This is a genomic window from Pantoea sp. Z09 (assembly GCF_022394795.1).
In the GTDB taxonomy this organism is placed as follows: domain Bacteria; phylum Pseudomonadota; class Gammaproteobacteria; order Enterobacterales; family Enterobacteriaceae; genus Pantoea; species Pantoea latae.
In genome coordinates this window covers 3,290,578-3,345,821 of record NZ_CP092373.1, presented here as the reverse complement: position 1 = coordinate 3,345,821, position 55,244 = coordinate 3,290,578, and the positions used below count along the sequence as shown (strand labels likewise).

Genomic DNA, 55,244 nt, shown 5'->3' with positions numbered 1-55,244 from the left:
AACGATCCGCGCATTAAAGAGCTGGCGAAGGATCTCGCTTCGCCGCAGGTGGCGAAGTTTATCGAGCAGCAGTATCACGGCTCGGTGATCCCGGTAAATCAGTAACCAGCAGGAGTAAACGGGATGAGGCCGCATCCCGTTTATTGTTTTAACAAAGAACGATCCAACCCGCTCAGCCTGCGCTAACATCCAGAGAAAAATAATGCGTTGCTGCCAGACAAAATGTGTCTGCGTCATGCAGCGCGATAACCGGCTGAACCTATGCGATTACGGATGTTTCGAGGGCTGATGCTTTCTGCGATGGCGCTGCTGCTGGGCGGATGCGCGCGCTCAGATGCGCTATGGATGGTCACGCAGGATCTCTGCATGACCCACTACCACCTTCGGCGCGATCCAGCACCCTGCCAGCAAATCTATCAGCCGCAGCGCAAAGAGCAGGGCTTCAGCATCCTGCAGAATCCGCGCTATCCCTACCATTTTATTCTGGTGCCGAACCTGGCAATGTCCGGTATTGAGAGCATCGCGCTGTCGCGCGAAAGCCGCACCGACTATTTTGGCTATGCGTGGCTGATGCGCTATCGCCTGATGGCGGCGTATGGCGCTGACGTTCCCGACGACAAACTGGGTATGGCGATTAACTCCGCCTGGGGACGCAGCCAGAACCAGCTGCATATTCATCTCACCTGTCTGCGCGAAGATGTGCGCCGTCAGCTGCAGGCCGAGCGGCCTTACATTAGTGAGCAATGGCGGCCGTTGCCCGATCGCCTGCTGAACCATACCTACTATGCCCGCCGCGTGATGCAGCCAGCGGCGATGGGAATCTATCCCATCGCCTCGGTGGCGCGCCATTTTCACCTGTCGTCGCCGCAGCTGGCGGAGTATGGCGTGGCGCTAATACCCACCACCTTCTCAGGAGAGAAGGGGTTTATTCTGCTGACCACGCGACGCGGCTGGGATAAGGGCAATCGCGCCTCGGTGGAGTCTTTACTGGATAAACGCTGCGAGATACTTACGGCTCCGCCGGCTGTTTATGCAGCCGGCGGATAAGGTTAATGTAGCGCGTTCAATGCTGGCTATCGCCTAAAAATTAAAGGCAGATTGCGTTAGTAGGATCGTGAATACTGTCATAGGGATTTTGTATCTGGCAGCGATTAAAACTCTCGCTTCACCACCACGTATCCATTCCAGCGCACCGCGCAGTCGGTATCACTGACGAATGCCGAGATAATTAAAATGTTCTCTTTTCCCTGATAATTATAAAAATTATATTTCACTATTATATTTTTAGCGTTGTTCCACATAAATCCTTCAGCATATTGCTCTGCAGTAGTTTTGTCTTCGCTCTTTTCTCCACCACTAAGGATTCTCTCTTTTTTACCATAAATCAGGGCAAGCTCATGATTTACAGGCTCTGTATAGAGTATCTCTGCTTTGGTTTTGCTCCGGTCTACTTGAGATGATGGAAAGTCAAAATCCTCTGCCATGGTAAATAGTGTTGCTATGCCTACATCTTCTTCAACAGGAATGCACTCCTCTGGTTTAACAGCAGAGAAAGTAATAAAACTGATGGAAAGCAATGCCAGTAATATTATCTTTTTCATATGACAACAATCTCATGGTCGCCTGATTTAAAAAGTTTTCTACGATAGTCACGTGCTAAGATAATGCAGCCGTTTGAAGCGTTTCCGGGATCTTTTATACTGTCTCCATGGATAAGAAAACCTGCTCTACCACACATGTCATTCTCCCTGTAAGGTTTCAGTTTTAACGTGTAAGGCCCGGCAATAGAATGAGTAAAAGGGGTTCCAACAATCCTGTACTTACCTCTTGGCAGCGGACCTTTATTTATCAGACACTCATAATCAGGATTGTCTTTATAGCCCGGCGCGCCAGCATAGCGCGCACTAAACTGATACACACCGTTATGCGTAAATGTTTTTTTTCTGACGTCATAAACCCATGTCATCACTCTTCTCCTTGTGACAGATGGCGCAAACCTGCGCCATGCAAACTGAATCTTATGCTCGCTCTTTCCAGGAGTCAGAATGCTGGATATTACCGTCACAATATTTCCAGGTGATTCTTTCGTAGCGCAGCGTGACAGACTCAAGATGGTTCATGTTTTCGATGGTTTTAATATTATGCATCATAGGGTTAACAGAGACGACTTTTACGCCTTCAAGCAACATGTTGAAGTACTCTTCTTCCTGCCCCGCGTAATTGATGCGATACCATTTTATCTCCGCGCTTTTTAGCGTCTGGCCGGAGGATACAGCCTTATAAAGATAGGGGCTTGAAGAATCAAACTCCTTTTCAAACTCAAGCGGGCTGTGAATACGCGTGCCGGTCAGTTTCCCGGTATGGGGATCGGAGGGAATACCTAAGCCGTGTATAAAGCTAAGAACTTCAATACTGCCTTCCCGATCCTGTACATCGACCGAACCTTTGATATCTGCGCCGCCATCATCTTTCAGCCACAAATAAGCAGGGATAGCCATAATAAGAAACTCCTTTTCATCAAAAGAAATTTGACGCTACGCTATTGGGATAGGAGTGATTATTGATCGCTATCAAGATTATATGATTTGACAATCTTAAAGTTTCAAGGCTGCGGTTAAAGCCGCAAAAAAATTAGTTCGACAATTAACGCTTTTATGTAAGAAATAATAGCTAAGTTAAACATTAGCCAGTTAATAATTAAAATATCTAGCGTTAAACCGGCTGGCCAAATTCCGATCTCAATATCGATAATAGATAAATTTGCCAAAACGCCTGAGGTTGCATTGAGCGCTTCACTGATTCACAAAGCGTTTTAAGTAAGAAAGGATTTGCTCGCCGCAGGCGACAAAATGCATTAAGCAGTGGAATGGCGGCCCGATAACCCTTACCGAGCCGCGCTAAAGCGGGATGAGAGTATCATCCCAATGCTCTCTCACTCGCGCAGCTGCTGCGCAATCGCGCTATACATCAACGACGCCTCCAGCGGCTGGGCGCTAAACGACGGCTCCGCCTGCGGCCAGGTCGACCACTGCACAATCACCAGCTGCTCGGCGGGGTTCACCATAATCACCTGGCCATAGATCCCCAGCGCCCAGAGCGAGCCCTTCAGCGACGCTTCCGGCGCAGGCTCGACGTTCTGCGCATTGGCCGGCACCTCGTTGTTCCACCACTGGAAGCCGTAAAGGCCCTGCGGATGCGCCGCGGAAACCGAACCCTGCGCCTGCGTCCAGTTGGAAGCAAGCTTCAGCCAGCCGTCCGGCAGCGCTTTGTCGCCGTTCGGCAGGCGCCCCTCGTGCAGCACAAACTCGCCGAAGCGTCCCCAGTCTTCCAGCGTGGCGTTGAAGCCGTGCGCGCCGACGTCATGTTTGCCGGGCTGATAGGCGTGCCAGACGCCGTCACTCGCCATGCCATAGGGCTGCCAGATGCTCTGCTGCAGATAGGCGGCGAGGGACATGCCGGTGGCGCGCTCCAGCACGTCGCCCAGCAGCCAGGCGCCGCCCGAGGAGTAGGACCAGTGCTGGCCCGACGGGTGCGCTTTTTTCAGGCCGGTAACCAGATCACGCACACAGTCATAGGTGCCGGCGCGCGCCTCGCACTGGGTCAGCTGTGCGAAGTCGGAGTCGGGCTGGGTGTAATCCTCGTTCCACGCCACGCCGGAGGTGTGGGTCAGCAGCTGCCGCAGCGTCACGTCCTGCCACGCCGTGCCTTCCAGTTCAGGCTCGTAGCGGGTGACCTTGTCATCCAGCGAGTGGATTTTCCCCTGTTTCAGCGCCACGCCGACCAGGGTAGAAACCACTGATTTCCCCACCGAGCGCGAGGTCCAGAGCGTGCTGTCGCTGTTGCCGTGCGCCAGATATTTGTAGGCGATCTGGCCGTTTTTCAGCACCAGCATCCCCGCGACGTTCTGGCGCTGCAGGTAGTCCGCCAGGCTGTAGCGCTGGCCGTTAACCTGATAGCTCACCTCGCCGAGCTGACGCCTGGCCAGCAGCAGCGGACGCGCCGCGCCGTGAAGAAAAACATCGGCGGGGTAATTGCGGTAGTCGTTGCGAAAGCCCACTACGCGATCCTGTTGATCCCAGCTGAGCATGGTTTTCGGATCCGGCAGGGCGCGATCGAATGGCGTCGGGCAGACGCTCAGCGGCACGCCGCCGCAGGCGCTATGCTGAGCCGCGGCGACGCCCTGCGACAGCAGCGCCGTGGTCGCCAGCGACAGCGCCAGCAGCAGGTTTTTGTCAGGTTTCTTCATGCGGTTTTCCCTCTCAACAGGCCGTAAAACAAGTGGTCCGCAGTATAGGTTTCGGCCGTGCTGTGCAAAAATCAGCATATGTGGGGAAATCCCCCTTATAACCGCATCAGGGAGCAGTTATGGCCGGTCTCAGTTTTTCCTTTGCGCAGATAGAGGCGTTTTCTACCGTTGCCGCGCTTGGCACCGTCTCGCAGGCGGCGCGGCAGCTCGGCAAGGATCGCGCCACCCTCAGCGAGCTGATCGAGTTTCTGGAAGCGGCGCTGGGCTATAAGCTTTTTGCGCGCCAGGGGCGCATGCTCGTGCTGACGCCAGAGGGCCAGCGGCTGAAGCGCCAGGCAGCGCTGCTGATGCAGCAGGCGCAGGCGTTCGACGCGGCGGCGCGCCACGTGCGACAGGATATCTCCGCCGAAATCAGCCTGGTGTACGATCCCTTTGTGCCGCGTCCCTTTCTCTGCGGGCTGATCGCGGCACTGGCGGAGAGCAACATTCGCGTCAGCGCCTGGAGCGCGGCGCGCGAAGAGGCGGAAGCGGCGCTCGCCTCCGGTGCGGCGCAGCTGGCGCTCTGCCAGGCGCGCAACCGCAGCCTCGGCAGCGAGATGGCGTGGCGCTCGGTCGGGCTGATCGAACTGGATTTCTACGCCGCCGCCGCGCTGTTCCCGGATGAGCAGCCGGTGTCGCTGTTCGCCCTTGCGTCGCAGCCGCAGCTGGTGATGCATCCGGCGCCCGACGGCGTGGCGGCGAAACAGGGACGCATCGCCGATCGCGCCTTTTACACCAACGACCGCGCGCTGCTGCGTCATCTGCTGGAGAGCGGGCAGGGATGGGCGTTTTTGCCGAAACATTTTGCCGCGACGAGCTGGCACGGCGTCGAGGCGATCGATGTGGAGGTGGGCAATCTGGCGCTGAGCCAGATGCTGGTGATGCTGTGGAAGCCGGGCATGGCGGCTGATTTTGCCGTCAGCGAGGCGATGAAGCTGGTTCCTGAGGTCTGGGCCGAGCGTCAGGGGTGACGCGTTTCTTTACATTTACCTGCTGCGCGTGCGGAACTGACAGGCTGTACAGATTGTCTTTATCCTGGTCTACTGTTAACAAAATCAATCAACGTGGAAAACACTATGCGCAGGACTCAGAACGCACTCTTTTTAGCGGGTTTACTGTTTGGCTCGCTGAGCCTTGTTCCCGCTGCACAGGCTGAAGGCGACGACACCGATACCGTTCCGCCGCCGCCGCAGGTTCAGCAGCAGGCGCCCGCCGATGCGCAGCCGCAGCAGGGCGACACCACCGACAGCAGCGCGCAGCCGCCGCTGGGACCGAACGCAGAAGAGCCGGAAGCGGGCAGCACGCCAGCGCCGGACGCCAACGCCGGCAGCCCACAGGCGCAGTCGAACTACGATCTCAACCGCATTATCATCGACTACAAAGATTATAAAATTGGCGACAGCGTGCCGCAGCAGTATCTCGACAAATCCTACAATATTGTCGAGTGGCAAAAGCGTAACCTGCCTGCGCCAGAAACCGGCAGCCACTGGACCTATATCGGCGGCAACTACCTGCTGATCACCAACGACGTGGGTAAAATCCTGAAGGCGGAGTCAGGCGATATCTACTATCGCGGCTAAACGCAATCCGTGCCTACGCGGTGAGAAGGCTCCGGGCTTTTTCACCCGCTTACGGATAGTGTCAGATGGATAAAGCCGGTCACGCGACCGGCTTTTTTTATGCAAAACGTCCCGGCCGAAAGCTCGCCAGCATCGGCTGCTTCTCGCCCGTTACTATCTCCTCCGCCAGCAGCTCACCCACAATCAGCGCCAGCGTGGCGCCGGAGTGGGTAAAGGCGACAAAGCAGCCCGGCACGCTCTCCAGCTCGCCCAGCACCGGCTCGCCGTCGCCGGGGATCGGTTTTAGCCCCAGCTTCCAGCTGGCGGCGCGCAGCGGTTCGCCTTTGATCAGCCTGCTCGCTTCGGCGGCAAGCTGCGCCACTACGCCTTCGTCGATGCTGTAGCTGCCGTCGGCCTGCCGCTGAATATCCTCTTCATACCAGTCGTGATCGAGCGCAAAGGTGTTGCCCGGATTGGGACGCACCGCCGCGCGCGGCGTGTTCAGCACCGTTTTCAGCCCGTGCGCGCCCGGTTCGGTGATCACCAGCATCGACACGGGCGAGCCGTTGGGAATGGTAACGCCGAGCGGCGCGACTACGTCGGGCGTGGCCGGGCCGCAGGCGACCAGCACCGCGTCGGCGTGCAGGCTATCGCCGCTCGCCAGCCTGATGCCGCAGGCGCGTTCTCCGTCGCGCAGCACCGCGCATTTTCCGGCGTGCTCGACGATCTCGCCGCCCAGCGCGCGCAGCTGCTGCGCCAGATGCGCCACCAGGTGCGGCAAACTGACCCAGCCCTCGCCGGGGTTGAAGATCGCCTCCTGCGCCAGCGCCGCATCTTCAACCTGCGCGTCGGCCTGCGCCAGGCTGCTGCGCGTCACCAGCTGCGAGTCGTAGCCGTGCGCCTTCTCATAGGCATGGCGCGCGCGCGTGCCGCTCAGGTCATCCGCTGCCCAGAACAGGCCGCCGTCGAAGCGCAGCCAGTCGCGCGTCGGATCGGCGGCGAACAGCGTGCGGTAGCGATCGATGCCCGCCATGCGCAGCGCGTGATAGGGCAGCGCGCGCTCGCCCGCCGAGTTAAGCCAGGAGAGCGAGCGGCCGGAGGCGCCGGAGCAAAGTTCCGCCTCGGTCACCAGCGTCACCGCCGCGCCGCGTTTTGCCAGCTGTAGCGCGCTGGAGACGCCGAGCGCGCCGCCGCCGAGCACCACAACGCGACGGATAGGTTCAAATGCCATGATTCAATTCCTTGTTCAGTTCTTAAAAGAGAAGGGCTTACAGCACTTCCGACAGAAAACGTTGCAGGCGCGGCGACTGCGGCGCGTCGAACAACTGGGCGGGCGGGCCCGCTTCGACAATCTCGCCTTCGTCCATAAACACCACCTGATCGGCGACCTTGCGCGCGAAGCCCATCTCATGGGTCACCACCACCATGGTCATGCCGCGCCGACAGAGATCGGCCATCAGCGTCAGCACCCCTTTCACCAGCTCGGGATCGAGCGCCGAGGTCGCCTCGTCAAACAGCATCACCTCGGGATCCATCGCCAGCGCGCGGGCAATCGCCACGCGCTGCTGCTGGCCGCCGGAGAGATCGCGCGGGCGGTGATCGGCGCGCTGGCCAAGCCCCACCTCGTCGAGCCGCTGGCGGGCAATCGCCATCGCCTGCGCCTTTGGCAGTCCTTTCACCTTCCAGGGCGCCAGCGCCACGTTCTCCAGCGCGCTGTGGTCGGGAAACAGGTTGAAGTGCTGAAACACCATGCCGATGCGCAGCCGCAGGGCGTCGGGTTTGTCTTTCAGCACCGAGCGTCCCGCCAGCAGCACGTCGCCCGATTTCGGCTCATGCAGGCGGTTGATGCCGCGCAGCAGCGTCGACTTGCCGGAGCCGGACGGCCCGATAATGCAGGTGGTGGTGCCGGGCGCAATACGCAGTGACACGCCGCGCAGCACGTCAATCGGCCCATAGGCCAGCGACAGATCGCGCAGCTCCAGGCTCGACCCTTTCCAGCTCGCCGCAGCGGGCGGCTCGCTCAGTTTCATTGCAACGCTCATGATTGCTCCCGATTGCCGGTTAAGGGTTGTGCGGCCAGCGCGCCGTCGGGGCGCTTTAGCACTTCTTCGACCTCTTTCAGGCCGCTCTGCGGTGCGGTAAGCCGCCGACGACCGGTGCGATAGCGCACGTCGATAACGTTTACCGCGTGGGTCAGCGGCACGGTGATGATCAGGTAGAACAGCCCGGCCAGCATCAGCGGCGACAGGTTGCCGGTGAGCACCGCCGCGTCCTGACCGACGCGAAACAGCTCGCGCTGGCCGGTCATCAGGCCGAGCAGATAGACCAGTGAGGAGTCTTTGATGATGGCGATAAACTGGTTAACGATAGCGGGCAGCACGCGGCGGATGCCCTGCGGGATCACCACCTGGCGCATGGCGCGGCCGTAGCTCATGCCCAGCGCGCGGCATGCCTCCATTTGCCCGCGCTCTACGCTCTGAATGCCGGCGCGAAAAATCTCGCCCATATAGGCGCTGGCGATCAGGCTAAGGGCGAAGATGCCGAGCGGATAGGGCGTCGGGCCGAACAGCTGGTAGCTAAAGCGCGCCAGCCCCTGGCCAATCAGCAGAATGGTCAGAATCGACGGCAGGCCGCGAAACAGGTCGGTATAGAGCCGCGCGGGCAGCCGCAGCCAGCGCGACGGGGAGATGCCCATCAGCGCCAGCAGCAGGCCCAGCAGCGTGCCGAGCAGCGTGGCGGCGAGCGAGATGATCAGGGTATTAACCAGACCGGTCGCCAGCAGCTGCGGCAGGACTTCCTTCATTGAGGCGAAGTCAAAGAAGGTGCGGGAAAGCATTGTCAGAAGATCCATCGCCGTACTCCACAGGTACGCGTGACGGGCGCGCCGTCACCGGTAGAAAGCCAAACGCTCAGCGCTCACGCATTATTTGCCGCCAGGCAGATACTGCTCTGGCATCGGCGAGCCGGGAAACCACTTCTGATAGAGCTGCTTCCAGGTGCCGTCCTGCATGGCGGCCTTGATGGCGCTGTCGAGCGCGGCCTTGAATGCCGGCTTATTTTTGGCGATGGCGACGCCCGCCGGAGCATCGAACGACGGAATATCGGCGGCGGAGATCAGCTTGAAGCGCGCGGCGTAGCTTTTGGCGGCCTCGTAGTCGAGAAACACCGCGTCCAGCGTGCCGTTGTTCAGCGCCGAGACGGCGGCGTTATTATCGGGAAAGCGCACCACGTCGGTCTGGGTAAAGTGCTGCACCGCATAGCTCTCCTGCAGCGTGCCCTGAATCACTCCGAGGCGATGCTTCGCCAGCGTCTCGACGTTCTTCACGCCGCTGTCGCTGCGCGTCAGTACGGTCAGGTAGCCCGCCAGATAGCCGGTGGAGAAATCCACGGTCTTCTCGCGCGCCGGGGTAATGCCGATGGCGGCGACGGCGGCGTCAAACTGGCCGTTGGCGACGGCGGGCAGGATGGCGGAGAAATCCTGTCCGACGAAATCCACCTGATCGATGCCCATGCGGTGCGCCACGTTTTTAAAGAACTCCACGTCAAAGCCGGTGAACTGGCCGCTGGCGTCGGTGAAGGTATAGGGTTTGGAGTCGCCCACGCTGGCGATGCGCAGATGGCCCGGCTCCAGCAGGCCGTAGGGATTGTCGCTGCTGGCCGCCAGCGTGCTGAACGACAGTGAACAGAGTGCGATTGCGGCGCCGCACAGGGCGCTCAGGTGAATTGGCGATTTCATAGCTCATCCGTTTTTGCAGGTTAAACATCAGAGACGGTTGAGCCGGTAATAATAGTGTTTTGAGACCGGTCTCAACGCAGAGGACGACAAGAGAACAGTTGTTGTGAGACCGGTCTCAAGGCGATACAATGAGTTTAAGCACAGCCTTTTTTCGACGTCAATCTCTCCTTCATCAACCTGTGATTCGAATTAATTATGACCAACCAGAAAGCACGCATTAAAGCGCCTACCGTCGCCGACGTCGCCCGGGCGGCCAGCGTATCGAAAGCGCAGGCGGCGAGGGCGCTCGGTGGCTACGGCGCCGTCAGTGAAGAGGTCCAGACGCGAGTCAACCAGGCGGCGGCGGCGCTCGGCTACCGGCCCAACGAGGTGGCGCGTACCATGAACACCGGCCGCTCCAACACCATCGGCGTGATCGTCGGCGATATCGAGAACCCGCACTTCGGGCTGGCGCTGCGCGGCATGGCCGACGTGGCGCGCCAGGCGGGCTTTCATCTGCTGCTGGGCAACAGCGACGAGAAGTTGCAGGCTGAACAGGATGCGGTGCGCGTGATGCTGGAGAAGCGAGTCGACGGCATTATCGTCGCGCCCAGCCACTCGGCGCGCGAAAAAAATGGTCATCTGCTGCAGGTGCTGGAAGAGGGACGTGCGCTCAGGCTGTTCGATCGCGCGGTTATCGGCCTCGATGTCGAGGCGATCTGCTGCGATTTCACCGCCGTGGCGCGCGAGGCGACGCAGCAACTGCTGGCGGCCGGGCACGAGCGCATCGCCTATATCACCAGCATGGAGCTGGCGGGCGCCTACCGCGACGCAGCGGACTTTGGCCTGACGCCGGTGGCGCAGCGCGTCGGCGGCATGATGGACGCGTTTGCGGCGGCCGGGCAGGCGTACGACACCTCGCTGATCCAGGCCAACGCTGGCGACGACGCGCAGATTGCGCGCATCGTCGAGGCGCTGTGGCAGCGCGCCGCGCCGCCCACCGCGCTGATCGCCTCCGACAGCCTGGTCGCCATGTCGCTGCTGCGCGCCGTGGCGCAGCGCGGGTTGCGCATCCCGCAGGATCTCTCCTTCATCATGTACGACAACTTTCCCTGGAGCGAAATCGTCGCGCCGCCGCTGACGGTAGTGGCGCAGCCGGTTTATGAGATGGGCCGCGAGGCGGCGCGCCGCCTTATTGCCGATATTCGCGGCGAACGCACCGGACCGCTGCCCCGCTTTAGCGCTGAACTGGTGATGCGGCGCTCTGTCGCCGCACCGGCTCAGTAGCTGGCCGGCCGCGCGTCCGTCGCCTGCTGGCGGAACTGCGCCAGCCGCCGATCCAGCGCGTCGGTATAGAGCATGGTATCGACGCCGACCGCGACGAAGTTTGCGCCCCAGCTGATGGCCCGCTGCGCCATAGCAATATCCACCGCCAGGAAACCGGCGGCTTTGCCCGCCTTGCGAATGCGGCGGATACTCTGCTCGATGATCTGCTGCACCTCTGGATGCGCGGCGTTGTCGGGATAGCCCAGCGAGGCGGAGAGATCGGCCGGGCCGATAAAGATGCCGTCGACCCCCTCAACCTCCAGCAGTGCGTCGAGATTATCAATGGCGGTTTTGCTCTCCGCCTGAATCAGCAAACAGAGTTCCTCATTGGCGCGCGCCATATAGTTTTCAACCCGGCCCCAGCGCGCCGCCCGCGCCACGCCTGCGCCGACGCCGCGTGTGCCGGTCGGCGGATAGCGCGTCGCCGCCACCAGCGCGCGCGCCTGCTCGGCGGTGTCGATCATCGGCACCAGCAGCGTACGCGCGCCGATATCCAGCACCTGTTTAATCAACGCCTGCTGAAATTCCACCGGCCGGATCACCGGCTGGCTGCGATAGGGCGCGATGGCCTGCAGCTGGTGGTAGAGATCCTGCACCGTATTCGGCGCGTGCTCGCCGTCAATCAGCAGCCAGTCGTAGCCGCTGGTGGCAGCGATCTCCGCCAGATAGGAGGAGGTGCTGCTCAGCCACAGGCCGAGCTGAGTTTCGCCGCGCGCCAGGCCAGCCTTGAACGGATTGTGTAATGGATCCTGCATAGAACCTCCAGAGTTAATGCTTAGCTTGCGACGCCAGCGCGACGCGCGAGTCGGAATTCAGGCCGAAGATCATCAGTGCGCCTGTGGCGGCGATAGCGGCGAGCGTCAGCAGCCCGGCGCTGCCGCTGTTAAACAGCGATTCGGCGTTGACGCGGATCAGCGGCGCGAGAAAACCGCCCACCGCGCCGAACAGGTTGACGAAGCCGATGCCCGCCGCCAGCGCGCTGCCGGACAGCAGCTGCGTCGGCATGGTCCAGAACACCGGCTGCACGGCGATAAAACCGATTGCCGCCACGCTCAGCGCCACGATAGCCAGCATCGGCGAGACCAGCCCGGAGACGCCGATGCCCGCGGCGGCGGCCAGCAGCGTTACCGCCGCAATGCGGCGGCGTTCACCGCTGCGATCGGCGTAGCGTGGGATCAGCCAGGTGCCGAACAGCGCCGCCACCCAGGGAATGGCCGTCACCACAGAAGCGGAGAAGCCCACCTTCGTACCCAGCAGCGCGGCGACCTGCGAGGGTAGAAAGAAGATCAGGCCGTAGACAGCGATCTGGATGGTCATGTAGATCAGCGCCAGATGCCAGACGCGCCGGTGGCGCAGGGCGTCGCGCAGGCGTACCGTCGGTTTCTGCCGCTCTTCGCTGTCGAGCTGCTGCCGCAGCGCCGCTTTCTCCTCCTCGCTGAGAAAGCGCGCCTGCGCCGGGCTGTTATCAAGCCAGGCGAAGGTGAACAGCCCGGCGGCGACCGCGATCAGCCCTTCGATCATAAACATCCAGAACCAGCCGGGATGGCCGAGAAAACCGTGCATCTCCAGCAGCGCGCCGGAGAGCGGCGAGCCAAAGGTCAGCGCCAGCGGCGCGCCCATATAGAACAGCCCCATCACGCTGGCGCGCTGCTGCTGCGGAAACCACTGCGACGTCAGATAGATCATGCCGGGGAAAAAGCCCGCTTCCGCCGCGCCCAGCAGCGTGCGCACCAGCAGGAATTTAGCTTCGCTGTCGGCGAAGGCCATCGCGGCGGAGAGCAGGCCCCACAGCAGCGTGGTGCCGCCAATCCAGCTGCGCGCGCCGAAGCGGCGCATCAGCAGGTTGGCAGGCACGCCGAACAGCGCATAGACCACAAAGAAAATGCCCGCGCCCAGCGCGTACGCCTCGTTGCTCAGGCCGGTATCAAGCTGGTACGCCTCTTTGGCGAAGCCGATATTGGCGCGATCGAGAAACGCCAGTACGTAGAGCATCAGCATAAAAGGGATCAGGCGGGCGCGGTTTTTGCGCACCGCCTGTTGCACAAGGCTGTTCATCACATCGATCCTCGCAGCAGAATTACGCGTCAGGCTGCCGCGCAGCCTGCGCACTTAGTGGGTATAGGGACGTTTCAGGCCGTCGCGGTTCAGCTCCACGCCGAAGCCAGGCTTGTCGAGCGCCGACTTAGGCAGACGGCCACGCGTCGGCACCGGCTCGTCGATCAGCAGCGGATCGAACTGCGGACGCAGCGTGCTGCAGTCCGGGCTGGTCATCAGGAATTCGCTGAACGGGCTGTTGGTGAAGGTGATCACCGCATGATGCGAATAGACCGACGAGCCGTGCGGCACCACCAGCTGGCCGCGCGATTTCGCCAGCGCCGCCACTTCCACCAGCGTGGTCAGGCCGCCGCACCAGCCGACGTCCGGCTGCAGGATGTCGATGCCGGTATCGGCCAGGGTGCGAAACGAACTCAGCGTGCCGTGATGCTCGCCGCTGGTGATCAGCATGCCCGGCGGCGCCTGACGTTTCAGCTGCGCATAGCCTTCATACTGCTGCGGCGGCAGACACTCCTCCAGCCACTTGAGGTTGTAGGGCGCGCAGGCGTGCGCCAGTTTGGTGGCGAAGTTCACGTCCTGACTCATCCAGCAGTCGAGCATTAGCCAAAAGTCGGGGCCGCAGGCTTCGCGGTAGTGGGCAATGCGCGCCGCCTCTTTGCGAATGCCGTCGTCGCCGTCGTGCGGCCCCACTGCACCGCCATTTTGCCGCCGATAAAGCCCATCTCCTGCGCCAGATCGGGACGCGCGCCGGTGGCGTAGAACTGCAGCTCCTCGCGCACCGCGCCGCCCAGCAGCTGATAGACCGGCAGCTGCGTCACTTTGCCGAACAGGTCCCACAGCGCCAGATCGACGCAGGAAACCGTATTCATCACCACGCCGCCGGAGCCGGAGTAGAACATCGTCGCGTTCATCATCTGATCGTGGATCAGTTTGATATCGCTGACGCAGCGCCCCTCGATAAAGCGGTTCAGATGTTTTTCCACGATAAAGCAGCCCATCTCGCCGCCGGTGGAGATCGCGAAGCCGGTCTGGCCGTTATCCGCTTCCACTTCCACCACCAGCGTGCCAAGCACGTTGATGCCAAACGACTGACGCGACTGTTCATAGGCTTTGTATTTGCTCATCGGCGTGGCGATATGATCGTCGATCCAGTGGCCGCCAGCCTGGTCATGATAGTCGGCGCCGGCAGCGGCTTTCTCTGCGGTGGCGCCGCCGGTAAACCAGGCGCGGACGGTTTTGATTTTTGGCAAAGTCATAGCGTTCTCCAGATTAAGAAGCGAAAGATTCCATCGGGCTGCGCCAGCCCAGGGCGTATGAAATGTCGCGTGCGCAGGCCAGCGCTCGGCCCGCCAGGTAGTCGCGGTTGTCGTCGTCGATTTGCAGCCGCGTGCCGACCAGCGAGATCGCGGCGAACAGCTGACGGCGGGCATCAAAAATCGGCGCGGCGACGCAGCGCACGTCGGGATAGTCTTCCCCGTTGTCGAAACTCCAGCCCTGACGCCGGATGTGCGCCAGCTCAGCGGCCAGCGCCTCGGCGCTGCAGATCGAGGTCGGCGTCGCGGCGAAAAAGCGCAGCTGGCTGATAATGCGCGCCTGCTCGTCGGTGGGCTGCCAGGCGAGCAGACATTTGCCGATGCCGGAGCGGTGCAGCGACAGGCTTTTGCCTTCGTGGGAGCGCACGCTAATGGTGGCAGGCGACTCCAGCTTGAGGATGTAGCAGGCGTGGCCGCCGTCGAGGATGCCGAGATGACACAGCAGGTTGCTCTCCTGCATCAGGCGCGTCAGGCGCGGACGGGCGATCTCGCGGATATCCATCTTCTCCAGCGCATACCCGGCGAACTCCACCAGCCGCGTCCACAGGCAGTAGCGATCGTTGCGATCCAGGGTGATAAGACGCTGCTTTTTCAGCTCGGCCAGCAGCAGATAGGCGCTGCTCTTAGGCAGGCTCAGGGCGTCGATGATCTCGGCCGCGCTGCACGGACCCTGCTGCGCGATAAAGCTGAGGATGGCGATGCCGCGCGTCAGCGCAGGCACAGGCGATATTTCCAGCATGCTGGACTCCAGTCTGGTTGTCTGGAGGCAGTGTTGGTAAATCAGCGCCGGGGAAATGTGAGCGGCTTCAAAGAAGCCGGGTCAGGCCGACGTGGTTGCGCGCGCGACGCGCAGAGTGTGAGATACGCCGCGCTGGCGGTACAGCAGGCTGGACTCAGCGCGCCATCTCCGTCAGCAGCCGACCAATCTGTCGCGCGCCCGCCTGCAGCTGCGCGCTGCTGGTGTTGCCGTAGCCCAGCACCAGCCCGCGCAGCGGGGCGTCGCCCGCGCAGTAGCCAGAGAGCGCGGCGGGCGCGTAGCCCGCCTGCCACAGGCGTGCCGCCAGCACCGCGTCATCGATCTCGTCTGCCAGCCGCAGCACCAGATGCATGCCGCATTCGCCGCCCAGCAGTGCAACCCGCGCGCCCAGCGTTTCCTGCAGCGCCTGGCGCAGCGTCTGCTGCCGCTGGCGGTAGAGCCGACGCATCTTGCTGAGATGGCGCGTAAAGTCGCCGCTGGCGATAAAGGCGGCCAGCGCCTGCTGCTCCAGCCGGTTGCCGCCGCGCAGTAGCTCGTGCAGCGCCGGGCGCAGAGAGGCCGCCAGCGTCGCGGGCAGCACCATAAAGCCGAGCCGCAGCGCCGGAAACAGCGTTTTGCTGAAGGAGCCGATATAGATCACCGGCGCGCCGGGCGTCATGCCCTGCATCGCGCCGATCGGCTCGCCGACGTAGCGGAAGTCGCCGTCGTAGTCATCCTCGATGATCCACGCCTGATGCGCCTGCGCCTGGGCGAGCAGCGCCAGACGGCGCGCCGCGCTCATCACCGCGCCGGTCGGGTACTGATGGGTCGGCGAGCAGTAGATCAGTCGCGGCGCGGCGTGCTGCCACAGCCGGGCGTCGGGCGCTAACCCCTGCGCATCCACCGCCACCGGCTGCACGCGCAGATTACCGGCCAGCATGGCGGCCTTCGCGCCGCGATAGCCGGGATCCTCTACCCAGCCGACGTCGCCGGGGTTGCTCAGCAGGGTGACGCAGAGCGACAGCGCCTGCTGCGCGCCCTCGGTGATAACAATCTGCTGCGGCTGGCAGCGCACGCCGCGCGTCAGGCTGAGATGCTGCGCCAGCGCCGCGCGCAGCGCCATCTCGCCCAGCGGATCGCCATAGCCCAGCAGGCGCTGCGGCGTGTCGTTCAGCACCCGGTTAAAGGCGCGTCGCCAGGCGGCGAAGGGAAAGTGCGCTAGCGCCGGCACGCCCGTGCGCAGCGGCATCTCTTCACGGCTGTAGCGATGGCTGGAATAGAGCAGCGCCACGCGGTCCGCCACCGGCGCTTCGCTGCTGACGTCAGCGGCGGCCGACGCGGGCAGCGCAATCGGGCTGACGCGGCTGCCCTGACGATCGCTGATCAGATAGCCTTCCGCCTGCAGCTGCGTCCAGGCGTTGATCACCGTGTTGCGCGACACCTGCAGATCCTGCGCCAGCTGGCGCGTCGCGGGCAGGCGCGTGCCCGCCGGCAGCTGACCCGCCAGAATGGCGCGCTTGATGCGCTGGCAGAGCTGCTGCTGCAGGGTGTCGCCGCCGTTCAGGACGAGTGGCGCGGCAAGCAGCGTAGAGGGCGAGGTCGAACCCTTGTCAGGCATAGGTGGATCCATCATTTTCACGGGCTGTGGAGCTTTTTAGCCTACCAGAAAAGCGGCACGCTTGGGCTGACCACCACAAGGAGAGAGAGTATGTCGCACACCACCAATGAATTTGGCCAGCCGGTCGGCCAGCCGTTAACCGACTGGCAGCCGCGTCCGCTGCCGCAGCGCGAAACCCTGGCGGGCCGCTACTGTCGGCTGGAGCCGCTGAGCGTGGCGCAGCACGGCGATGACCTGCGCGCCGCCTATGCGCTGGCGCCGGATGGCCGCGACTGGACCTATCTGTTCGCCGGTCCCTTTGCCGATGAAGCGGAGTGGCTCAGCTATGCGCAGAAAATGGAAAGCAGCCAGGATCCGCTGCACTTCGCGGTAATCGATGTTGAGAGTGGACGCGCCGCAGGCACGCTGGCGCTGATGCGCATCGCGCCCGAGCACGGCGTGATAGAAGTGGGGCACGTCGCCTTTTCGCCGCTGCTGAAGCGCACGCGGCAGGCGACCGAGGCGCATTTTCTGCTGATGCGCTACGCCTTTGAACAGCTTGGCTATCGCCGCTACGAGTGGAAGTGCGACAGCCTGAACGCGCCCTCGCGCCGCGCCGCCGCCCGGCTCGGCTTTCAGTATGAGGGCGAATTCCGGCAGGCGATCGTCTACCGCGGCCGCACGCGCGATACGCACTGGTTCTCGATCATCGACAGCGAGTGGCCGCAGGTGAAGCAGAGCTTCACGCGCTGGCTGGCGGCGGAAAACTTCACCGCCGACGGCCAGCAGCGGCAGACGCTGGAGGCGCTGCGGCAGGGCTAGCTCTGCGGCACGATTTTGATATCCACCATGCCGATGCCGAGCCGACGCGGATCCTGGCCGGTAATATTGCCCAGATTGCTTTGCTGCGGCTCCGGCGGCGCGATGGTCAGGGTATGCTCGCCCGTGGTGTTGGTGAAGTGCAGGGTGGTGGTAGAGAGTTCCTCGCCCAGCGTCAGCGCCTGCTGCTGATCGCCGACGCGCACCGGAATCGGGCGGTGCGCGTTAGGCCCAAAGGCGCGCGCGGTGATCACCACGTCAAAGCGCGCCGGCAGCGGATCGGTATACTCAATGCTGACTTCTGGCGCCAGGTTGGCGTTGGACCAGCGGCCCCAGTTCTCCCAGCGCGAGATGCCGCTGAAGCGCTTCACGCTGCTCGGCGCGCCCGGCACCGCGAAGAGAAAGCGGTCGGCGTCGTAGCGGATGTCGTTATCCTCGACGCGCAGCAGCGTCTCATTGCGCTGGTAGGCCGCCGCGCTCTGCGCTGCCTGCGGGAAGCGCGCCTGGCCTTTCCACTGCGCCTTATCGACGCGCGTCACGCTCGGCTGGCCGCCCAGCTGCCCCATCGCCACGCAGAAGTCGGTAGAGAGCGCTAGCTCAGGCTGCCACAGCCGCGCCATACGGAAGCAGCGATCGACCCAGACGAACTTTTCGCTGGCGGTGAAGTCCGCCAGCTGGTAGCGCAGCGGCGCGGCGTATTCCCCTTCCGGCAGCGGCTCGACATGGCTGTCGGCGACGCGGAACAGGATCGGCAGCCGGAAGGTGGCGCCCGAGAAGCTAAAGCTGTTTTTCGCCGTATCGATCACGAAATCGTCGAGCTTTTTCGGGAAGTTCCACAGCTGAATGATATCCGCCTTCCAGCGGCTGATATGGCTCTGAAAATCGCTAAACTGCCCCGCCAGCGTCGGGCCGGCCAGGCTGCTGCGCCCGAGGCCGATCGCTTTATCGCCGCCGAGAATATCGAGCACCGTCGCGCCGTTATCCAGCGTGCTGCGCGGCTGGTCGATCACCTCCGCCTGCGGCCGATCGCCGCGGATCACCATAAAAAGATCGCGACGCGGCTGCTTGATCAAATAGGGATGAGCGGTGTTGTTCATCGCCAGATGATCCGAGGTCACCACAATCACGGTGTTTTTAAACCAGGGCGAGGCTTTAATGCGGGCGATCAGCCGCGCCACATGCTCCTGCGAACAGGTGACCGCGCTGAACGACTGGTTGGGTTTGCCGTCGTAGCTGTAGCTTTTGCGCTGGCAGCTGCGCGAGATAAAGCCGTCGGGATGGTGCGTGTCCACCGTCAGGGTAAACAGCGCGAAGCGCTTCTGCTGGCGCGACAGCGCCTCATACTGCTCAAACACCGCGTCCATCACCGTGTCATCGTAGTAGCCCCAGTTGTTGCGGTAGGCGGGATCGGCGACGCGATCTTTTAGCTCCTGCGATCCCACCATATTGGCAGAGGCGAAGCCGTGCGATTTGAGGAAAACGTCTTTGCCAGCGAAGCGCAGATCCGCGCCCTGAATAAACCAGTTCTCATAGCCGGAATTTTTCAGAATATCGCCGAGGCAGACGTTCTGCGGATAGAAGCTGGAGAGCGAGGCGGAGGCGTTGCCGTCGAAAGGGGCGAACAGCGGAATGCCGCACTGCGACGCCACCATGCCCGCGATGGTGTAGTCGGTGCCGGGCAGCTGCAGGGTGTCACTGAAATCCAGGCTCTGCGCCTTTTCCCGGCCCAGCTCCGGCGTCAGGCTGGGGAAAACCTGGTCGTCAAAATAGGTGCGCTCAAGGCTTTCGCCATAGATATAGACCAGGTTGAGATGAGGATTGTTAATGACCTTTTGCGGCACTCTGTAGTAGTTGTCGAAGTCGGAATCGGCCAGCCGGGTATGCGACGCCACCAGGCTGGCAACCTGACGAAACGCCGGCGTGGTCTGCACCGATCCGGCGGCACAGGCCACCGCCAGCAGGCTCCAGCCGAGATGGTGCGGCCGATCGTGGCGGCGCAGCAGCCAGCTGAGCAGGCAGATCAGCAAAAAGAGCAGCAGCAGCAGCCCGAGGCCGGGCACCACATATTTACTGACGCCCGCGCCGGTCAGGCTGTTGGTCAGGGTGTAGAGCACCGCGTCGTTGATGCCGTCGCCGGTGAAGTAGTTGCTGGCGTAGAGCGTGGCGTTAAGCAGCACAAACAGCACCAGCAGCAGCAGCACGAAAGCGAACCAGAGCTTATTGCGTCCGGCTTTCCACGAGTAAACGGCAATGGCGGCCAGAAACAGCGCCACCGAGACAAATTCGGACAACGTCAAATCCTCTCTTGAAGTGAGTGAGCGCATCCTGCGCAGCCCGCATGGAGTAAGGGTGATTGGCGTCAATCTATAATGGCTGTCATAGCGCTGCAACATATGCAGCCCGAATTGTGCAGTGGGTAATCTTTCAGGAAAAAAAGAGGCACGACAGCCGGCTGGCTGTCGTGGTAAGGCGGGAAAAAGCGCGCGAAATCAAAGCCGGCCGGTAAGGTATTGCGCTTCGCCGTCGGCAAAGCTCCAGTCCCCTTTGTCGTTGGTGATAAAGCTGATCATCAGATCCTGGCCCTGCACGCCGCTGCTTTCGCGCAGTTCGCGCGCCAGCTCCGCCATAAAGCGCTGCTTCTGCTCGGCGCTGCGCGGGCTGGTGTAGACGCGCACCATCACCAGGTTGTCGCTGCGGGTGAAGCCGAGGCCAGTGTCCTGAAACACCATTTGATACGCCTTGTTTTCGTGAACAATCTGATAGCGGTCACGTGGCGGCACCTGAAAGGCGGTAAGCACCGCACGGTGCGCGGCATCCAGCAGCGTGCGCAGTTCAGACTCAGAACGGCCCTGAATAACATCAAATTGCAGTAGCGGCATGATTCTTTCTCCTCTGGACGGGGTAATTTACGTATGCTGATGCCTCTATCCTGGCGCGTAGGCAGAGAAAGAAAAAGCGCGCCTGCTGAAATGATTATTCACTATAGCGAACAATAAACCATGAAAGCAGTGAAAACGGATGCGCTCTGGAACCATCTGCACTGGCTGCTGGTGCTGGCGGAGCAGGGCAGTTTTACCCGCGCGGCAGAGCGGCTTGAGGTCAGCAAGGCGGCGATGAGCCAGAAGATCAAAGAGCTGGAGAGCGCGGCGGGCGTGGCGCTGGTGCAGCGCACCACGCGCAGCGTGCGGCTGACGTCGGCGGGCGAGAAGCTGGTGGAGGAGTTGCGCGACCCCTTTGCGCGCATCGAGCAGAGCTTTTTCGGCGTGCGCGACACCGCCGGGCCAGTGCGCGGCCTGGTCAGGGTGACCGCGCCGGTGGCGTTCGCGCGCCAGCAGCTGGTGCCCATCGTCGGGGATTTTCTGCGCGCCTGGCCGCAGATTCGGCTGCAGCTCGAGGTGACGGATCGCATCGTCTCGCTCGGCAGCGAAGGGTTTGACCTGGCGATCCGCCACAGCAGCGCGCTGCCGGAGACCCACGTCGCGCTGCCGCTGTGCGACACGCGCACGCTGCTGGTCGCCTCGCCGGAGTATCTTGCGAGGCACGGCGCGCCGCAGTCGCCCGCCGATCTGGCGCAGCACAACTGCCTTTACTATCCGCGCGGCGTGGAAACTCCACGCTGGCGCTTCGCCGAGGCGGCGCAGGGCGAGCGGGTAGAGGTGCGGATTCAGGGCAGCTTCGCCACCAACAACAGCGAATCGATACGCGACGCGGCGCTACAGGGACTGGGCATCGCCATGCTGCCGGACTTCAGCGCGCGCGACGCGCTCGCCTGCGGCGCGCTGCGTCAGGTGCTGCCGGAGTGGCGCGCCGTTGACGCCTTCGCGGAGAGGCTGTGGATCGTCCGGCCCTACGCGGCGCAGGTGCCGCGCGCGGTGACGACCCTGACACACTGGCTACGCGCGCGCTTTGTCGGCGCCTGAGGGCAGCGCCAGCGCCGGACGCGACGGTGCCAGCATCATTTCGCCCAGCAGGCTGGCGCGGTTATAGAGGCCGATGCGCAGGTTAAAGTCGAGGTGCAGCCGTTCGTCGCCGCCGAGCCGGATCACCGGCGGCGGGGTTTGCGGCCGCTGATGAAACAGCACCGAGCGGGCGAACGCGTCGCTGTTGCCCGCGTGCAGCTGCTGATAAAACCAGGCGTTGGCTTCCGCCTTGCGCAAATGGAGATTGACGCGGCGATACTCTTTGACCGCCACCTGCTGCGCCAGCGACAGCAGCGCCTGCGCCGGGTGATGAATTTTCTGCACGATAAGCGGATAGTCGTCGCGCTTCTTTAGCTCGTGAATATAGTTCTGCGCGCCGAGATTTTTAATTGGCGCCAGCTGTTTTAGCCACTCGCGAATAAAGGCGTTGCCCGGCGCGGCGGCGATAAACCAGCTTTCGATCACCGGCGAGAGGAAATTAAGCGTGCTGCTCTCGCGGTAGTAGCCAATAACGTCCATCGGCTTATCCTGCTGAACCTGATGCACCCAGTCGAGCTTCTCGAATAACAGCGTGCCGCAGTCGATACCGATGCCGCCGAAGCGGTGCAGCAGCTCCAGCCGAATAATGTCGCTTTTCTGCGCCGAGGTCAGGTCGGCAGAAATAAACTGCAGCTCCGGCAGCCACTGCGCCAGCGTGCTCGGCGTCACCAGATGCAGCGAATGATCGGGGTTGTCCTGGCGCAGCTGGTTGATATTGAGGCGCAGAGAGGGCGGCAGCGGGTCGTCGAGCCAGACCATCCAGATGGTTTTCGGGATCGCCGCAGGCGCCTTCTCGGTGGACAGGATCACCAGGTTCTCCTCCTGGCTGGCGTCATATTCCGGCGCGGTCAGCGCGCTGTGCTTTTTCTTCTGCCACAGCATTTGGCTGCTGAAGGAGACGCGTTTCCAGTTGCGCCAGAGGGTATGGGCAGGGTGTTGACGGTGTTGATTCATGATGCACCTGTTATTGTGATTATTGCCGCGGAGTGTGTCCCTGGTGAGGCGCAGCGCAGAAAGCGCGATGGTTTCCTCACGACTCTGTATAAATTCTCTTCACCGATTTAATAAAGCATTATTTATAGGCGCGCTACGACTTTTGCTGAATTTCAGATGATCCGGAAAGCGGCAGGCCGCTTTGTCAGTTATCGCGCTGCCGCTCGCCTTATATTTACCGCGCGTTGATAAGGGTGGAAATAAATAAAGCCGCTAAGGAAAGTCCGAACTCTTTTATATTCGCCTCCGCTGCGGCGCCGGCTGGCAAATTATCTCTGCGCGCATTGCCTTTATTTGCGCTGTTTAGCCGCGCTGATGTGTTGCGGCGGCGTGGTGGCCTGACAGCGGTTGTCTACGCTTAAGGGAGGCTTACTGAGAAAAGGAGGCGCCATGTCACAACCAACCCACGGGCTGCTGGCGGTCGATAAGCAGGGCAACCGCGTGCTGTTTCTCAATCCCGAGACTTTCGCCGTCGAACGCGAGCTTAACGCGCTGCCGCCGCGCCCGCACGAGCTGCTGATGCTGCCGGCCTGGGGCAAGGCCTATGTGCCCATCTACGGCGACGGCATTCACGGCGACAATCCCCATCCCGGCCATAAAATAGCGATTATCGATCTGGTGAAGCGCGAAATTAGCGGCTTTATCGATCTCTCGCCGCTGCGCGCGCCGCACAGCGGTCAGCTGGGGCGCGACGGCAAGGTCTATCTCTGCTGCGAAAACAGCGCGGCGGTGGCGGTGATCGATCCGGCGAGCGATCGCGTGGAGAAAACCATTCCCATTCCGTCCCATAATGCGCACCGCCTGACGCTGTCGCCCAGCGGACGCAAGCTGTTTACCGACAATGAAGAGGACGCCAGCATTACCGTGGTGGATCTGTGCGAGGCGGAAGGGCGCGTGATCGACACTATTCTGCTGCCTGGCCCGATCGCCGGCATTGCGGCGTCGCCGAAGCATCCCTATCTGGTGGCCAGCGCGGCGGATGCGCCGCACCTCTATGTGATTGACCGTCAGAGCCATCGCGTGCGCCAGCGGCTGGCGCTGCCGGGCCATAAAGCGTCGTGTCAGGTGGTGCGCTTTAGCGCGGACGGCGAGCGGCTGGTGGCGATAGGCGACGGCGAGCCGGTGATCACCCTGTTCGACGATCTGCTTAATCCGCTGGGGGATATTGCGGTGGGCAATCAGCCGATGGACGGCTGCTTCAGCCCCGATAACCGGCAGCTGCTGATCGCCAACGAGGGCGACGGCACGCTGAGCGTGATCGATCTGGCGCAGGGCAAAGCGATCGCCACGCCGCGCGTCGGCACCGGCTGCGAGGTGCTGAGCTATTTCGCGCTCGCTAGATAAAAGGGCGGTGATAGATTGCTGAACTCCAGTGGCGGCTGCTGGCATGTTTTTCCGCCTGCCAGCCGCGCTTGCGCAGTTCGCGCGCGATCATTTTATTCATCAGGCCGTGGCCGAGCAGCAGCACGGTGCCGCGCTCCGACAGCGCGATCAGCCGGTCGGCGGCGCGCGCAGCGCGCTGACGCGCCCGCACCAGCGACTCGCTTTCGCCGGCATAACCGCACAGCCACATCAGGCGCAGCAGCATCAGCCAGAGCAGCGGCGGCAGCGCGAGGCGTTCCGAGGCGATAAGCGGCACCGACACTTCGCTAAACAGCGCGTCGACCTCAGTGGGCTGCAGTCCGAGGCGCGTCAGCGAGGAGTGCGCGCGCGGCAGCGGGCTGCAGACAATCACCGACGCCTGCTGGGCGATAGCGCGGCTGCGGTCGGGCGGCATATCGCACACCAGCGCCATATCGTACGCCTCGCACCATTCCGCCAGTCCCTGGGCGCTGAGTCGGCCGCGCGCGTGATGGTCGGGCTTGCCGTGTCGCATCAAGATAATCGTCATTCGCTCTCCTGTTTCGCTCTCTGCTGAGCTTAACGCAAAGCGGCGCCTGGATAAAATTCGCCGTTATCTGCTGTTAAAAGCATCGTTGTCATCTGCTGGTCATGATTTCAGGCGATAACACTGGGCGCAGGCCGCAGAGCGGTTGCTGAAGGGTATTATTAAGGGAAAGTGTTAGGTGTCAAATGACACTGATTACCTTATGCGCGCCTGTTTGTGGTTAAGTGTATGTATTTAAATAATTATTTTTTAAATCATTTTCTGGTGCTGTCGGGTTTGCGATCGATAAGGCTAAATTTACTTGATTTATCTACGCGCGTAGATAAACTGGCGCCTAGTGATTACTCGCGGTGGATGATGCGAGAACGGCCCAGAAGGTTTAGTCCTTCGCCTGCTTGACGCGACCGGTGATCAACACCGGCAGAGAGCGGCGAAGATAGAGATCCTGACACCAGGGAATCCTTTACTGACCGCAGCATGGGTTAGCCAACCGGTACCTCGCCACCCGGGGAGTTCTGATGACTATCAGGGAATCGTCCCACGGAAGGGCGTTTACGATCGCTAAAACAGGGAAATAGTATGACGGCACACCACTCCGTTAAGGGCGCTTCTACGCGCCTGCACTCCGCCGCCGATGAGCGGCTGGCCACCTCTTCCGGGCGCAAAGATTTCTGGCGCGCCACCTTATCCTGCTGGCTGGGCACGGCAATGGAGTACGCGGACTTCGCGCTCTACGGCCTGGCCGCTGGCATCATCTTCGGCGACGTTTTCTTTCCGCAGGCCACGCCCGCGATGGCGCTGCTCTCCAGCTTCGCTACCTGGTCGGTCGGCTTTATCGCCCGTCCCATCGGCGCGGTGCTGTTCGGCTGGATCGGCGACCGCAAAGGCCGAAAGGTGGTGATGGTGATCACCATTATTCTGATGGGCGCCTCGACCACCCTTATCGGCTTTATCCCCAGCTACGCCACTATCGGCGTCTGGGCACCCGCCTGTCTGGTGCTGCTGCGCTTTACCCAGGGGCTGGGCGCGGGCGCGGAACTCTCTGGCGGCACGGTGATGCTCGGCGAGTATGCGCCGGTCGAACGGCGCGGGCTGGTCTCCTCGGTAATCGCCTTAGGCTCCAACAGCGGCACGCTGCTCGCCGCGCTGGTCTGGCTGGCGGTGGTGCAGATGGATCAGCAGAGCCTGCTCGCCTGGGGCTGGCGTATTCCCTTTCTCAGCAGCGTGCTGATTGCGCTGGCGGCGCTGTGGATCCGTCGCCACCTGCGCGAAACCCCGGTGTTCGAACGCAGAAAGCAGGAGCTGGAGGCGGAGCGCGCCGCTGCGCGCCACGCGCCGGCCGTGACCGACACGCGCGGATTCTGGAGGCGCACCCGCGCCTTCTGGACGCTGGTGGGGCAGCGCATCGGCGAAAACGGCCCCTCCTATCTGGCGCAGGGTTTTATGGTCGGCTACGTGGCGAAGGTGCTGATGGTGGATAAATCGGTGCCGACCACGGCGGTGTTTATCGCCTCGGTGCTCGGCTTTGCGGTGATCCCGCTGGCGGGCTGGCTGTCGGACCGCTTTGGTCGCCGCATCACCTATCGTGGATTTTGCCTGCTGCTGATGTTCTACGCCTGGCCCGCCTTTTCACTGCTCGACAGCCGCGAGCCGATGATTGTGATCCCGGTGATTGTGGTCGGCATGGCGCTGGCCTCGCTCGGCATCTACGGCGTGCAGGCCGCCTGGGGCGTCGAGATGTTCGGCGTCAGGCATCGTTATACCAAGATGGCAGTGGCGAAAGAGCTGGGTTCGATTCTGTCGGGCGGTACCGCGCCGCTGCTGGCGGCGGCGATGCTCTCCTGGAGCGGACACTGGTGGCCGATTGCGGTCTACTTCTCCGCCATGGCGGCCATCGGCTTTCTCACCACCTTTGTCGCGCCCGAAACGCGAGGGCGCGACCTAAACCTGCCGGAAGACGCCATCTAGTGCGGCGTCGCTTATCAGGCACTTATGAGCAGGCCGTGATGATTCACGGCCTGCTCTGTTTACATCGGGAGCGAACAGCTTGAAACAGCCGTCAGGCAAAGTGACGCGTAGCGACGTGGCGAAAATGGCCGGCACCTCGGTTGCCGTGGTGAGCTACGTTATCAACAACGGTCCGCGCCCGGTCGCCGAGGCGACGCGGCAGCGCGTGCTGGACGCCATCCGGCTGAGCGGCTATCGCCCCAACGGCGTGGCGCGCGCGCTGGCCATGGGCAGCACCAAAACCTATGGCCTGATCGTCCCCAATATCGGCAATCCCTTTGTCGCCTCGATGGCGCACGTCCTGCTGCAGGAGTCGCTTAATCACGGTCACGTGATGCTGCTCGGCGACGCGGGCGACGACAGACGGCGCGAGCTGGAGCTGATCCACGGGCTGCTTAATCGTCAGGTCGACGGCCTGTTTTACAACAGCGTCGATCGCCATCCCTATATCGACGTGATTCAGGCCAGCAACACCCCGTTTGTGATGCTGGACCGCGTCGAGCCGCAGCCCGGCGTCAGCATGCTGCGCGTCGACGAGCGCCAGGCGGCGTTTCAGGTGACGGCGCATCTGCTCGAGCACGGCTATCGGCAGGTCGGCATCATCAGCGGCCCGCTGGAGATGCTCAACGCGCAGGATCGTATTCAGGGCTGGCGCGACGCCCTGACGGCGCACAAGGTACCGGTCGATGAGGCGCTGATCTTCCCGGCCAGCTATTCGCGGCAGGGTGGTTACGAGGCGGCGCAGCGGATGCTGGCCGGCGCGGGCGCGCCGCGCGCGCTGTTTGCCAGCAACGAAGGGCAGGCGCTCGGCGCCATCCGCGCCTTCGCCGAGCAGGGTATCCGCGTGCCGCAGGATGTGGCGCTGGTCTGCTTCAACGGCACCGATCAGTCCGCCTTTCACGTGCCGACCTTAACCACCGTGCGCCAGCCGCTGCAGGATATGGCGCGCTGCGCCATCGCCATGCTGCAAAACTGGGACGGCGAGGCGAAGCTGCATGAATTTCCCCACTACCTTGAAATTGGCGAATCCTGCGGCTGCCTGCCGCAGGCCAAACAGAACGCGACGACGATATGAAAAGAGTGATTATTGACTGCGATCCGGGCAACGGTATCGCCGGGGCCAACACCGACGACGGGCTGGCGATTGCGCTGGCGCTCGCCTCGCCGGCGCTGTCGGTGGAGCTGATCACCACGGTAGCGGGCAACACGCCGAGCGACGTCGGCGCACAGGTGGCGAAAGATCTGCTGGTGCGCCTTGGCTCGGCGATCCCGGTGGTGCAGGGCGCGACCCAGGCGCTGAAAGAAGATCACGCGCCCTGGCGCGCGGCGCTCGATCGGCGCGTGCAGCAGCTCGATATGCTCGACCTCTGGCAGGGCGTGCGCGCGCCTGCGCCGATAGCGGTGGATGGCGATGATGCGGCTGACGCCATCGGTCGGCTGGTGTGCGACCATCCCGGCGAAATCACGCTGGTGGCTATCGGCCCGCTGACCAATGTGGCGCTCGCGCTGCAGCGCTATCCGGCGATGGCGGAAGCGGTGGCAGAGATTGTGATTATGGGCGGGGTGTTCGCGCTCGACGACTATATCAAAGACACCAATTTTGGCCTCGATCCCGAGGCGGCGCATCAGGTGCTGCACAGCGGCGCGGCGATAACGCTGGTGCCGATGGACGTCACCACCCAGACGCTGCTCACCCATCAGGATCTGTCGCGCCTGACCGCTCGCGATCATCCGCTCTGCCATTTTGTGCGCGACACGCTGCGCCCGTGGATCGACTACTCTATCCGCACGCGCCACCTGTCGGGCAGCTGGATCCATGACGTGCTGGTGGTCGCCTGGCTGCTCAATCAGCGCGTGGCGAGCGGCACCGACTACCGGGTGGATATCGAACTGCGTCCCGGCCCGACGCGCGGCAAGAGCTGGCGCTATCGCACCCCGCTGCGCGTCGACGTCGGCATCCCCGCCGACTGCGGTGCGCTGGTGCACGTGCTGCACCACGTCGACAACGGCCTGCTGCTGGAGATCATCGAACAGGCGCTGACGTCGCTCAGGCGTTGATAAGCCCGCGACACGCGCCGATACCCTTAGTTACATCCTGACGTCAGGGATGCCAGCATTTGAACGCGTCTGCCTTCAGCAAGATGCTATAAACAAAACGTTAACAATCTTGTAACCGTTTCGGCGGTTACGCCCTTTTTTTTCGGACCTTTATCCGAATGGCACAGACAGGATACGTTTATGTTTAACTGGACCCCGACCCAGCGGAATGTGGCGTTTGCCAGCTTCGCCAGCTGGGCGCTGGACGCGTTCGACTTTTTTATACTGGTGTTTGTTCTCAGCGATCTCGCGCGCTACTTTCATACCTCCGTGACCGATGTGTCGGTCGCCATTATGCTGACGCTGGCGGTGCGCCCGATTGGCGCGCTGCTGTTTGGCCGCCTGGCGGAAAAGTATGGCCGTCGGCCGATACTGATGCTCAATATCGTGCTGTTCTCGCTGTTCGAACTGCTCTCCGCCTGGTCACCGACCTTCGGCGCGTTTCTCGCCTTTCGCGTTATCTACGGCGTGGCGATGGGCGGCATCTGGGGCGTCGCCTCGTCGCTGGCGATGGAGACCATTCCCGATCGCTCGCGCGGCCTGATGTCCGGCATCTTTCAGGCGGGCTATCCCTGCGGCTACCTGCTGGCGTCGGTGGTGTTTGGGCTGTTTTTCGACGCGGTGGGCTGGCGCGGCATGTTCCTGATTGGCGCGTTGCCAATCCTGCTGCTGCCGTTTATCTACTTTAAGGTGCCGGAGTCGCCGGTGTGGCTGGCGGCGCGCGAGCGTCAGGAGAGCAGCGCGCTGCTGCCGACGATTCGCCAGCACTGGAAGCTCTGCCTCTATCTGGTGCTGCTGATGGCCTGCTTTAACTTCTTCAGCCACGGCACCCAGGATCTCTATCCCACCTTCCTGAAGGTGCAGCACCAGTTCGATGCGCACACCGTCAGTTTGATCGCCATCAGCTACAACATTGCGGCGATGCTGGGCGGCGTCTTCTTTGGCGCGCTGTCGGAGCGGATCGGGCGTAAAAAGGCGATTATCCTCGCGTCGCTGCTGGCGCTGCCGGTGCTGCCGCTCTGGGCCTTCTCCAGCGGCTCCTGGGCGATTGGGCTGGGCGCGTTCTTGATGCAGTTCATGGTGCAGGGCGCATGGGGCGTGGTGCCGACCTGGCTCACCGAGCTGGTGCCCGCCAACGCGCGCGCGGTGCTGCCCGGCTTCGTCTATCAGCTGGGCAACCTGATCGCCTCGGTGAACGCCACGCTGCAGTCGCGCATCGCCGAGGCGCATGGCGGCAACTATGGGCTGGGGATGGCCATCGTCGCCGGCACAGTGGCGCTGCTGATTTCGCTGTTCGTCGCCTTTGGCCGCGAAACGCGCGGCATTGAGATTTCAGGCGCGGTGTCGAAGCCGACGCGTTAAACCGCCTCGCACACGTCTACCCACTGCGCCTGCGTCAGTTCGGCCATGCGCTGCGGGGAGATACGCACGGCGCTATGGATGGCGCCGGCTGCGGGCAGCACCTCGTCGAAGTGGCGCAGCGATTCGTCGCAGTAGATCCTGAGCGGATTCTCCAGCCCGAACGGGCAGACGCCGCCGACCGGATGCCCGGTCCAGTTCACCACCTCGTCCACGCTCAGCATGCGCGCCTTCGCGCCCAGCGCCGCTTTTAGCTTGCGGTTGTCGAGCCGCGCATCGCCGCGCGTCACGATCAGCACCACTTCGTCTTTCACTTTCAGCGACAGGGTTTTGGCGATCTGTCCCGGCGCGACGCCGTGAACGCGCGCCGCCAGCTCAACGGTGGCGGTGCTTTGCGACATCTCGATAATCTCGATATCAGGTGCGTGTTCGGCGAAAAACTGCCGTACCGACTCCAGGCTCATCTCTTTCTCCATGCAGGTCGAAGGCGTAAAAACTGCCACAAGGCGGAAAAAGTGTAAACGAGAGAAAGGCGGGAATCGCGTCGGGCGGCGCTTTTATACGCTGAGGGTGCAGTTGCCGCAGCGTTCCACGTCGGGAATGCGGTAGCGCTGGCAGCAGCTGCGCCGCACCATCTCGCCGTCGCGCGGCAGCATGGTGCGATAGAGTGGGTTATCGCTGCCGTCCAGCAGGCGGCTGGTGAAAAACAGCGCCTGCTCCAGCTGCAACAGGGTGTCGTCGTCCAGCAGGGTTTTCAGCTCGCCGAGGAACCAGTGAAAAGAGAAGCCCATATTATTCCAGATCAGCCTGGCGTTGATGCCGCCATGCTGCGCGATGGCGTTGACCACTGGGATCAGATGCTGCTGGATCAGGCGGTCGATACGCTGCGGCGCGTTGAGATAGCGCGCCTCTTCATCTTCGTGCGCATCGATCCAGAAGGCGCAGGGGTAGCCCTTCTCATGAAACTGCACGCGAATATGCTGCGGCGAGCAGTCGAGCGGGCGCGATTCCGCCAGCAGCGCCAGCATCAGCGGCGGCAGCAGCAGGCCAAAATACCACTGCGCCCAGAGCGACTGCACCGGCTTTGCTTCCTGCACCGCGTCGGGATGCTGACGATAGAGGTAGTCGCTGTAGCGCTGCGCCAGCGCGGGGAACTGTTCCGGGCGCGACCAGTCGGCCAGCGTCAGGGCGTCGGCGGGGGCGGTTTCATCAAGGTGGATGGTTTCCAGCATATAGCTGCGCTGCTCGCGCATCAGGTCGCGCAGCGCGCAGGCCAGCGTGCGATCGCGCTGCATAAAGATCGGCTGAGACTGCTGAAAGCGTTGCGGGTGCTGCCTGATGGTCGACATGCTGGTTCACGCGCCCTGGAAAAGGAGAAGAAAGAATGATAATCGTTCTTAGTTCTATTCACAAGTCGGCTGTTTTTAGCGCAGCGGGGTGTGGGGTTCAGCTGCTGGCCGCGCTCAGCGAAAGGGCGTGGCGCCGCCTTCGCTGAGCCAGAATTTAGTGCGCTTCGCTTTCCACTGGCAGGGTTTTCGGCAGATCCTCCCAGGCGAGAATGGTGTTGCGGCCCTGGTTTTTCGCCACGTACAGCGCGCGATCGGCGTTGGCGACCGCCTGATCGAATTCATCGTCGAAAATCGGCGCGATGCCGGCGCTGACGGTGACGTGGGTAGAGACCTTTTCGCTGAAGCGATGGGGGATCTCCAGATCGAGCACGTACTGGCGGATGCGCTCCGCCAGCTTCATGGCGATAGAGGCGTTGACGTTGGTCATCAGCACCAGAAACTCCTCGCCGCCGTAGCGCACCACCACATCGCGCGAGCGCACCGCGTCGCGGATCGCCACTGAGACGCGCGCCAGCGCCTGGTCGCCCATGGCGTGGCCGTAGTTGTCGTTGTAGGCCTTAAAGTGGTCGATATCCAGTAGCAGTACAAAGTGGCTGCCGGCGTGATTTTCCAGAATATTGTCCAGCCGGTTTTTCAGGCCGCGGCGGTTATAGAGGCCGGTCAGCGGGTCGAGCATGCTGAGATCGCTGAAGGTCTCTTTCTCTTCATAGAGCTGGCGCATCAGTCGGCGGGTAAAGTGGTCGACGCGGCGGCGCATCAGGTGCTGCAGGGAAAAGCCGATCAGCGGCAGAGAGATGGTCAGCAGCAGCATCGCCAGATGCTCGCCGCGATCCAGCAGCAGCACCGTCACCACCGGCGGCGTGATGTGCAGACAAAACGCCGTCAGATAATCACTCAGGGCGATAGCGCTGATAAAAAAGACGCTCAGCAGGCTAATAATCAAAAAGCTGCCGTCGAAATAGAAAACCTGATGGTAGCGATGGTCAATATGCCAGGCCCACAGTGCGCCGAGCAGCAGGGCCACAGGATTTAATAAAGGCAATTTCCGTTTGGGCCTGATTAAACTCGCAATTAAGGTGGTGCTGCTAAACAAGGCGATAATAATAACCGGCAACGACATTTCCGCTCCTGGGCTGCCGGTAAAAGGGATCAGGCAAAAAAACGATACGGCGACATTTAAAAACAGGAATAGCATCAGCGATAGCTGATATTTGCTGTGTTTCAATTCATCGTAAGATTGTAATTTCATTATTAATACTCGAAACGGCCCTGAAATATCAAAGCGCATTCCGGCGGAGTTAAATTATTCTGCCGGACAATGAGCAAATTTGCTGTGTTATAAAAGGTGTTATCGGCCGCAATCTAGCATTTTCCAACTGGTCTGTCATCTTCCGACCGGGAAGCGTAAAAAACTGGCTGCAGGATGAGATTTATTATCATATGATAATGGTAATGCTTATCATTTGAGGTCGACGCAATGTTAATGGCTATGTTCGCCGCCTGCGGCTTGTGGGGGTTCAGCTGGATGATGGGGAAAAAACTGGATAGCGCATGGGGCGTGCTGCTGCCCTGCGCGGCGCTGCCGTGCTTTGCCCTGTGGGAGCCGAGCTTTAGCCAGTGGCGTATCGTGATGATCGTGGCGCTGCTGCTGACGGTGGTGATGCTGTTTCATCGCCGGATGCGACACTATCTGCTGCTGCCGTCGTGCCTCGCATTAGCGGGCGGCTTAGCGGCCATCGCAGTGAATTTTCATGCAGCGTAACAAGGGAAGTAAAACAAGGGAGAGAAAGCAGGGAGGGACAACTCTGGTGCGAAGAGAGGGACTTGAACCCTCACGTCCGTTAAGACACTAACACCTGAAGCTAGCGCGTCTACCAATTCCGCCACCTTCGCATTTGAGTCATCTTGTTTTCATATCGCCGCATTGGTGCGAAGAGAGGGACTTGAACCCTCACGTCCGTAAGAACACTAACACCTGAAGCTAGCGCGTCTACCAATTCCGCCACCTTCGCGCAGTGCGATGCGAGATGAAAATCGTGGTTGTTGGTGCGAAGAGAGGGACTTGAACCCTCACGTCCGTAAGAACACTAACACCTGAAGCTAGCGCGTCTACCAATTCCGCCACCTTCGCGTCCAGCAATACATGACAGTATTGCAACCACGGAGGCGCATTCTAGAGATTTTACACCGGGCGTCAACAGATATTTCGCGACGGCGAATCGACTGCTGCAAAAAGCAACGTTTTCGCCGTCGCGGAGGCTTAGCGCGCGCGGGCGCCGCGGCCGTAAACCGCGCGATAGACCTTGAAGCGGCCGTTTTGCGCCAGCACGTCGTGGCTGCCGAAGGTCTCGTCCAGCACCTGCGGATAGGGCAGGAAGGCGTTGGCGACAATGCGCAGTTCACCGCCGGTGTTGAGGTGCTTCACCGCGCCGCGGATCAGGGTCTGCGCCGCGTCCAGGCTGGTTTCGCGCCCTTCGTGGAACGGCGGGTTAGAGAGAATAAGATCGAAACGGCCGGTCACGTCGGAGAAGACGTTGCTGGGGAAAACCTCGCCTTCAAAGCCGTTGATCGCCAGCGTCGCCTTGCTCGCCTCAATTGCCGCGGCGTGCACGTCGCACAGCGTCAGGCGCACCTTCGGCGAGTGGTTGGCCAGCACCGCCGACAGCACGCCCGCGCCGCAGCCGATATCCAGCACCTTGCCTTTGGTGTGCGGCGCCAGCGTCGTCAGCAGCAGCGCGCTGCCGATGTCGAGATCGTCGCGGCTGAAGACGCCCGGCAGGGTGCAGATGGTCAGCGGGTCGAGATCGTAGCTGTCGCGGAAGCTTTCAGCGTCGAAGGTCGGCTGGCTGTCGAGGCGGCCGTGATAGAAGCCGCAGCGGCGCGCGCTGTCGATTTTATCCAGCGTCGCCCACTCTTCGATCATGCCTTCGGCGCTGCGCACGCCGCTGCGGTTTTCGCCCACGACGAAAATATCGCAGCCCAGCGGCAGCAGCGACAGCAGGTTCATCAGCTGGAACAGCGCTTCCGGCTTGTTTTTCGGCCAGTAGTAGACCAGCGTGTCGCAGCCTTCAACGTCTTCCGGCGTTGCCACCAGACCGTAACGCGCCCGTTCGCCCAGGCGGCGACTCAGGTTTTGCCAGTGATGATACTGCTGGGTATGCGCACGCGACGACGCGGTCTCCAGCTGAGCGGGCAGGTCATCCTGCATATCGCCAGCGAACAAGACGTGGCGGGCGGTAAATTCATCACTGTGGCGCAGTATGACTTCGCTGGCCGGGGTAAAAGCAGACATGAAAGGCTCCTGTAAGATCAGAGCGGCGATTATAGTGGTTTGTTGGCGCATGTTCGATGGGTTTGCTAGCATAGCGACGCATTCCGGCAGCACATCAAGGGTAAAACATGACCTCCAGGCGCGACTGGCTGTTACAGCAAATGGGAATAACGCAGTATCAACTGCGTCGCCCGCGCGCGCTTCAGGGCGAAATCGCGGTGCGGCTGACGCCCGGCACAAAGCTGATTATCGTCGCTGACATCGCGCCCGGCCTGCATGAGCCGCTGGTGCGCGACGTGCTGCATGCGCTCGGCCTGCAGCCCGCTCAGGTGATGGCGTTGACCCCCGATCAGCTGCAGATGCTGCCCGAATCGCTCGACTGCGCGGGCTGGCTGATCGGCATCGACGGGCCGCATCCCTTTAGCGCCGTCGCGCTGCACTCCGCCTCTTTAAATGAACTCTCCAGCAGCGGCGCGGCGAAACGCGCGCTCTGGCAACAGATGTGTAACCATGACAGCGATCTCTTTCCTCACCCCTGAGGACACCGCCCAGGCCTTCGCCATTGAGTGCCGCAGCCACGCCTTTCCGTGGCGCGAACAGACCTTCGCCAGCAATCAGGGCGAACGTTTTCTTAACTATCGCCTCGACGTCGACGGCGCGATGGCCGCCTTCGCCATCACGCAGGTGGTGCTGGATGAGGCGTCGCTGTTCAATATCGCCGTCGATCCCGCTTTTCAGCGGCGCGGCTACGGGCGTCAGCTGCTGCAGCATCTTATCGCCGAGCTGGAGAAGCGCGACGTCATGACGCTGTGGCTGGAGGTGCGCGCCTCTAACCATCCCGCTATCGCCCTCTACGAGCAGCTCGACTTTCACCAGGTCAGCCGCCGTCCCAACTACTATCCCACCGCCAGCGGACGTGAAGACGCCATCATCATGGCGCTGACGCTGTAGGCTTTTAAGGAGCTGTAATGTTAAAAGACTGGGATTGCATCCTGTTCGATGCCGACGACACCCTGTTTCATTTTGACGCCTTCGCCGGCCTGCAGCGTCTCTTCGCTGGCTACGACGTCCAGTTTACCGACCAGGATTACGCCGACTATCAGGCGATCAACAAGCCGCTGTGGGTCGATTACCAGAACGGCGCCATCTCCGCGCTGCAGCTGCAGACGCGCCGTTTTACCGGCTGGGCGGAGAAGCTGAGCGTGGCGCCCGACGTGCTGAACAGCGGCTTTCTCTCCGCAATGTCGGAGATATGCATGCCGCTGGAGGGCGCGGTCAGTTTGATGCATGCGCTGCATGAGAAGGTGCCGATGGGCATTATCACTAACGGCTTTACCGCGCTGCAGCAGTCGCGTCTCGAACGCACCGGCTTCCGTGACTACTTCTCGGCGCTGGTGATCTCGGAGCAGGTGGGCGTGCCTAAGCCGGACCCGGCGATTTTCGACTATGCGCTAGAGAAGATGGGCAATCCCGATCGCAGCCGCGTGCTGATGGTGGGGGATACGCCCGAGTCCGATATTCTCGGCGGCATCAACGCCGGCGTGAAAACCTGCTGGCTCGATCACGGCACGCGTCCGCTGCCGGAGGCGATTCGTCCCACCTGGACGGTGAAGACGCTGGGCGAGCTAAAGGCGCTGCTGCTCGCCTGAGTATCTATTCACGCCAACGCTAATTTTTTGCTGCCAGGGCCCATTTAATGGGCCTTTTTTCATGTAGTATCTATTCACGAATCTATTCATCAATCTATTCACGAGCGCGCTATGTCTGAGCTGAGTTCGCTGCTGCTGGAGGGACCGCTCTCGGCGGTAGAACTGATGGCCCGGCTTAACGTCAGCCAGGCGACGCTGTCGCGGCTGGTGGCCCGGCAAAAAGAGATCATAAAAGTTGGTCGCGCACGCGCGACGCGCTATGCGCTGCTGCGTCCAGTCCGTCACATTGACGAGTGGCCGCTGTGGCGCATTGACGAAACGGGGCGCGCCCATGCGGCGGGAACGCTGCGGCCGGTGTGGCCGCAGGGAAGCTACGTGGTGCAGGACGCAGCGGGCCAGTGGCAGTTTTACGCCGGGCTACCCTGGTTTCTCAACGATATGCGCCCGCAGGGTTTCTTAGGCCGCGCATGGGGCCAGGAAAGCGCCACGGCGCTCGGCCTGCCGCCCGATATCCGCCTGTGGAGCGACGATCACAGCCTGCTGGCGCTGGGAGAAACCGGCATCGATATGCCCGGCGACTGGCTCATCGGCCAGGCGGCTTATCAGCGCTGGCTTACCGCCCGCGAGCCGCACGTCATCGCCCAGCATGAGAAAGCGCAGCGATATCCGCAGCTGGCGGAGCGGGCGCTGGGCGGCGAGGAGCCTGGCTCCTCCGCAGGCGGCGAACAGCCGAAATTTCTCTGTTACAGCGAAGAGGCTGGTCACTGTCTGGTGAAATTTAGCGGTCAGCGCGACAACGACAACAGCCAGCGCTGGCGCGATCTGCTGCGCGCCGAACATGTTGCGCTGACCCTGCTGGCGCAACATAACCTGCCGGCCGCGCGCAGTGAGCTGATTGAGGTAAATTCGCAGCTGTTCCTTGAAGTCGCACGCTTTGACCGCATTAAGCAACGAGGGCGACGCGGCATGGCTTCGCTGGAGGCGGTCGGCGCCGAGTTTCTCGGTAGCCTGGCGAACTGGCCTGTTGCGCTGCGCCAGCTGGCGCAGGCGAAAAAGATCAGCGCGCAGGATGCCAGTCGCGGCGCGCTACAGTGGGCTTTTGGTCGCCTGATCGCCAACAGCGACATGCATGCGGGAAATCTCTCTTTCTTTGTGGAAGGCGACAGGCTGACGCTGACGCCCGCCTACGATATGTTGCCGATGGCGCTGGCGCCTGACCGTCTGGGGCAGATGCGTAGCAGCGTGACGCTGCAGGTGGATGCGGCGCTGCCGCGCGCCGTCTGGCAGCCCGCCAGCGCGATGGCGAAGGCCTACTGGCAACAGCTTATGGATGACGCGAGCGTCAGCGAGGGGTTTCGCGTCATTGCGCAGCGGGCGTTGCAGCAGCTGCAGGCGCTCGACGCGACTATCGCGCAGATGGCTTAAGGCGCTGGATCCTGCTTTTCGCCGTCGTCGTCGCGATCCTCTTTAACCGGCGTGCTGGCGGTCAGCAGAAACGGCGACTGCTGCCAGCGGGTGCGGCGATCGCGCAGCAGGGTGCGCGACAGGATAATGCCGATGGCCAGCGCCAGCAGCATCATCAGGCGCAGAATATTGGTGGTGTTGTCCACCTGGCGCGACTCGGTCACCAGCACGTGGGTATCCAGCGTCACGCGCAAAAAGCCGAGCGGGCCGTCGCTGTTGCCGAGCGGCTCCACCAGCTGATGGTTGAAGTAGCTGCCGGCGCGCTTGCCGTCGAGTGCCAGGCGATCGCGCACGTTGATATTTTCGCCGCTGTGCGCCACCAGGCTGCCGTCATCGGCGTAGACCGAGGCGTCGAGAATGCGGCTGTTGGTGGTCATCTGATTGAGGATCGCTTCGATCTGGCTGCGGTTGTCGTCGCTGTTGTCCATCAGCGGCGACAGGCTGAAGGCGACCTGCTTCGTCAGGGTCTGCGCCAGCTCCTCCACCTGCTCGGAACGCGCCATCTGATGGCCGAGACTGAACCAGGAGGCGCCCTGCATCAGCACGACCAGCAGCGCCAGCGAGATCAGCACGATCACCGTGCGATGTAAGCGAAATTTCAGTGCGCTTTTAGCCATCAATAACCCGTGTCACGTCACAACAGAAACCAGGAGATTATGTTGCCAGAAGCGGCGCAGACAAGGTAGCCTCTTGCGTGGTTTTGTTGTCCCCCTACAGGAGCTCTGATGCCGAACCGTCTTACCTGGTGCGATTTGCCCGCCGAACTCTCCGAATGGCCGGGTTTACCTCTTTCCCTCAGCGGCGACGAAGTGATGCCGCTGGATTACCGTGCCGGTCGGACCGGCTGGCTGCTCTATGGTCGCACGCTGGATAAACAGCAGCTGACCGATTATCAGCATCAGCTTGGCGCGGCAATGGTCATCGTCAGCGCGTGGCGCATCGATGAGTATCAGGTGGTGCGGCTGGCTGGCTCACTGACGCCGCGCGCCACAAAGCTGGCGCACGACAACGGCCTCGACGTGGCGCCGCTTGGCAAGATCCCGCACCTGAAAACGCCGGGCCTGCTGGTGATGGACATGGACTCCACGGCGATCGAGATCGAGTGCATCGACGAGATCGCTAAACTGGCGGGCAGCGGCGAGCTGGTGGCGGAAGTGACCGAACGCGCGATGCGCGGTGAACTCGACTTCGCCGCCAGTCTGCGCCAGCGCGTGGCGACCCTGAAAGGCGCCGACGCCAACATTTTGAAGCAGGTGCGCGATGAACTGCCGCTGATGCCGGGCCTGACCGAGCTGGTGCAGAAGCTGCAGGCGCTGGGCTGGCAGGTGGCGATCGCCTCCGGCGGCTTTACCTATTTCGCCGAATACCTGCGCGACAGGCTGCATCTGGCGCACGTCGCCGCCAACGAACTGGAGATGCGCGACGGCAAACTGACCGGCGAAGTGCTGGGACAGATTGTCGACGCCCAATACAAAGCGGATACCCTGAAGAAGCTGGCGCAGCGTTTCGACATCGCGCCGGATCAAACCGTCGCCATCGGCGACGGCGCCAACGACCTGCCGATGATTAAGGCCGCGGCGTTGGGTATCGCTTATCATGCTAAACCGAAAGTGAATGAGCAGACGCAGGTGACTATCCGTCATGCCGATCTGATGGGCGTATTTTGCATCCTCAGCGGCAGCTTGATTCACGAAGAGCGTTAGAGGTACTGATTTGGCCAAAGCGGCAAAACGCGCCTTCGTTTGTAACGAATGCGGCGCAGATTATCCGCGCTGGCAGGGGCAATGCAGCGCCTGCCACGCCTGGAACACCATCACCGAAGTGCGGATTGCGGCGTCGCCGGCGGCGGCGCGCAATGAGCGCCTGAGCGGCTACGCCGGCAGCGCGGGCGTCAGCCGGGTGCAGAAGCTGTCGGAAATCAGCCTGGAGGCGCTGCCGCGCTTCTCCACCGGCTTTAAAGAGTTCGACCGCGTGCTGGGTGGCGGCGTGGTGCCGGGCAGCGCCATCCTGATCGGCGGTAACCCCGGCGCGGGTAAATCGACGCTGCTGCTGCAGGTGATGTGTCGTCTGGCGCAGGAGATGAAAACCCTCTACGTCACCGGCGAAGAGTCGCTGCAGCAGGTGGCGATGCGCGCCCACCGCCTCGGTCTGCCAAGCGAAAACCTCAACATGCTGTCGGAAACCAGCATCGAGCAGATCTGCCAGATCGCCGAGCAGGAAGAGCCGAAGCTGATGGTGATCGACTCCATCCAGGTGATGCACATGGCGGATATCCAGTCGTCGCCCGGCAGCGTGGCGCAGGTGCGCGAAACCGCCGCCTATCTGACGCGCTTCGCCAAAACGCGCGGCGTGGCGATCGTCATGGTCGGTCACGTTACCAAAGATGGCTCGCTGGCCGGTCCGAAAGTGCTTGAACACTGCATCGACTGCTCGGTGCTGCTGGACGGCGACGCCGACTCGCGCTTCCGCACGCTGCGCAGCCATAAAAACCGCTTCGGCGCGGTCAACGAGCTGGGCGTGTTCGCCATGACCGAGCAGGGGATGCGCGAAGTCAGCAACCCGTCGGCGATCTTCCTGTCGCGCGGCGACGAGGTCACCGCCGGCAGCTCCGTGATGGTGGTGTGGGAAGGCACGCGTCCGCTGCTGGTGGAGATCCAGGCGCTGGTGGATCACTCAATGATGGGCAACCCGCGCCGCGTCGCGGTGGGGCTGGAGCAGAACCGGCTGGCGATCCTGCTGGCGGTGCTGCACCGTCACGGCGGCCTGCAGATGGCGGATCAGGATGTGTTCGTCAACGTGGTCGGCGGCGTGAAGGTCACCGAAACCAGCGCCGATCTGGCGCTGCTGCTGGCGATGGTGTCGAGCCTGCGCGACCGTCCACTGCCGCAGGATCTGGTGATCTTCGGTGAAGTCGGGCTGGCGGGCGAGATCCGACCGGTGCCGAGCGGTCAGGAGCGCATCTCTGAAGCGGCCAAGCACGGCTTTAAGCGCGCCATCGTGCCGGCCGGCAACGCGCCGAAAAAAGCGGTCGACGGCATGAAAGTTTACAGCGCGAAAAAACTGGCGGACGCGCTGGCGATACTGGATGAGCTTTAAGGGCTGAGCGGGTACACTCGCAGCAACTTCAATCCATGCAGGAGGCAGCATGACGTCGTTCGACTATCTGAAAACCGCCATTCGCCAGCAGGGGCATACCCTGCAGCAGGTGGCCGACGCCAGCGGGATGACCAAGGGCTACCTGAGCCAGCTGCTCAACGCCAAAATTAAAAGCCCGAGCGCGCAGAAGCTGGAAGCGCTGCATCGCTTTCTCGGGCTGGAGTTTCCGCGCCGCGATAAAACCGTCGGCGTGGTGTTCGGCAAATTTTATCCGCTGCACACCGGCCATATCTACCTGATCCAGCGCGCCTGCAGCCAGGTCGACGAGCTGCATATCATTATGGGGCACGACGAGCCGCGCGATCGCGAACTGTTCGAGAACAGCGCCATGTCGCAGCAGCCGACCGTTAGCGATCGGCTGCGCTGGCTGCTGCAGACCTTTAAATACCAGAAAAATATCCGCATTCACTCGTTCAACGAAGAGGGCATCGAGCCCTATCCGCACGGCTGGGACGTCTGGAGCGAAGGGGTAAAAACCTTTCTCAGCGATCAGGGCATCGCCCCCGACTGCATCTACACCAGCGAAACCGCGGACGCGGAGATGTATCAGCAGCATCTGGGCGTGCGCACCGTGCTGGTCGATCCGGCGCGATCCTTTATGAATATCAGCGGTGGGCAGATCCGTCAGGATCCGTTTCGCTACTGGGAATATATTCCCACCGAGGTGAAGCCCTTTTTCGTGCGCACCGTCGCCGTGCTCGGCGGCGAGTCGAGCGGCAAGTCGACGCTGGTCAACAAGCTGGCCAATATCTTTAACACCACCAGCGCCTGGGAGTATGGCCGCGACTACGTCTTCTCTCATCTGGGCGGCGACGAGATGGCGCTGCAATATTCCGACTACGACAAGATCGCCCTCGGCCAGGCGCAGTACATCGACTTTGCGGTGAAGTACGCCAATAAAGTCGCCTTTATCGACACCGATTTCATCACCACCCAGGCGTTCTGCCTGAAGTATGAAGGGCGCGAACACCCCTTTGTGCAGGCGCTGATCGACGAATACCGTTTCGACCTGGTGATCCTGCTGGAGAACAACGTGCCCTGGGTGGCGGACGGCCTGCGCAGCCTGGGCAGCTCGGTGGATCGGCGCGAGTTTCAGTCGATGCTGGTGACCATGCTGCGCGAGAATAACGTCGAATTTGTGCACGTGCGCGAGGATGATTACGACACGCGCTTTTTGCGCTGCATTGAGCTGGTGAAGGGAATGATGGACGGCAAGAACCCGGCCTGAAAATGGGGGCTTGTCAGTTAAGCCTGGGGTGATAACGCAGCCTGGGGCCGCTCAGGGGCTGGCGGTCCTCGCGCCGCTGACGCGGTACCTTCACGTCATTCGTCTGCCTCACGGACCGGTGGGGATGGAACATCCTGTTCCAGCCCCACCTTTCGCCCGCATCCCTGCGGGCTCTCCTGGCAGCCTCATTCTGTTCAGCGCTGCGAAATGCCAGTCCCTGAGCGGCCCCAGCCTGCTGGCCAGCTTCCGTGTGCGCTGCTGAAAAAGGACGGCAGCGTTTTTGCTGCTGCAAAAGGCACCGTGTTTGAGGCCACTGCGCCTCCTCTGCTTAGAGAAAATAGCGGCCTTATCTGAACATGGGCTTAACTGACAAGCATTAGGGGCAGCGCTCCCGTTTTATTCAGCTTGTCGCCAGCGCGCGCAGCGTGTTGACCCCTTTTTGCCGCACCAGCAGCGCCAGCAGCAGCATACCGGCCAGCGCCAGTGCGCTCGCCAGCAAAAACGCCGTATGGTAGCCGCCGCCATACTGGATCAAAAAGCCGGTGATGCCCGGCGACAAAATCCCCGCCAGATTCGCCAGCAGGTGAACAAAGCCGCCTGCGGTGCCGATGCGTCCCGCCGGCACAATATCCTGCAGCAGCGACCAGCACGCCTGCGGCGTCATATAGGCGAACACGCTGGCCAGCGTAATCAAGGCAACCGCACTCACCACATCCTTGCTCCACGCCGTTAACAGTACGCAGAGCGCGGCGACTGCTAGCCCGACGAAGATCACCAGCTTGCGCGACAGCAGAAAGTTCTGGGTGCGGCGAAACAGCATATCAGAGACGATGCCGCCGCCGAGGAAGCCGACCGTCGCGCCCAGCCACGGCAGCACGCCGATAATGCTCATGCTTTTAATGTCCAGATGCTGAAAGTCGGTGAGGTAGCTCGGCAGCCAAGAGAGAAAAAAGTACTGGATGTAGTTGAAGCAGAAAAAGGCGCTCGCCACGCCGAGCACCGGCAGCGAAAAGACGTAGCGCCACAGCGAGTGGCGGTCCTGCTGCGGCGTGGCCGCCGCCTGCGTCGCCGGGCGATGGCGGCCGATCAGCTCGCGTTCGGCGGCGCCGACGCGCGGATGATCTTCCGGCTTGTCGCGGAACAGTCCCAGCCAGCACGCCACCCAGATAAAGCCCAGTAAAGCGATAACCACAAAGGCGATGCGCCAGCCGTAGTGCAGCCCTACCAGCCCGACAACCGGCGCGGCGATCGCCGCGCCCAGCGGCTGGCCGGCGTTGGTAAAGCCGACCGCGCGTCCCGTCTCATTTTTCGGAAACCAGTTGGCGATCGATTTATTGGTGGTGGTGCCCATCGGCCCTTCGCCGATGCCGAACAGCATGCGCACAATCAGCAGATGGGCGAAGCCGGTAACCAGCGCGGTGGCACCGCAAAACAGCGACCAGACGCCCGCCGCCCAGGCGTAGACGCGGCGCGGGCCGAAGCGGTCCGCCGCCCAGCCGCCGAGAAAGCAGAAGGCGCAGTAGCCGATAAAGAAGCAGCTAAACAGGATGCCCATTTCGGCGTCGTTGATATGCAGATCGCTTTTAATCAGCGGCGCCATCACCGACAGGGCGGCGCGGTCAAGATAGTTGAGCATGCCGGCGAAGAACAGCAGCAGCGCAATCACCACGCGATAGTTTTTACGCATAGCGGCGAACTCCTTTATCGGTGATCTGGCTCAGGGAGAGACGATAGTGGCGCAGCACCTCCTCATCCGGCGCGTAGCCGAGGCCGGGACGCGAGGAGAGGGTAAAGGCGACGTCGCGCGGCAGGTCGGGATAGAGGGGGGCTTCAAAGGCGATCCAGGGCACCTCCATTTTGACGTCGTCGGGCAGCAGCGCCACCAGGTGCGCAGTTGCCAGCATGCCGGCGCCGTAGTAGAAGCAGTGCGGCACCACGCGCACGCGATACTGCTGCGCCATGGCGAAGACGCGGCGCGCGGCGCTGATGCCGCCCACTTTCGCCACGCTGGGCTGCGCCACGTCCACCGCGCCGTTCTCCAGCAGGTTGATAAAGCCCTGGTCACCGTCGACGTTTTCGCCCGCCGCCAGCGGCACGCCGACGCGTTTTAACTGCGCCAGCCCCTGATAGTCGTCCGGCGGCCAGATCGGCTCTTCCAGCCAGCCGAGATTCAGCGCCCGCAGCTCATGCGCCTGCTGCGCCGCCTCCTGGCGCGTCCAGGGACAGTTAACGTCGACCAGCAGCTCCGCCTGCGGCGGCAGCGCGGCGCGGGCCGCCGCTATCGCCTCGACGGTGGTTTCATGCAGTTTCAGCGTGGTAAAGCCCTCGTCCCAGGCGCGTTTCACCTGCGCGGCGACGGCGACGGGATCGTTGTCGTAGCCCACCAGGCTGGCGTAGCGCTCGATGCGCTGGCGCGTGGCGCCGAGCAGCTGCCAGAGCGGCTGCTGGCGCTGCTGGCCGAGCGCGTCCCACAGGGCGATATCGATCGCCGAGAGCGCGTAGCGCACCGGACCGCTGCGGCCAAAAGCGTGCAGCGCTTTTTCCGCCCGCTGCATCTGCTGCGCTATCGCCTGTGGCGAGTCGGGCAGGGTGGCGCCGACGAAAAGCGGTGCGATCAGGGTGCACAGCGCCTGTTCGGTTACCGGGTTGGCCAGATGGCCGAACGCCTCGCCCCAGCCGCACAGGCCGTTGTCGCAGGTGATTTTCACCAGCAGGGTCTCCATGCGGCGCAGCGACGGCGAGGCGGCGTTAAAGGTGGTTTCCTGGCGTTCGGGCGCGCGCCGCTGCGCGTCAAAGGGAATTGCGATACGCGTGACGTCGATTGACGCTATTTTCATGCCATAGACCTCGTAAGATGACCTCCGGCGTGAATTATTGTTACAGCCTGCCGGAACGGTAAGGTGAGTCGGGTCAGATCATCAGCGAGTATAAAAAGCGCGCCCGCGCGTCACATCAGGCGAGAGCCCAGGGTTAACGGCGGATTAGCAGGAAGAATTGGGCGAAACGACAGAGAAAGGCGCAGGGAGTCACAGAAAAGAGAAAAGGCGGCATCGCTGCCGCCTTTTGGCTTACTTGGCAATACGCTTGTACTTGATACGCTTCGGCTCCAGCGCCTCGGCGCCGAGGGTGCGTTTCTTGTACTCTTCGTATTCGCTGAAGTTGCCCTCGAAGAACTCCACCTTGCCTTCATCCTGGTAGTCGAGGATGTGGGTGGCGATGCGGTCGAGGAACCAGCGGTCGTGCGAGATCACCATGGCACAGCCCGGGAACTCCAGCAGGGCGTTTTCCAGCGCGCGCAGGGTTTCGATGTCCAGGTCGTTGGTGGGTTCGTCAAGCAGCAGCAGGTTGCCGCCAACCTGCAGCAGCTTCGCCAGGTGCAGACGACCGCGCTCGCCGCCGGAGAGTTCGCCGACGCGTTTGCCCTGGTCGGTGCCTTTGAAGTTAAAGCGGCCGACGTAGGCGCGGCTCGGCATCTCAAAGGTGCCGATGCGCATGGTGTCCAGCCCGCCCGAAACCTCTTCCCAGACGGTTTTCGAGTTATCCATCGCGTCGCGGAACTGATCGACCGACGCCAGCTTAACGGTTTCGCCCAGCTCGATGCTGCCGGAATCGGGCTGCTCCTGGCCGGTCATCATGCGGAACAGGGTCGATTTACCCGCGCCGTTAGGACCGATAATGCCGACGATAGCGCCTTTCGGCACCGAGAAAGAGAGATCGTCAATCAGCACGCGGTCGCCGTAGGATTTGGTCAGGTTTTTCACCTCGACCACTTTATCGCCCAGGCGCGGACCCGGCGGAATAAAGAGTTCGCTGGTCTCGTTGCGCTTCTGATATTCGGTGCTGTTCAGCTCCTCAAAGCGGGCCAGACGCGCCTTGCCTTTAGACTGACGGCCTTTCGCGCCCTGACGCACCCACTCCAGCTCTTTCTCGATCGATTTGCGACGTGCCGCTTCGGCCGAGGCTTCCTGCGCCAGACGCTGATCTTTCTGCTCCAGCCAGGAGGAGTAGTTGCCTTCCCACGGAATGCCTTCGCCGCGGTCCAGCTCCAGGATCCAGCCCGCCACGTTGTCGAGGAAGTAGCGGTCGTGGGTAATCGCCACCACGGTGCCTTCGAACTCGTGCAGGAAGCGCTCCAGCCAGGCCACGGACTCGGCGTCCAGGTGGTTGGTCGGTTCGTCCAGCAGCAGCATGTCCGGTTTTTCCAGCAGCAGACGGCACATCGCCACGCGGCGACGCTCGCCGCCGGAGAGGTTGCCGATCAGCGCGTCCCAGTCCGGCAGACGCATTGCGTCGGCGGCGCGCTCCAGCTGGGTTTCGAGGTTATGGCCGTCGTGCGCCTGGATCACCTCTTCCAGACGACCCTGTTCGGCCGCCAGCTTGTCGAAGTCGGCGTCCGGCTCGGCGTAGAGCGCGTAAACCTCGTCGAGACGCTTCAGCGCGCCGACCACGTCGGAGACCGCTTCTTCGATCGATTCGCGCACCGTCTGTTCCGGGTTGAGCTTCGGCTCCTGCGGCAGGTAGCCGACTTTGATGCCTGGCTGCGGACGCGCTTCCCCTTCGATATCTTTATCGATGCCCGCCATAATGCGCAGCAGCGTGGATTTACCCGCGCCGTTCAGGCCGAGCACGCCGATTTTCGCGCCCGGGAAAAAGCTGAGGGAGATGTTCTTCAGAATATGACGCTTCGGCGGTACCACTTTACCGACGCGATGCATGCTATAGACGAATTGAGCCACGTTGTTATGAGCCTCTGATTCTGGTGGGTGAATTAGTGACGAAGTTTAGCCTTTTTGCCTGGCTAATCCCAGCCGCGCGCCGGGATAATTGCGGACGAGGTCAGGCGGAGTCGGGCAGCCGCAGCGGCAGCGACTGCTGCGCCAGCCACGCCGCCAGCGCGGGCTCCGGCGCGCTGTCGCTGACCAGCAGGTCAAAGCGGCGCAGCTCGGCGATGCGCGCGGGCAACACCTTGCCGAATTTGCTGCTGTCTGCCACCAGCACGCGCTGGCGCGATCGCAGCATCGCGTGGTGCTTCATCGCCAGCTCGTTCAGGTTGTAGCAGGTGGCGCCCTGTTCGCTGTCGATGCCCGCCGCCGAGATAAACGCCAGCGTCGGACAGAGATCGTCGAGAATCGAATGGGCGCCGACCGGGGTAAAAAGCGCGTTGTCGGCATGAAATTCGCCGCCGCTCAGGATGACGTTGCAGGCCGCTTTCTCTTTCAGCGCCAGAAAGGTGTTCATGGCACAGCAGATGGCGGTGAAGGGCAGGTCGTCCGGCAGCGCGTCCACGATATAGGGAATGGTGGTGCCGCAGTCGAAAAACACCGTATCGTTCTCGCCGATCAGGCTGGCGGCGGCCTGCGCCAGACGCTGCTTTCTCGCGGCATTCTGGCCGTGCTGATCTGACACGAAGTAGTGCCCGACATGGCTTTTTGGATCGCTGACAATGTAGCCGCCCAGCAGCACCACCGCAGAGGCGGGTTCGCTGAGATCGCGACGGATGGTCATCTCCGAGACGCCCAGCAGCTGTGCGGCGTCTTTCAGATGCAGCTTATCGGTGCGTTTTAACGCCAGGGTCAGTTTCTGAATGCGTTCGTCGCGCCGGGTTTCCATAGACGTCTCTGTTGTGGTTGATAACCGCAAGGGGTGCCGCTGCATCAGCAGAAAGTGCGATAAATGCCGCAATTTTAAGGCGTTGCGCGCGCAGGCGGGCTTAAGTTCAATCTTACCCTTAATCAGATTGCCCCGCAAACGTCGCCTGCATCGCCGGATTTTTGCGCATCTGTCATAAAAGTGTCATATAAAACATCCACTTATTTCATAAAGCCTCTGCCTGCCGGGACGATAACCCTGTGGGATGCCGACCGGCCTCCTCGATCACTATCTGCAGGTATCAGCTTTATGAAGCTTAATCATTTTAAAATCGGACAGCGGCTGGGATGCCTCGCCACCCTCTTGTTGCTCGCCACGCTGCTGATGGGGCTGCGCGGCCTGCAGGTCAATCTGCAGGCGTTAACCCATAACGAGGCGATCATGGCGCAGGAGATGCTTATCGCCGAGAGTATCGACACCGCGCGCAGCGCGCAGGTGCAGTTTAAAATTCAGGTGCAGGAGTGGAAAAACACGCTGCTGCGCGGCACTCAGGGCGAGGCGACCTTCAATAAATACAAAGCGGCATTTTTGCGCGAAAGCCAGCAAACTCAGGCGCTGCTGGTGAAACTGAGTCAGATTCAGGCGCGGCTTGGCCTGCGCGGCGACAGCGTCGCCAAAGCGCGCGAGGTGCACGCCGGGCTGGAGCAGCGCTATCTGCGCGCGCTGAGCGCCTACAACATCGAGGACGTTAGCAGTGCCGCGCGCGTCGATAAGCTGGTGACCGGCATCGACCGCGCGCCGACCTAGATGATCGACGATCTGGTCAGCGAGACGCTGCAGCGTGCGCAGACGATGCATCTCACTATTGAAGCCGACAACCTGGCGCACTATCACCAGACTAAATGGCTGCTGCTGGCGGCCATGCTCTGTATTCTGCTGACGGGCGTGCTGGTGACGCTGTGGCTGATCAAGAGCATTACGCGCCCGCTGAAGCAGGCGATCGACATTGCCAAAACCGTGGCGTCGGGCGATCTGCGCGCCGATATTGAGGTGGTGGGGCGTGACGAAACGGCGCAGCTGATGGCGGCGCTGCGCGAGATGAACCGCAATCTGACGCGCATCGTCACCGGCGTGCGCGCCGGCACCGACGCCATCGCGCAGACCACCGAGCAGGTGGCGCACGGCAGCCGCGAACTCTCTTCCCGCAACGAGGCGCAGGCCAGCGCGCTGGAGCAGACGGCGGCCTCGATGGAGCAGCTGACCTCCGTGGTGAAAAACAACGCCGGCAACGCGCAGCACGCCAGCGACATCGCGCGCGACGCGCGCCAGCGCGCCGGGCAGGGCGGCGAGGTGGTGGAGAAGGTGGTGACGGCGATGGAGGAGATCCACCAGTTCTCGCGCGAAATCAACGAGATTGTCAGCGTCATCGACGGTATCGCCTTTCAGACCAATATTCTGGCGCTTAACGCGGCGGTCGAGGCGGCGCGCGCCGGCAACGACGGACGCGGCTTCGCGGTGGTGGCGTCAGAGGTGCGCGCGCTGGCGCAGCGCTCGGCGTCGGCAGCGCGCGAGATCCGCACCCTGACCGACCGTTCCGTGAGCCTGATTGCCCACGGCAATACGCTGGTGAAAGGCGCCGGCGTCTCGATTCAGGAGATCGTCGCCAGCGTCAAGGCGCTGGCCGCGCTGATGGAAGATATTTCCTCGGCCAGCGCCGAACAGAGCACCGGCATTGAGCAGGTTAATCTGGCGGTGACGCATATGGACGCCGCCACGCAGCAGAACGCCACGCTGTCGCAGCAGTCAGCGCAGGCGGCGCGCGCGCTCAACCAGCAGGTCGGCGCGCTAATGGAAAATGTCAGCCTGTTTCAGCTCGACCTCGACGCCGCGCGCGGCGCGTAAGCCGCCTCTCCGCTGCGTAAATTTTGTGAAGAACATGGCAAGAGCCGGTTCCCCTGGTTAGCATGAAGAATGCCTGGCACGCAGCCGGAGAGCAGCAACAGAGGAGATTTTCGTGGAGAAGTGGCGTAACTGGATAGCAGGGATCTGCCTGGCCGCAACGGCCGGCAGCGCGTGGGCCGACTCGCTGGATCAGCAGCGAGAGCGATATCAACAGATTAAGCAGGCATGGGACAGCAATCAGATGGCGACGGTGGAGCAACTGCTGCCGACGCTGCAGGACTATCCGCTTTATCCCTATCTGCAGTACCGCCTGCTGGCGCAGGATCTCGATCAGGAAACGCCGCTCGCCATTAAAAACTTTATTCAGCAATACCCGACGCTGCCGCCGGCGCGCTCCCTGAAAACCCGCTTCGTCAACGTGCTGGCGCACCGCGAGGACTGGCAGGGCATTCTGAGCTTTAGCCCAGAAGCGCCAACCCCGGTGCAGGCGCGCTGCAACTGGCTCTACGCCAAATGGGCGACCGGCGCGCAGCAGCAGGCGTTTGCCGGCGCGAAAGAGATCTGGCTGCGCGGCACCGCATTGCCGAACGACTGCGACCGACTCTTCTCTGTCTGGCAATCCTCCGGCCAGATGTCGCCGATTACCGTGCTGGAGCGCATCCGGCTGGCGATGAAAGCGGGCAACGACAGCCTGGTGAGTTTCCTGGCAAAAACCCTGCCGGAAGATTATCAGACCATCGCCAACGGCGTGCTGATGCTGCAGAACGATCCGCAGACGGTGGTGAGCTTTGCCCAGTCCGTCGGGCCGACCGACTTTACCCGTCAGGCGACGATTTACGCCTTTACCCGCGTGGCGCGCGCCGATATGGAGAACGCGCGCAGCATGATCCCGCTGCTGGTGCGGGCGCAGAAAATGGAGGCGGACGACGAGCAGGCGCTGAAAGAGATCGTGGTCTGGCGCATGATGGGCAGCGATCTGACGTCGGAGCAGGCGCGCTGGCGCGACGGCGTGGTGATGAACAGCCAGTCGACGGCGCTGATCGAACGCCGCGTGCGGCTGGCGCTCTCGCAGCACGACCGTCGCGGCCTCAATACCTGGATCGCGCGGCTGCCGCTTGAGGCGAAAGAGAAAGATGAGTGGCAATACTGGCAGGCGGATCTGCTCTATTCCCAGGGCCGTAAAGAAGAGGCGGACGAGATCCTGCACAAGCTGATGCAGGCGCGCGGCTTCTATCCGATGGTGGCGGCGCAGCGGCTCGGCGAAAAATACCCGATACAGATCGACGAAGCGCCGAAGCCAGACAGCGCGACGGTGCAGGGGCCGGAGCTGGCGCGGGTGCGCGAGCTGATGTTCTGGGGGCTGGACAACCTGGCGCGCAGCGAGTGGGCCAACCTTATCTCCAGCAAGAGCCATGTTCAGCAGCAGATGCTGGCGCGCTACGCCAACGAGCAGGACTGGTGGGATCTCAGCGTGCAGGCGACCATTACGGCGAAGATGTGGGACAGCCTGAAAGAGCGCTTCCCGCTGGCGTGGGAGAGCTTCTATAAGAGCAATACCCGCGACAAAGGCATCGACCCGAGCTATTCCATGGCGATTTCGCGCCAGGAGAGCGCCTGGAACCCGAAAGCGCGTTCGCCGGTCGGCGCCAGCGGCCTGATGCAGGTGATGCCGGCGACGGCGGCGCATACCGTGAAGATGTACAACATTCCCGGCTATGTGAACAGCAGCCAGCTGCTGGATCCGCAGACCAATATCCAGATCGGCACCCAGTATCTGGAGTATGTCTACCAGCAGTTCGGGCAGAACCGCATTTTCGCTTCCGCCGCCTATAATGCGGGACCGGGACGCGTGCGCAGCTGGCAGAACGTCAGCGCGGGCAATCTCGACGCGGTCGCCTTTATCGAAACCATTCCCTTCTCGGAAACGCGCGGCTACGTGAAAAACGTGCTGGCCTATGACGCTTACTATCGCCACTTTATGGGCGAGCCGGACAAGATCCTGTCAGACAGCGAGTGGAATCGCCGTTACTAGCTGTGCTATGCTTCCGTACTCGTTAGTGAGTACGGAAGCCTGTTGATGACGCAATCTCCCGCCCGGTCGGCGCAAAATTCCCTTTCTGAAGATAACTGGCGACGCTTTATCGCGCTGATGCAGCAGGCCTACGCCGATGACGTGGCGCTGCCGTTACTGCAGCTGATGCTGACGCCGGATGAGCGCGAGGCGCTTGGCACGCGCCTGCGCATCGTCGAAGAGCTAATGAGCGGCGTCATGAGCCAGCGCGAGTTGAAAAACGAGCTGGGCGTCGGCATCGCCACCATTACGCGCGGCTCCAACAGCCTGAAAGAGGCGCCGCCCGAACTGCGACGCTGGCTGGAAGCGCGTCTGGGACGCGCCGATCTCAACGCTGATAAAGCGGATGAGTAAAGGGGCAGAGCGCCAGGATCAGCGCCTGATGATAGACGCTGGAGCGCGTCAGCCGCCCCTGCGTAAAGGCGCCGATAGCGCCGCCTTTCTGTTTGATATTCTCCACGCCGGTGAGACGGGCCATCTCCTCGCCCAGTTCGCGTCCGGCGCGTAGGCCCTCCAGTACCACCGGCGGCAGCGTAAAGCTGGCGGAACGCGACTCGCCGCGTTGCTCTGCGTTTTCCACCACCATCCAGGCAAAGGCGCACTCCGCCTCGATACCGGCCTCAATCGCCACCCAGAAGTCCGCTGCTGGTTCCGTCCGGCGCGCATTGGCGACGCGCTGGCGTGCGCCGGTTCGCGTTTCCGTATCGCTCAGCGGCTGCGCCGCCACGCCGCTATCGACCTCGACCCCGCGAATATGGCAGGATCCTTCGCCGAAAACGTCGCTGAACGCCTGAGAAATTGCGCGAATTTTTGCCGGATTGATGGTGGCTGCGATAACCTGGTACATAATCTATTGAACCCTTTAGGCAAATTTGTCGCAGTATAACGGAAACTCAGCATGCTACAGGTCTATCTTGTTCGTCACGGTGAAACGGTATGGAATGCGGAGCGCCGCATTCAGGGACAATCCGACAGTCCGCTGACGGAGAAAGGAGAGCAACAGGCCCATCAGGTGGGCGAGCGCGTAAAACATCTTGGCATTACCCATGTTATCGCCAGCGATCTGGGCCGCACGCAGCGCACCGCCGAGATTATCGCCGACGCCTGCGGCTGTACGGTGACGCTGGAGCCGCGCCTGCGCGAGCTGAATATGGGCGTGCTGGAGAAGCGTCCGCTGGACGGGCTAACCGAGGAAGAGGAGCGCTGGCGCAGCACGCTGGTGGACGGCACCGAGAACGGCCGTATTCCGCAGGGCGAATCGATGGCGGAGATGGCGGCGCGCATGCACGCGGCGCTGAACGCCTGCCTGGCGCTGCCCGCCGGCAGCCGTCCGCTGCTGGTAAGTCACGGTATGGCGCTGGGCGTTTTGATCAGCACGATTCTCGGATTGCCGGCCCATGCGGAGCGTCGGCTGCGGCTGCGCAACTGCTCGATTTCGCGCGTCGATCATCAGCGCAGCGCCTGGCTGGCGGAAGGCTGGGTGGTGGAAACGGCGGGCGACGTGTCGCATCTGGACGCGCCGGCGCTGGATGAGCTGCAGCGCTAATAAAAATGCCGTCGCTATGACGGCATCGTTATTAGCTCGCCTGCTGGCGACGGATTGGGATGAGATATTCGCAGCGGATCTCTTTCGGCGGCTCGGGGCGTTTTTTGCCACCGTGGGTATAGAAGCGCTCGATATCCTGGCCCTGACGGCGCGTCAGGCCGAGCGTCGGCATACAGGTGCCGTAGAGCAACAGGATAAATTCCTGTAGTTCGTTGCGCGGGCCGTTGTAGGTGAACTGCACATAGTCACCCGCTTCCAGCAGCACGCTCTGGCCGGAGTGCAGGTTGACCGCCTGGTCAGACGGCACGGCGGTGGTGTAGAGGATCTCCTGCTCGTCATCTTTCTCCTGGCTGGCGCGCACCTGATGCAGGCCGTAGAGCACCGGCGGCACGGTGTCGGTTTCCAGCAGGAACTGCTTCCAGAAATGAATGCGCATTTCGTCGCGGTAGCTGGAGATCTGCTCCAGCGTGCAGCTGTAGGTTTGCGTTTGTCCCACCAGCACGGTTTCCGGCAGGGTGACGAAGGTCGACTCCGGCATGCTGTTGTCGTCAAGGCGAATCGGCGGACGAATGCCGAACGAGTTCCATTCTGATGAGCGGCGATACCACGCGGGCGTCTGGTTAAACTGCTTTTTAAAGGCGCGGGTAAAGGTCTGCTGGGAGTCAAAACGGTACTGCAGCGCGATATCCAGAATCGGGCGGCTGGTCAGACGCAGCGCCACGGCCGCTTTCGACAGGCGACGCGCGCGGATATAGGCGCCGATGGCATGGCCCGTCACATCCTTGAACATCCGCTGCAGATGCCATTTAGAGTAACCCGCTTTCAGGGCAACATTGTCTAGTGAAAGGGGCTGATCCAGATGGCTCTCCAGCCAGACAAGCAAATCTCGAATGATACCGGCTTGGTCCATAAAACATCCTCATACTCTCTGGGGCGCGGCTAACGCGGTCGCCGAATAATAGCACTAATTGCACATCAGGCGTGGGCAGTTTTGTTGGGAGATTGTGCCATGTCAATGTGGGATAAAACCGGTTCTGGTTTGGTCAACGCGGACAATTGCCAGTACATTACATGCTCGTCTATTAGGTTTGCAATGGTAACGCTATGACAATATCTCGCTTTTTCGCTGCTTCACTCGCCACGCTGCTGCTGGCGTCACCGGCTCTGGCCGAGGAGATCGGCTCGGTAGATACGGTATTCAAGATGTTCGGGCCTGACCATAAGATCGTGGTGGAAGCCTTCGACGATCCCGACGTAAAAAATGTAACCTGTTATATCAGCCGGGCGAAAACCGGCGGCATCAAGGGCGGCTTAGGGCTGGCTGAGGATACCGCCGACGCGGCGATCTCCTGTCAGCAGGTGGGGCCGGTGACGCTCAGCGACGCCATCGCCAACGGCAAAGCGCAGGGCGAAGTAGTGTTTAAGAAGCGCACTTCGCTGGTGTTTAAAAAGCTGCAGGTGGTGCGTTTCTTCGATCAGAAGCGCCATGCGCTGATCTACCTGAGCTACTCTGACAGGGTGGTGGAGGGATCGCCGAAGAATGCGCTGAGCGCGGTGCCGATTATGCCGTGGCGGGAATAAAAAAACGCCCTTCGGGGCGTTTTTACTGACGGCGGCTAAAGCTCGCAGGCGGGTGAGACGGACCGAGGAGCAAAGCGTCCGCGACAGGGATGTCGCTTTTTGCGTCTTTGCGATCGGGCCGTCTTACCCGCGCTGGCACAGTGTCAGCCAACCCTCGATTCCAGCAGGTTTTTTATTCCTGCAGATCGCCGCAGAAGCGGTAGCCTTCGCCGTGAATGGTGGCGATGATTTCCGGCGTGTCCGGCGTCGATTCAAAGTGCTTACGGATGCGGCGAATGGTGACGTCGACGGTGCGGTCGTGCGGCTTCAGCTCGCGGCCGGTCATCTTCTTCAGCAGGTCGGCGCGGGTCTGGATTTTGCCGGGGTTCTCGCAGAAGTGCAGCATGGCGCGAAACTCGCTGCGCGGCAGCTTGTACTGATCGCCGTTGGGGCTGATCAGCGAGCGGCTGTTGATATCCAGCTCCCAGCCGTTGAACTTGTAGCTTTCCACCTGGCGGCGCTCTTCGCTCGGCATCGCCAGATTCATGGTGCGCGACAGCAGATTGCGCGCACGGATGGTCAGCTCGCGCGGATTGAACGGCTTGGTGATGTAGTCATCGGCGCCGATCTCCAGACCAAGGATCTTGTCCACTTCATTATCACGACCGGTCAGGAACATCAGCGCCACGTTCGCCTGCTCGCGCAGTTCGCGTGCCAGCAACAGGCCGTTTTTGCCCGGCAGGTTAATGTC

52 protein-coding genes, 3 tRNA genes and 2 pseudogenes (2 of these 57 only partly in view) are annotated in these 55,244 nt (G+C 61.9%); 25 read left to right on the top strand and 32 right to left on the bottom strand.

The features are described 5' to 3' along the window. Positions 1 to 105 carry the 3' portion of a MetQ/NlpA family ABC transporter substrate-binding protein gene (locus MC269_RS15985; protein ID WP_239953003.1) on the top strand. Its footprint begins 687 nt before the window's first position, so the window shows 105 of its 792 coding nt (coding positions 688-792); the start codon falls outside the window, past its left edge; its stop codon occupies positions 103 to 105. 156 nt (positions 106 to 261) lie between these two features. Continuing rightward, the gene (locus MC269_RS15980; protein ID WP_239953002.1) at positions 262 to 1,047 is read left to right on the top strand and encodes a CDP-diacylglycerol diphosphatase; all 786 of its coding nucleotides are present in this window, start codon (positions 262 to 264) and stop codon (positions 1,045 to 1,047) included. Between the two features lie 104 nt (positions 1,048 to 1,151). Here MC269_RS15980 and MC269_RS15975 read toward each other — a convergent pair whose 3' ends face one another. The 4 genes from MC269_RS15975 to MC269_RS15960 all read right to left on the bottom strand — a co-directional run bounded on the left by MC269_RS15975 (position 1,152) and on the right by MC269_RS15960 (position 4,246). Then, the gene (locus MC269_RS15975; protein ID WP_239953001.1) at positions 1,152 to 1,601 is read right to left on the bottom strand and encodes a hypothetical protein; all 450 of its coding nucleotides are present in this window, start codon (positions 1,599 to 1,601) and stop codon (positions 1,152 to 1,154) included. Next, positions 1,598 to 1,966, bottom strand: a complete 369-nt coding sequence (locus MC269_RS15970) for a tlde1 domain-containing protein (RefSeq protein WP_239953000.1) — start codon at positions 1,964 to 1,966, stop codon at positions 1,598 to 1,600. The genes MC269_RS15975 and MC269_RS15970 overlap by 4 nt, the downstream gene beginning before the upstream one ends. Positions 1,967 to 2,018: 52 nt before the next feature. Then, positions 2,019 to 2,498: an Hcp family type VI secretion system effector gene (locus MC269_RS15965; RefSeq protein ID WP_239952999.1), complete on the bottom strand. Its 480-nt coding sequence runs from the start codon at positions 2,496 to 2,498 to the stop codon at positions 2,019 to 2,021. A gap of 434 nt (positions 2,499 to 2,932) precedes the next feature. Further along, positions 2,933 to 4,246 carry a serine hydrolase gene (locus MC269_RS15960; protein ID WP_239952998.1) on the bottom strand — a complete coding sequence of 438 codons (1,314 nt, stop codon included), beginning with the start codon at positions 4,244 to 4,246 and terminating at the stop codon, positions 2,933 to 2,935. Between the two features lie 119 nt (positions 4,247 to 4,365). On the opposite strand from MC269_RS15960, the gene MC269_RS15955 reads away from it, so the two are divergent. Beyond that, the gene (locus MC269_RS15955; protein WP_239952997.1) at positions 4,366 to 5,256 is read left to right on the top strand and encodes a LysR family transcriptional regulator; all 891 of its coding nucleotides are present in this window, start codon (positions 4,366 to 4,368) and stop codon (positions 5,254 to 5,256) included. A gap of 105 nt (positions 5,257 to 5,361) precedes the next feature. Then, positions 5,362 to 5,865, top strand: coding sequence for an RcnB family protein (locus MC269_RS15950; protein WP_239952996.1), 504 nt, complete (start codon positions 5,362 to 5,364; stop codon positions 5,863 to 5,865). Positions 5,866 to 5,962: 97 nt separating this feature from the next. On the opposite strand, the gene MC269_RS15945 is transcribed toward MC269_RS15950, so the two are convergent. From MC269_RS15945 to MC269_RS15930, 4 genes are all read right to left on the bottom strand, one after another. Beyond that, entirely contained in the window at positions 5,963 to 7,075 is a 1,113-nt protein-coding gene (locus tag MC269_RS15945; protein WP_239952995.1) for an FAD-binding oxidoreductase, read from the bottom strand. A 37-nt stretch (positions 7,076 to 7,112) separates the two neighbouring features. Then, the gene (locus MC269_RS15940; protein WP_081142272.1) at positions 7,113 to 7,886 is read right to left on the bottom strand and encodes an amino acid ABC transporter ATP-binding protein; all 774 of its coding nucleotides are present in this window, start codon (positions 7,884 to 7,886) and stop codon (positions 7,113 to 7,115) included. Next, complete coding sequence (locus MC269_RS15935; protein ID WP_239952994.1) at positions 7,883 to 8,695, bottom strand: amino acid ABC transporter permease; 813 nt, start codon at positions 8,693 to 8,695, stop codon at positions 7,883 to 7,885. Before MC269_RS15935 ends, MC269_RS15940 begins: the two co-directional genes overlap by 4 nt. Positions 8,696 to 8,767: 72 nt before the next feature. Continuing rightward, entirely contained in the window at positions 8,768 to 9,580 is an 813-nt protein-coding gene (locus MC269_RS15930) for an ABC transporter substrate-binding protein (protein ID WP_081142276.1), read from the bottom strand. 195 nt (positions 9,581 to 9,775) lie between these two features. Between MC269_RS15930 and MC269_RS15925 the strand changes: the two genes are divergently transcribed. Then, positions 9,776 to 10,846, top strand: a complete 1,071-nt coding sequence (locus MC269_RS15925) for a LacI family DNA-binding transcriptional regulator (RefSeq protein WP_239952993.1) — start codon at positions 9,776 to 9,778, stop codon at positions 10,844 to 10,846. On the opposite strand, the gene yfaU is transcribed toward MC269_RS15925, so the two are convergent. The 5 genes and pseudogenes from yfaU to MC269_RS15900 all read right to left on the bottom strand — a co-directional run bounded on the left by yfaU (position 10,840) and on the right by MC269_RS15900 (position 16,607). After that, on the bottom strand, positions 10,840 to 11,640 hold the full coding sequence (yfaU, locus tag MC269_RS15920; protein ID WP_239952992.1) for a 2-keto-3-deoxy-L-rhamnonate aldolase: 801 nt from the start codon (positions 11,638 to 11,640) through the stop codon (positions 10,840 to 10,842). The genes MC269_RS15925 and yfaU overlap by 7 nt on opposite strands. 13 nt (positions 11,641 to 11,653) lie before the next feature. Beyond that, positions 11,654 to 12,940 (bottom strand): MFS transporter, encoded by a 1,287-nt coding sequence (locus MC269_RS15915; protein ID WP_239952991.1) that lies wholly within the window; start codon positions 12,938 to 12,940, stop codon positions 11,654 to 11,656. Positions 12,941 to 12,994: 54 nt separating this feature from the next. After that, positions 12,995 to 14,196: pseudogene (gene rhmD / locus MC269_RS15910) on the bottom strand (L-rhamnonate dehydratase). Positions 14,197 to 14,209: 13 nt separating this feature from the next. Continuing rightward, positions 14,210 to 14,992 (bottom strand): IclR family transcriptional regulator, encoded by a 783-nt coding sequence (locus MC269_RS15905; protein ID WP_239952990.1) that lies wholly within the window; start codon positions 14,990 to 14,992, stop codon positions 14,210 to 14,212. Positions 14,993 to 15,146: 154 nt separating this feature from the next. Beyond that, entirely contained in the window at positions 15,147 to 16,607 is a 1,461-nt protein-coding gene (locus MC269_RS15900; RefSeq protein WP_239952989.1) for a PLP-dependent aminotransferase family protein, read from the bottom strand. A gap of 90 nt (positions 16,608 to 16,697) precedes the next feature. Here MC269_RS15900 and MC269_RS15895 point away from each other — a divergent pair, with 90 nt between their 5' ends. Continuing rightward, a complete protein-coding gene (locus MC269_RS15895) occupies positions 16,698 to 17,408 on the top strand; it encodes a GNAT family N-acetyltransferase (RefSeq protein WP_239952988.1) in 711 nt (236 codons plus the stop codon). On the opposite strand, the gene opgB is transcribed toward MC269_RS15895, so the two are convergent. Both opgB and MC269_RS15885 read right to left on the bottom strand, forming a co-directional pair. Further along, complete coding sequence (gene opgB, locus MC269_RS15890) at positions 17,405 to 19,696, bottom strand: phosphatidylglycerol--membrane-oligosaccharide glycerophosphotransferase (RefSeq protein WP_239955136.1); 2,292 nt, start codon at positions 19,694 to 19,696, stop codon at positions 17,405 to 17,407. The two genes, MC269_RS15895 and opgB, sit on opposite strands and share 4 nt — an antisense overlap. A 198-nt stretch (positions 19,697 to 19,894) precedes the next feature. Next, positions 19,895 to 20,284, bottom strand: a complete 390-nt coding sequence (locus MC269_RS15885; protein WP_081142284.1) for a tautomerase family protein — start codon at positions 20,282 to 20,284, stop codon at positions 19,895 to 19,897. A 120-nt stretch (positions 20,285 to 20,404) separates the two neighbouring features. Between MC269_RS15885 and MC269_RS15880 the strand changes: the two genes are divergently transcribed. After that, entirely contained in the window at positions 20,405 to 21,325 is a 921-nt protein-coding gene (locus MC269_RS15880; RefSeq protein ID WP_239952987.1) for a LysR family transcriptional regulator, read from the top strand. Here MC269_RS15880 and MC269_RS15875 read toward each other — a convergent pair. Then, positions 21,299 to 22,318: a glycosyltransferase family 32 protein gene (locus MC269_RS15875; RefSeq protein ID WP_239952986.1), complete on the bottom strand. Its 1,020-nt coding sequence runs from the start codon at positions 22,316 to 22,318 to the stop codon at positions 21,299 to 21,301. The two genes, MC269_RS15880 and MC269_RS15875, sit on opposite strands and share 27 nt — an antisense overlap. A 429-nt stretch (positions 22,319 to 22,747) precedes the next feature. Here MC269_RS15875 and MC269_RS15870 point away from each other — a divergent pair, with 429 nt between their 5' ends. Continuing rightward, positions 22,748 to 23,701, top strand: coding sequence for a YncE family protein (locus MC269_RS15870; protein WP_239952985.1), 954 nt, complete (start codon positions 22,748 to 22,750; stop codon positions 23,699 to 23,701). On the opposite strand, the gene MC269_RS15865 is transcribed toward MC269_RS15870, so the two are convergent. Beyond that, positions 23,694 to 24,248 carry a histidine phosphatase family protein gene (locus MC269_RS15865; protein WP_239952984.1) on the bottom strand — a complete coding sequence of 185 codons (555 nt, stop codon included), beginning with the start codon at positions 24,246 to 24,248 and terminating at the stop codon, positions 23,694 to 23,696. The two genes, MC269_RS15870 and MC269_RS15865, sit on opposite strands and share 8 nt — an antisense overlap. Positions 24,249 to 24,824: 576 nt before the next feature. Between MC269_RS15865 and MC269_RS15860 the strand changes: the two genes are divergently transcribed. From MC269_RS15860 to MC269_RS15845, 4 genes are all read left to right on the top strand, one after another. Further along, a complete protein-coding gene (locus MC269_RS15860; protein WP_239952983.1) occupies positions 24,825 to 26,213 on the top strand; it encodes an MFS transporter in 1,389 nt (462 codons plus the stop codon). A 124-nt stretch (positions 26,214 to 26,337) separates the two neighbouring features. After that, positions 26,338 to 27,327, top strand: a complete 990-nt coding sequence (locus MC269_RS15855; protein WP_081142329.1) for a LacI family DNA-binding transcriptional regulator — start codon at positions 26,338 to 26,340, stop codon at positions 27,325 to 27,327. Next, complete coding sequence (locus MC269_RS15850) at positions 27,324 to 28,310, top strand: nucleoside hydrolase (RefSeq protein WP_239952982.1); 987 nt, start codon at positions 27,324 to 27,326, stop codon at positions 28,308 to 28,310. The genes MC269_RS15855 and MC269_RS15850 overlap by 4 nt, the downstream gene beginning before the upstream one ends. A 180-nt stretch (positions 28,311 to 28,490) precedes the next feature. Then, positions 28,491 to 29,711, top strand: coding sequence for an MFS transporter (locus tag MC269_RS15845; protein WP_239952981.1), 1,221 nt, complete (start codon positions 28,491 to 28,493; stop codon positions 29,709 to 29,711). On the opposite strand, the gene MC269_RS15840 is transcribed toward MC269_RS15845, so the two are convergent. The 3 genes from MC269_RS15840 to MC269_RS15830 all read right to left on the bottom strand — a co-directional run bounded on the left by MC269_RS15840 (position 29,708) and on the right by MC269_RS15830 (position 32,306). After that, positions 29,708 to 30,172, bottom strand: a complete 465-nt coding sequence (locus MC269_RS15840) for a YbaK/EbsC family protein (RefSeq protein ID WP_239952980.1) — start codon at positions 30,170 to 30,172, stop codon at positions 29,708 to 29,710. The genes MC269_RS15845 and MC269_RS15840 overlap by 4 nt on opposite strands. Positions 30,173 to 30,265: 93 nt before the next feature. After that, the gene (fhuF, locus tag MC269_RS15835) at positions 30,266 to 31,057 is read right to left on the bottom strand and encodes a siderophore-iron reductase FhuF (protein ID WP_239952979.1); all 792 of its coding nucleotides are present in this window, start codon (positions 31,055 to 31,057) and stop codon (positions 30,266 to 30,268) included. Between the two features lie 154 nt (positions 31,058 to 31,211). Then, positions 31,212 to 32,306: a diguanylate cyclase gene (locus tag MC269_RS15830; RefSeq protein WP_239952978.1), complete on the bottom strand. Its 1,095-nt coding sequence runs from the start codon at positions 32,304 to 32,306 to the stop codon at positions 31,212 to 31,214. 228 nt (positions 32,307 to 32,534) lie between these two features. Between MC269_RS15830 and MC269_RS15825 the strand changes: the two genes are divergently transcribed. After that, on the top strand, positions 32,535 to 32,819 hold the full coding sequence (locus MC269_RS15825; RefSeq protein ID WP_081142306.1) for a DUF1435 domain-containing protein: 285 nt from the start codon (positions 32,535 to 32,537) through the stop codon (positions 32,817 to 32,819). A 44-nt stretch (positions 32,820 to 32,863) separates the two neighbouring features. Here MC269_RS15825 and MC269_RS15820 read toward each other — a convergent pair. The 4 genes from MC269_RS15820 to rsmC all read right to left on the bottom strand — a co-directional run bounded on the left by MC269_RS15820 (position 32,864) and on the right by rsmC (position 34,349). Next, positions 32,864 to 32,950, bottom strand: a tRNA-Leu gene (locus tag MC269_RS15820). Positions 32,951 to 32,982: 32 nt separating this feature from the next. Further along, positions 32,983 to 33,069 (bottom strand) — tRNA-Leu (locus tag MC269_RS15815). A 32-nt stretch (positions 33,070 to 33,101) separates the two neighbouring features. Beyond that, a tRNA-Leu gene (locus MC269_RS15810) sits at positions 33,102 to 33,188 on the bottom strand. A 129-nt stretch (positions 33,189 to 33,317) separates the two neighbouring features. Next, positions 33,318 to 34,349 carry a 16S rRNA (guanine(1207)-N(2))-methyltransferase RsmC gene (gene rsmC / locus MC269_RS15805; RefSeq protein WP_239952977.1) on the bottom strand — a complete coding sequence of 344 codons (1,032 nt, stop codon included), beginning with the start codon at positions 34,347 to 34,349 and terminating at the stop codon, positions 33,318 to 33,320. Positions 34,350 to 34,456: 107 nt separating this feature from the next. On the opposite strand from rsmC, the gene MC269_RS15800 reads away from it, so the two are divergent. From MC269_RS15800 to yjjJ, 4 genes are all read left to right on the top strand, one after another. Continuing rightward, positions 34,457 to 34,867, top strand: a complete 411-nt coding sequence (locus MC269_RS15800) for a DNA polymerase III subunit psi (RefSeq protein ID WP_081142311.1) — start codon at positions 34,457 to 34,459, stop codon at positions 34,865 to 34,867. Then, a complete protein-coding gene (gene rimI, locus MC269_RS15795; RefSeq protein WP_081142313.1) occupies positions 34,839 to 35,279 on the top strand; it encodes a ribosomal protein S18-alanine N-acetyltransferase in 441 nt (146 codons plus the stop codon). The genes MC269_RS15800 and rimI overlap by 29 nt, the downstream gene beginning before the upstream one ends. Before the next feature lie 17 nt (positions 35,280 to 35,296). Beyond that, positions 35,297 to 35,977 carry a pyrimidine 5'-nucleotidase gene (gene yjjG, locus MC269_RS15790; RefSeq protein WP_239952976.1) on the top strand — a complete coding sequence of 227 codons (681 nt, stop codon included), beginning with the start codon at positions 35,297 to 35,299 and terminating at the stop codon, positions 35,975 to 35,977. Positions 35,978 to 36,088: 111 nt separating this feature from the next. Beyond that, on the top strand, positions 36,089 to 37,402 hold the full coding sequence (gene yjjJ, locus MC269_RS15785) for a type II toxin-antitoxin system HipA family toxin YjjJ (RefSeq protein ID WP_239952975.1): 1,314 nt from the start codon (positions 36,089 to 36,091) through the stop codon (positions 37,400 to 37,402). Here yjjJ and MC269_RS15780 read toward each other — a convergent pair. Next, positions 37,399 to 38,058, bottom strand: coding sequence for a YtjB family periplasmic protein (locus MC269_RS15780; protein ID WP_081142319.1), 660 nt, complete (start codon positions 38,056 to 38,058; stop codon positions 37,399 to 37,401). The genes yjjJ and MC269_RS15780 overlap by 4 nt on opposite strands. Positions 38,059 to 38,166: 108 nt before the next feature. Here MC269_RS15780 and serB point away from each other — a divergent pair, with 108 nt between their 5' ends. The 3 genes from serB to nadR are packed head-to-tail and all read left to right on the top strand — an operon-like array spanning position 38,167 to position 41,825. Further along, a complete protein-coding gene (serB, locus tag MC269_RS15775) occupies positions 38,167 to 39,144 on the top strand; it encodes a phosphoserine phosphatase (RefSeq protein WP_239952974.1) in 978 nt (325 codons plus the stop codon). A 10-nt stretch (positions 39,145 to 39,154) separates the two neighbouring features. Then, positions 39,155 to 40,537, top strand: a complete 1,383-nt coding sequence (gene radA, locus MC269_RS15770; protein WP_081142323.1) for a DNA repair protein RadA — start codon at positions 39,155 to 39,157, stop codon at positions 40,535 to 40,537. A 49-nt stretch (positions 40,538 to 40,586) separates the two neighbouring features. Continuing rightward, positions 40,587 to 41,825 carry a multifunctional transcriptional regulator/nicotinamide-nucleotide adenylyltransferase/ribosylnicotinamide kinase NadR gene (gene nadR / locus MC269_RS15765; RefSeq protein ID WP_239952973.1) on the top strand — a complete coding sequence of 413 codons (1,239 nt, stop codon included), beginning with the start codon at positions 40,587 to 40,589 and terminating at the stop codon, positions 41,823 to 41,825. Between the two features lie 400 nt (positions 41,826 to 42,225). Here the strand turns inward: nadR and MC269_RS15760 are convergent, their stop codons facing one another. The 4 genes from MC269_RS15760 to deoR all read right to left on the bottom strand — a co-directional run bounded on the left by MC269_RS15760 (position 42,226) and on the right by deoR (position 47,435). Further along, the gene (locus MC269_RS15760; RefSeq protein WP_239952972.1) at positions 42,226 to 43,512 is read right to left on the bottom strand and encodes an MFS transporter; all 1,287 of its coding nucleotides are present in this window, start codon (positions 43,510 to 43,512) and stop codon (positions 42,226 to 42,228) included. Beyond that, entirely contained in the window at positions 43,505 to 44,662 is a 1,158-nt protein-coding gene (locus tag MC269_RS15755) for a mandelate racemase/muconate lactonizing enzyme family protein (RefSeq protein ID WP_239952971.1), read from the bottom strand. The genes MC269_RS15760 and MC269_RS15755 overlap by 8 nt, the downstream gene beginning before the upstream one ends. 231 nt (positions 44,663 to 44,893) lie before the next feature. Then, positions 44,894 to 46,561 carry an energy-dependent translational throttle protein EttA gene (gene ettA, locus MC269_RS15750; RefSeq protein WP_081138758.1) on the bottom strand — a complete coding sequence of 556 codons (1,668 nt, stop codon included), beginning with the start codon at positions 46,559 to 46,561 and terminating at the stop codon, positions 44,894 to 44,896. Between the two features lie 100 nt (positions 46,562 to 46,661). Further along, positions 46,662 to 47,435, bottom strand: coding sequence for a DNA-binding transcriptional repressor DeoR (deoR, locus tag MC269_RS15745; RefSeq protein ID WP_081138755.1), 774 nt, complete (start codon positions 47,433 to 47,435; stop codon positions 46,662 to 46,664). Positions 47,436 to 47,723: 288 nt separating this feature from the next. On the opposite strand from deoR, the pseudogene MC269_RS15740 reads away from it, so the two are divergent. The 3 genes and pseudogenes from MC269_RS15740 (at position 47,724) to trpR (ending at position 51,741) form a co-directional block, all read left to right on the top strand. After that, positions 47,724 to 49,316: pseudogene (locus tag MC269_RS15740) on the top strand (methyl-accepting chemotaxis protein). Between the two features lie 112 nt (positions 49,317 to 49,428). Continuing rightward, positions 49,429 to 51,348, top strand: coding sequence for a murein transglycosylase (gene sltY, locus MC269_RS15735; protein WP_239952970.1), 1,920 nt, complete (start codon positions 49,429 to 49,431; stop codon positions 51,346 to 51,348). Between the two features lie 45 nt (positions 51,349 to 51,393). After that, positions 51,394 to 51,741, top strand: a complete 348-nt coding sequence (gene trpR / locus MC269_RS15730; RefSeq protein WP_081138749.1) for a trp operon repressor — start codon at positions 51,394 to 51,396, stop codon at positions 51,739 to 51,741. On the opposite strand, the gene yjjX is transcribed toward trpR, so the two are convergent. Beyond that, a complete protein-coding gene (gene yjjX / locus MC269_RS15725; RefSeq protein WP_239952969.1) occupies positions 51,716 to 52,234 on the bottom strand; it encodes an inosine/xanthosine triphosphatase in 519 nt (172 codons plus the stop codon). The two genes, trpR and yjjX, sit on opposite strands and share 26 nt — an antisense overlap. 51 nt (positions 52,235 to 52,285) lie before the next feature. Between yjjX and gpmB the strand changes: the two genes are divergently transcribed. Next, the gene (gene gpmB, locus MC269_RS15720; RefSeq protein WP_239952968.1) at positions 52,286 to 52,933 is read left to right on the top strand and encodes a 2,3-diphosphoglycerate-dependent phosphoglycerate mutase GpmB; all 648 of its coding nucleotides are present in this window, start codon (positions 52,286 to 52,288) and stop codon (positions 52,931 to 52,933) included. A 31-nt stretch (positions 52,934 to 52,964) separates the two neighbouring features. Here the strand turns inward: gpmB and robA are convergent, their stop codons facing one another. Continuing rightward, a complete protein-coding gene (robA, locus tag MC269_RS15715; RefSeq protein ID WP_033749410.1) occupies positions 52,965 to 53,843 on the bottom strand; it encodes an MDR efflux pump AcrAB transcriptional activator RobA in 879 nt (292 codons plus the stop codon). A 194-nt stretch (positions 53,844 to 54,037) separates the two neighbouring features. On the opposite strand from robA, the gene creA reads away from it, so the two are divergent. Then, complete coding sequence (gene creA, locus MC269_RS15710; RefSeq protein WP_239952967.1) at positions 54,038 to 54,514, top strand: protein CreA; 477 nt, start codon at positions 54,038 to 54,040, stop codon at positions 54,512 to 54,514. 172 nt (positions 54,515 to 54,686) lie between these two features. Here creA and arcA read toward each other — a convergent pair whose 3' ends face one another. Then, a protein-coding gene (gene arcA, locus MC269_RS15705) for a two-component system response regulator ArcA (RefSeq protein WP_081138737.1) crosses the window boundary here: on the bottom strand, positions 54,687 to 55,244 show its 3' portion. 159 nt of this gene lie beyond the right edge of the window; the window shows 558 of its 717 coding nt (coding positions 160-717); its start codon lies beyond the right edge, outside the window — the gene reads right to left on this strand; the stop codon is at positions 54,687 to 54,689.

Excerpts from the sequence above, each read along its gene's own strand:
- MC269_RS15980 (WP_239953002.1), top strand. The coding sequence starts at position 262 with ATGCGATTACGGATGTTTCGAGGGCTGATGCTTTCTGCGATGGCGCTG.
- MC269_RS15975 (WP_239953001.1), bottom strand. The coding sequence starts at position 1,601 with ATGAAAAAGATAATATTACTGGCATTGCTTTCCATCAGTTTTATTACT.
- MC269_RS15970 (WP_239953000.1), bottom strand. The coding sequence starts at position 1,966 with ATGACATGGGTTTATGACGTCAGAAAAAAAACATTTACGCATAACGGT.
- MC269_RS15965 (WP_239952999.1), bottom strand. The coding sequence starts at position 2,498 with ATGGCTATCCCTGCTTATTTGTGGCTGAAAGATGATGGCGGCGCAGAT.
- MC269_RS15960 (WP_239952998.1), bottom strand. The coding sequence starts at position 4,246 with ATGAAGAAACCTGACAAAAACCTGCTGCTGGCGCTGTCGCTGGCGACC.
- MC269_RS15955 (WP_239952997.1), top strand. The coding sequence starts at position 4,366 with ATGGCCGGTCTCAGTTTTTCCTTTGCGCAGATAGAGGCGTTTTCTACC.
- MC269_RS15950 (WP_239952996.1), top strand. The coding sequence starts at position 5,362 with ATGCGCAGGACTCAGAACGCACTCTTTTTAGCGGGTTTACTGTTTGGC.
- MC269_RS15945 (WP_239952995.1), bottom strand. The coding sequence starts at position 7,075 with ATGGCATTTGAACCTATCCGTCGCGTTGTGGTGCTCGGCGGCGGCGCG.
- MC269_RS15940 (WP_081142272.1), bottom strand. The coding sequence starts at position 7,886 with ATGAGCGTTGCAATGAAACTGAGCGAGCCGCCCGCTGCGGCGAGCTGG.
- MC269_RS15935 (WP_239952994.1), bottom strand. The coding sequence starts at position 8,695 with ATGGATCTTCTGACAATGCTTTCCCGCACCTTCTTTGACTTCGCCTCA.
- MC269_RS15930 (WP_081142276.1), bottom strand. The coding sequence starts at position 9,580 with ATGAAATCGCCAATTCACCTGAGCGCCCTGTGCGGCGCCGCAATCGCA.
- MC269_RS15925 (WP_239952993.1), top strand. The coding sequence starts at position 9,776 with ATGACCAACCAGAAAGCACGCATTAAAGCGCCTACCGTCGCCGACGTC.
- yfaU (WP_239952992.1), bottom strand. The coding sequence starts at position 11,640 with ATGCAGGATCCATTACACAATCCGTTCAAGGCTGGCCTGGCGCGCGGC.
- MC269_RS15915 (WP_239952991.1), bottom strand. The coding sequence starts at position 12,940 with ATGAACAGCCTTGTGCAACAGGCGGTGCGCAAAAACCGCGCCCGCCTG.
- MC269_RS15905 (WP_239952990.1), bottom strand. The coding sequence starts at position 14,992 with ATGCTGGAAATATCGCCTGTGCCTGCGCTGACGCGCGGCATCGCCATC.
- MC269_RS15900 (WP_239952989.1), bottom strand. The coding sequence starts at position 16,607 with ATGCCTGACAAGGGTTCGACCTCGCCCTCTACGCTGCTTGCCGCGCCA.
- MC269_RS15895 (WP_239952988.1), top strand. The coding sequence starts at position 16,698 with ATGTCGCACACCACCAATGAATTTGGCCAGCCGGTCGGCCAGCCGTTA.
- MC269_RS15885 (WP_081142284.1), bottom strand. The coding sequence starts at position 20,284 with ATGCCGCTACTGCAATTTGATGTTATTCAGGGCCGTTCTGAGTCTGAA.
- MC269_RS15880 (WP_239952987.1), top strand. The coding sequence starts at position 20,405 with ATGAAAGCAGTGAAAACGGATGCGCTCTGGAACCATCTGCACTGGCTG.
- MC269_RS15875 (WP_239952986.1), bottom strand. The coding sequence starts at position 22,318 with ATGAATCAACACCGTCAACACCCTGCCCATACCCTCTGGCGCAACTGG.
- MC269_RS15870 (WP_239952985.1), top strand. The coding sequence starts at position 22,748 with ATGTCACAACCAACCCACGGGCTGCTGGCGGTCGATAAGCAGGGCAAC.
- MC269_RS15865 (WP_239952984.1), bottom strand. The coding sequence starts at position 24,248 with ATGACGATTATCTTGATGCGACACGGCAAGCCCGACCATCACGCGCGC.
- MC269_RS15860 (WP_239952983.1), top strand. The coding sequence starts at position 24,825 with ATGACGGCACACCACTCCGTTAAGGGCGCTTCTACGCGCCTGCACTCC.
- MC269_RS15855 (WP_081142329.1), top strand. The coding sequence starts at position 26,338 with ATGGCCGGCACCTCGGTTGCCGTGGTGAGCTACGTTATCAACAACGGT.
- MC269_RS15850 (WP_239952982.1), top strand. The coding sequence starts at position 27,324 with ATGAAAAGAGTGATTATTGACTGCGATCCGGGCAACGGTATCGCCGGG.
- MC269_RS15845 (WP_239952981.1), top strand. The coding sequence starts at position 28,491 with ATGTTTAACTGGACCCCGACCCAGCGGAATGTGGCGTTTGCCAGCTTC.
- MC269_RS15840 (WP_239952980.1), bottom strand. The coding sequence starts at position 30,172 with ATGAGCCTGGAGTCGGTACGGCAGTTTTTCGCCGAACACGCACCTGAT.
- fhuF (WP_239952979.1), bottom strand. The coding sequence starts at position 31,057 with ATGTCGACCATCAGGCAGCACCCGCAACGCTTTCAGCAGTCTCAGCCG.
- MC269_RS15830 (WP_239952978.1), bottom strand. The coding sequence starts at position 32,306 with ATGAAATTACAATCTTACGATGAATTGAAACACAGCAAATATCAGCTA.
- MC269_RS15825 (WP_081142306.1), top strand. The coding sequence starts at position 32,535 with ATGTTAATGGCTATGTTCGCCGCCTGCGGCTTGTGGGGGTTCAGCTGG.
- rsmC (WP_239952977.1), bottom strand. The coding sequence starts at position 34,349 with ATGTCTGCTTTTACCCCGGCCAGCGAAGTCATACTGCGCCACAGTGAT.
- MC269_RS15800 (WP_081142311.1), top strand. The coding sequence starts at position 34,457 with ATGACCTCCAGGCGCGACTGGCTGTTACAGCAAATGGGAATAACGCAG.
- rimI (WP_081142313.1), top strand. The coding sequence starts at position 34,839 with ATGACAGCGATCTCTTTCCTCACCCCTGAGGACACCGCCCAGGCCTTC.
- yjjG (WP_239952976.1), top strand. The coding sequence starts at position 35,297 with ATGTTAAAAGACTGGGATTGCATCCTGTTCGATGCCGACGACACCCTG.
- yjjJ (WP_239952975.1), top strand. The coding sequence starts at position 36,089 with ATGTCTGAGCTGAGTTCGCTGCTGCTGGAGGGACCGCTCTCGGCGGTA.
- MC269_RS15780 (WP_081142319.1), bottom strand. The coding sequence starts at position 38,058 with ATGGCTAAAAGCGCACTGAAATTTCGCTTACATCGCACGGTGATCGTG.
- serB (WP_239952974.1), top strand. The coding sequence starts at position 38,167 with ATGCCGAACCGTCTTACCTGGTGCGATTTGCCCGCCGAACTCTCCGAA.
- nadR (WP_239952973.1), top strand. The coding sequence starts at position 40,587 with ATGACGTCGTTCGACTATCTGAAAACCGCCATTCGCCAGCAGGGGCAT.
- MC269_RS15760 (WP_239952972.1), bottom strand. The coding sequence starts at position 43,512 with ATGCGTAAAAACTATCGCGTGGTGATTGCGCTGCTGCTGTTCTTCGCC.
- MC269_RS15755 (WP_239952971.1), bottom strand. The coding sequence starts at position 44,662 with ATGAAAATAGCGTCAATCGACGTCACGCGTATCGCAATTCCCTTTGAC.
- deoR (WP_081138755.1), bottom strand. The coding sequence starts at position 47,435 with ATGGAAACCCGGCGCGACGAACGCATTCAGAAACTGACCCTGGCGTTA.
- trpR (WP_081138749.1), top strand. The coding sequence starts at position 51,394 with ATGACGCAATCTCCCGCCCGGTCGGCGCAAAATTCCCTTTCTGAAGAT.
- yjjX (WP_239952969.1), bottom strand. The coding sequence starts at position 52,234 with ATGTACCAGGTTATCGCAGCCACCATCAATCCGGCAAAAATTCGCGCA.
- gpmB (WP_239952968.1), top strand. The coding sequence starts at position 52,286 with ATGCTACAGGTCTATCTTGTTCGTCACGGTGAAACGGTATGGAATGCG.
- robA (WP_033749410.1), bottom strand. The coding sequence starts at position 53,843 with ATGGACCAAGCCGGTATCATTCGAGATTTGCTTGTCTGGCTGGAGAGC.
- creA (WP_239952967.1), top strand. The coding sequence starts at position 54,038 with ATGACAATATCTCGCTTTTTCGCTGCTTCACTCGCCACGCTGCTGCTG.